General features: G+C 50.9%; 59 protein-coding genes, 1 pseudogene and 1 riboswitch (1 of these 61 cut by a window edge). Of the genes and pseudogenes, 37 read left to right on the top strand and 23 right to left on the bottom strand.

Annotated elements, in window-relative coordinates:
- Window positions 1-256: 256 nt before the first annotated feature.
- The 3 genes from FQZ95_RS00860 to FQZ95_RS00850 form a co-directional block, all read right to left on the bottom strand.
- Window positions 257-316, bottom strand: a complete 60-nt coding sequence (locus FQZ95_RS00860; protein WP_100733770.1) for a type I toxin-antitoxin system Ibs family toxin — start codon at window positions 314-316, stop codon at window positions 257-259.
- A gap of 238 nt (window positions 317-554) precedes the next feature.
- Window positions 555-2,216 carry a flotillin family protein gene (locus FQZ95_RS00855; RefSeq protein ID WP_032185149.1) on the bottom strand — a complete coding sequence of 554 codons (1,662 nt, stop codon included), beginning with the start codon at window positions 2,214-2,216 and terminating at the stop codon, window positions 555-557.
- 26 nt (window positions 2,217-2,242) lie between these two features.
- Entirely contained in the window at window positions 2,243-2,872 is a 630-nt protein-coding gene (locus FQZ95_RS00850; protein ID WP_032185148.1) for an OB-fold-containig protein, read from the bottom strand.
- A 269-nt stretch (window positions 2,873-3,141) separates the two neighbouring features.
- On the opposite strand from FQZ95_RS00850, the gene glgS reads away from it, so the two are divergent.
- Complete coding sequence (gene glgS, locus FQZ95_RS00845; protein WP_001296424.1) at window positions 3,142-3,342, top strand: cell surface composition regulator GlgS; 201 nt, start codon at window positions 3,142-3,144, stop codon at window positions 3,340-3,342.
- 34 nt (window positions 3,343-3,376) lie between these two features.
- On the opposite strand, the gene ubiK is transcribed toward glgS, so the two are convergent.
- On the bottom strand, window positions 3,377-3,676 hold the full coding sequence (gene ubiK / locus FQZ95_RS00840; RefSeq protein WP_000566827.1) for a ubiquinone biosynthesis accessory factor UbiK: 300 nt from the start codon (window positions 3,674-3,676) through the stop codon (window positions 3,377-3,379).
- A 121-nt stretch (window positions 3,677-3,797) separates the two neighbouring features.
- A riboswitch (FMN riboswitch) is annotated at window positions 3,798-3,946 on the top strand.
- Between the two features lie 103 nt (window positions 3,947-4,049).
- On the opposite strand from ubiK, the gene ribB reads away from it, so the two are divergent.
- Window positions 4,050-4,703: a 3,4-dihydroxy-2-butanone-4-phosphate synthase gene (ribB, locus tag FQZ95_RS00835; protein ID WP_001076997.1), complete on the top strand. Its 654-nt coding sequence runs from the start codon at window positions 4,050-4,052 to the stop codon at window positions 4,701-4,703.
- A 262-nt stretch (window positions 4,704-4,965) separates the two neighbouring features.
- The gene (gene yqiD / locus FQZ95_RS00830; RefSeq protein WP_000469268.1) at window positions 4,966-5,136 is read left to right on the top strand and encodes a protein YqiD; all 171 of its coding nucleotides are present in this window, start codon (window positions 4,966-4,968) and stop codon (window positions 5,134-5,136) included.
- Between the two features lie 57 nt (window positions 5,137-5,193).
- Here the strand turns inward: yqiD and zupT are convergent, their stop codons facing one another.
- The gene (gene zupT, locus FQZ95_RS00825; protein WP_001295627.1) at window positions 5,194-5,967 is read right to left on the bottom strand and encodes a zinc transporter ZupT; all 774 of its coding nucleotides are present in this window, start codon (window positions 5,965-5,967) and stop codon (window positions 5,194-5,196) included.
- A 142-nt stretch (window positions 5,968-6,109) separates the two neighbouring features.
- On the opposite strand from zupT, the gene ygiD reads away from it, so the two are divergent.
- Entirely contained in the window at window positions 6,110-6,898 is a 789-nt protein-coding gene (ygiD, locus tag FQZ95_RS00820) for a 4,5-DOPA dioxygenase extradiol (RefSeq protein ID WP_105278339.1), read from the top strand.
- Between the two features lie 37 nt (window positions 6,899-6,935).
- Here ygiD and FQZ95_RS00815 read toward each other — a convergent pair whose 3' ends face one another.
- The 3 genes from FQZ95_RS00815 to tolC all read right to left on the bottom strand — a co-directional run bounded on the left by FQZ95_RS00815 (window position 6,936) and on the right by tolC (window position 10,402).
- Window positions 6,936-8,096, bottom strand: a complete 1,161-nt coding sequence (locus FQZ95_RS00815; RefSeq protein ID WP_100733764.1) for a glutathionylspermidine synthase family protein — start codon at window positions 8,094-8,096, stop codon at window positions 6,936-6,938.
- 5 nt (window positions 8,097-8,101) lie between these two features.
- The gene (locus FQZ95_RS00810; RefSeq protein WP_000831543.1) at window positions 8,102-8,773 is read right to left on the bottom strand and encodes a DUF1190 family protein; all 672 of its coding nucleotides are present in this window, start codon (window positions 8,771-8,773) and stop codon (window positions 8,102-8,104) included.
- Between the two features lie 147 nt (window positions 8,774-8,920).
- On the bottom strand, window positions 8,921-10,402 hold the full coding sequence (gene tolC / locus FQZ95_RS00805) for an outer membrane channel protein TolC (RefSeq protein ID WP_000735299.1): 1,482 nt from the start codon (window positions 10,400-10,402) through the stop codon (window positions 8,921-8,923).
- Between the two features lie 204 nt (window positions 10,403-10,606).
- Here tolC and nudF point away from each other — a divergent pair, with 204 nt between their 5' ends.
- Genes nudF through parE form a run of 5 tightly spaced genes read left to right on the top strand, consistent with a single transcriptional unit; the run spans window position 10,607 to window position 15,013 of the window.
- On the top strand, window positions 10,607-11,236 hold the full coding sequence (gene nudF / locus FQZ95_RS00800) for an ADP-ribose diphosphatase (RefSeq protein WP_000917127.1): 630 nt from the start codon (window positions 10,607-10,609) through the stop codon (window positions 11,234-11,236).
- The gene (locus tag FQZ95_RS00795; RefSeq protein ID WP_000833393.1) at window positions 11,237-11,659 is read left to right on the top strand and encodes a DUF1249 family protein; all 423 of its coding nucleotides are present in this window, start codon (window positions 11,237-11,239) and stop codon (window positions 11,657-11,659) included.
- Between the two features lie 24 nt (window positions 11,660-11,683).
- A complete protein-coding gene (gene cpdA, locus FQZ95_RS00790; protein WP_000444741.1) occupies window positions 11,684-12,511 on the top strand; it encodes a 3',5'-cyclic-AMP phosphodiesterase in 828 nt (275 codons plus the stop codon).
- The gene (gene yqiA, locus FQZ95_RS00785; protein ID WP_000105733.1) at window positions 12,511-13,092 is read left to right on the top strand and encodes an esterase YqiA; all 582 of its coding nucleotides are present in this window, start codon (window positions 12,511-12,513) and stop codon (window positions 13,090-13,092) included. Before cpdA ends, yqiA begins: the two co-directional genes overlap by 1 nt.
- Before the next feature lie 28 nt (window positions 13,093-13,120).
- Window positions 13,121-15,013: a DNA topoisomerase IV subunit B gene (gene parE / locus FQZ95_RS00780; protein ID WP_032185145.1), complete on the top strand. Its 1,893-nt coding sequence runs from the start codon at window positions 13,121-13,123 to the stop codon at window positions 15,011-15,013.
- A 63-nt stretch (window positions 15,014-15,076) separates the two neighbouring features.
- Here parE and FQZ95_RS00775 read toward each other — a convergent pair whose 3' ends face one another.
- Window positions 15,077-17,218: a TonB-dependent siderophore receptor gene (locus FQZ95_RS00775; protein WP_160529770.1), complete on the bottom strand. Its 2,142-nt coding sequence runs from the start codon at window positions 17,216-17,218 to the stop codon at window positions 15,077-15,079.
- 373 nt (window positions 17,219-17,591) lie between these two features.
- Between FQZ95_RS00775 and FQZ95_RS00770 the strand changes: the two genes are divergently transcribed.
- From FQZ95_RS00770 to FQZ95_RS00750, 5 genes are read left to right on the top strand one after another with little or no spacing between them, the layout of a single operon-like run.
- Window positions 17,592-18,401 (top strand): ABC transporter ATP-binding protein, encoded by an 810-nt coding sequence (locus tag FQZ95_RS00770; RefSeq protein ID WP_088541760.1) that lies wholly within the window; start codon window positions 17,592-17,594, stop codon window positions 18,399-18,401.
- On the top strand, window positions 18,398-19,381 hold the full coding sequence (locus FQZ95_RS00765) for a FecCD family ABC transporter permease (RefSeq protein WP_088541759.1): 984 nt from the start codon (window positions 18,398-18,400) through the stop codon (window positions 19,379-19,381). Before FQZ95_RS00770 ends, FQZ95_RS00765 begins: the two co-directional genes overlap by 4 nt.
- A gap of 8 nt (window positions 19,382-19,389) precedes the next feature.
- Window positions 19,390-20,427, top strand: coding sequence for a FecCD family ABC transporter permease (locus FQZ95_RS00760; RefSeq protein WP_001298372.1), 1,038 nt, complete (start codon window positions 19,390-19,392; stop codon window positions 20,425-20,427).
- A gap of 10 nt (window positions 20,428-20,437) precedes the next feature.
- Window positions 20,438-21,385 carry an iron-siderophore ABC transporter substrate-binding protein gene (locus FQZ95_RS00755; protein ID WP_001296418.1) on the top strand — a complete coding sequence of 316 codons (948 nt, stop codon included), beginning with the start codon at window positions 20,438-20,440 and terminating at the stop codon, window positions 21,383-21,385.
- The gene (locus FQZ95_RS00750; RefSeq protein ID WP_032185141.1) at window positions 21,382-22,269 is read left to right on the top strand and encodes a MurR/RpiR family transcriptional regulator; all 888 of its coding nucleotides are present in this window, start codon (window positions 21,382-21,384) and stop codon (window positions 22,267-22,269) included. The genes FQZ95_RS00755 and FQZ95_RS00750 overlap by 4 nt, the downstream gene beginning before the upstream one ends.
- A gap of 44 nt (window positions 22,270-22,313) precedes the next feature.
- Here the strand turns inward: FQZ95_RS00750 and FQZ95_RS00745 are convergent, their stop codons facing one another.
- Complete coding sequence (locus FQZ95_RS00745) at window positions 22,314-22,628, bottom strand: putative quinol monooxygenase (protein WP_000633737.1); 315 nt, start codon at window positions 22,626-22,628, stop codon at window positions 22,314-22,316.
- Window positions 22,629-22,658: 30 nt separating this feature from the next.
- Window positions 22,659-23,240: an NADPH:quinone oxidoreductase MdaB gene (mdaB, locus tag FQZ95_RS00740; RefSeq protein ID WP_000065441.1), complete on the bottom strand. Its 582-nt coding sequence runs from the start codon at window positions 23,238-23,240 to the stop codon at window positions 22,659-22,661.
- Between the two features lie 311 nt (window positions 23,241-23,551).
- Here mdaB and FQZ95_RS00735 point away from each other — a divergent pair, with 311 nt between their 5' ends.
- The gene (locus FQZ95_RS00735) at window positions 23,552-23,884 is read left to right on the top strand and encodes a DUF2645 family protein (RefSeq protein WP_000912121.1); all 333 of its coding nucleotides are present in this window, start codon (window positions 23,552-23,554) and stop codon (window positions 23,882-23,884) included.
- A 45-nt stretch (window positions 23,885-23,929) separates the two neighbouring features.
- Here the strand turns inward: FQZ95_RS00735 and qseC are convergent, their stop codons facing one another.
- Complete coding sequence (qseC, locus tag FQZ95_RS00730; RefSeq protein WP_000673345.1) at window positions 23,930-25,279, bottom strand: quorum sensing histidine kinase QseC; 1,350 nt, start codon at window positions 25,277-25,279, stop codon at window positions 23,930-23,932.
- Window positions 25,276-25,935: a quorum sensing response regulator transcription factor QseB gene (qseB, locus tag FQZ95_RS00725; protein ID WP_001221493.1), complete on the bottom strand. Its 660-nt coding sequence runs from the start codon at window positions 25,933-25,935 to the stop codon at window positions 25,276-25,278. Before qseB ends, qseC begins: the two co-directional genes overlap by 4 nt.
- 151 nt (window positions 25,936-26,086) lie before the next feature.
- Here qseB and ygiW point away from each other — a divergent pair, with 151 nt between their 5' ends.
- The 7 genes and pseudogenes from ygiW (at window position 26,087) to FQZ95_RS00695 (ending at window position 34,396) form a co-directional block, all read left to right on the top strand.
- On the top strand, window positions 26,087-26,479 hold the full coding sequence (ygiW, locus tag FQZ95_RS00720; protein ID WP_000712658.1) for an OB fold stress tolerance protein YgiW: 393 nt from the start codon (window positions 26,087-26,089) through the stop codon (window positions 26,477-26,479).
- Window positions 26,480-26,531: 52 nt separating this feature from the next.
- A complete protein-coding gene (locus tag FQZ95_RS00715; RefSeq protein ID WP_000793821.1) occupies window positions 26,532-27,014 on the top strand; it encodes an AraC family transcriptional regulator in 483 nt (160 codons plus the stop codon).
- 128 nt (window positions 27,015-27,142) lie between these two features.
- Window positions 27,143-27,211, top strand: a pseudogene (locus tag FQZ95_RS26900) (hypothetical protein); the annotation flags it as partial.
- A 140-nt stretch (window positions 27,212-27,351) separates the two neighbouring features.
- The gene (gene parC, locus FQZ95_RS00710) at window positions 27,352-29,610 is read left to right on the top strand and encodes a DNA topoisomerase IV subunit A (protein WP_001281881.1); all 2,259 of its coding nucleotides are present in this window, start codon (window positions 27,352-27,354) and stop codon (window positions 29,608-29,610) included.
- A 233-nt stretch (window positions 29,611-29,843) separates the two neighbouring features.
- Entirely contained in the window at window positions 29,844-30,581 is a 738-nt protein-coding gene (gene plsC, locus FQZ95_RS00705) for a 1-acylglycerol-3-phosphate O-acyltransferase (protein ID WP_160529769.1), read from the top strand.
- Window positions 30,582-30,654: 73 nt separating this feature from the next.
- Window positions 30,655-32,067, top strand: coding sequence for a cell division protein FtsP (gene ftsP, locus FQZ95_RS00700; protein ID WP_000059405.1), 1,413 nt, complete (start codon window positions 30,655-30,657; stop codon window positions 32,065-32,067).
- Between the two features lie 109 nt (window positions 32,068-32,176).
- Window positions 32,177-34,396 carry a YgiQ family radical SAM protein gene (locus FQZ95_RS00695; protein WP_000095184.1) on the top strand — a complete coding sequence of 740 codons (2,220 nt, stop codon included), beginning with the start codon at window positions 32,177-32,179 and terminating at the stop codon, window positions 34,394-34,396.
- 38 nt (window positions 34,397-34,434) lie between these two features.
- Here FQZ95_RS00695 and FQZ95_RS00690 read toward each other — a convergent pair whose 3' ends face one another.
- The 5 genes from FQZ95_RS00690 to yqhD all read right to left on the bottom strand — a co-directional run bounded on the left by FQZ95_RS00690 (window position 34,435) and on the right by yqhD (window position 38,212).
- A complete protein-coding gene (locus tag FQZ95_RS00690; RefSeq protein ID WP_160529768.1) occupies window positions 34,435-34,665 on the bottom strand; it encodes an LPP leucine zipper domain-containing protein in 231 nt (76 codons plus the stop codon).
- Window positions 34,666-34,682: 17 nt separating this feature from the next.
- On the bottom strand, window positions 34,683-34,940 hold the full coding sequence (gene yqhH, locus FQZ95_RS00685; protein ID WP_000848528.1) for a lipoprotein YqhH: 258 nt from the start codon (window positions 34,938-34,940) through the stop codon (window positions 34,683-34,685).
- A 50-nt stretch (window positions 34,941-34,990) separates the two neighbouring features.
- Window positions 34,991-35,917 carry a YbjP/YqhG family protein gene (locus FQZ95_RS00680; protein ID WP_160529767.1) on the bottom strand — a complete coding sequence of 309 codons (927 nt, stop codon included), beginning with the start codon at window positions 35,915-35,917 and terminating at the stop codon, window positions 34,991-34,993.
- A 199-nt stretch (window positions 35,918-36,116) separates the two neighbouring features.
- Entirely contained in the window at window positions 36,117-36,944 is an 828-nt protein-coding gene (gene dkgA, locus FQZ95_RS00675; RefSeq protein WP_160529766.1) for a 2,5-didehydrogluconate reductase DkgA, read from the bottom strand.
- Between the two features lie 104 nt (window positions 36,945-37,048).
- Window positions 37,049-38,212: an alcohol dehydrogenase gene (yqhD, locus tag FQZ95_RS00670; RefSeq protein WP_032185136.1), complete on the bottom strand. Its 1,164-nt coding sequence runs from the start codon at window positions 38,210-38,212 to the stop codon at window positions 37,049-37,051.
- Window positions 38,213-38,405: 193 nt separating this feature from the next.
- Between yqhD and yqhC the strand changes: the two genes are divergently transcribed.
- A complete protein-coding gene (yqhC, locus tag FQZ95_RS00665) occupies window positions 38,406-39,305 on the top strand; it encodes a DNA-binding transcriptional regulator YqhC (RefSeq protein WP_140423068.1) in 900 nt (299 codons plus the stop codon).
- 39 nt (window positions 39,306-39,344) lie between these two features.
- Here yqhC and yghB read toward each other — a convergent pair whose 3' ends face one another.
- Window positions 39,345-40,004: a DedA family general envelope maintenance protein YghB gene (yghB, locus tag FQZ95_RS00660; RefSeq protein ID WP_000268419.1), complete on the bottom strand. Its 660-nt coding sequence runs from the start codon at window positions 40,002-40,004 to the stop codon at window positions 39,345-39,347.
- A gap of 138 nt (window positions 40,005-40,142) precedes the next feature.
- Complete coding sequence (gene metC, locus FQZ95_RS00655; protein WP_160529765.1) at window positions 40,143-41,330, bottom strand: cystathionine beta-lyase; 1,188 nt, start codon at window positions 41,328-41,330, stop codon at window positions 40,143-40,145.
- A 251-nt stretch (window positions 41,331-41,581) separates the two neighbouring features.
- On the opposite strand from metC, the gene exbB reads away from it, so the two are divergent.
- On the top strand, window positions 41,582-42,316 hold the full coding sequence (gene exbB, locus FQZ95_RS00650) for a tol-pal system-associated acyl-CoA thioesterase (protein WP_000527851.1): 735 nt from the start codon (window positions 41,582-41,584) through the stop codon (window positions 42,314-42,316).
- Between the two features lie 6 nt (window positions 42,317-42,322).
- Window positions 42,323-42,748 carry a TonB system transport protein ExbD gene (gene exbD / locus FQZ95_RS00645; RefSeq protein WP_105271316.1) on the top strand — a complete coding sequence of 142 codons (426 nt, stop codon included), beginning with the start codon at window positions 42,323-42,325 and terminating at the stop codon, window positions 42,746-42,748.
- A gap of 157 nt (window positions 42,749-42,905) precedes the next feature.
- Here the strand turns inward: exbD and yghA are convergent, their stop codons facing one another.
- Complete coding sequence (gene yghA, locus FQZ95_RS00640; protein ID WP_000018758.1) at window positions 42,906-43,790, bottom strand: NADP(+)-dependent aldehyde reductase; 885 nt, start codon at window positions 43,788-43,790, stop codon at window positions 42,906-42,908.
- A 190-nt stretch (window positions 43,791-43,980) separates the two neighbouring features.
- Here yghA and FQZ95_RS00635 point away from each other — a divergent pair, with 190 nt between their 5' ends.
- Window positions 43,981-44,475: a TIGR00645 family protein gene (locus FQZ95_RS00635; RefSeq protein WP_000439331.1), complete on the top strand. Its 495-nt coding sequence runs from the start codon at window positions 43,981-43,983 to the stop codon at window positions 44,473-44,475.
- 39 nt (window positions 44,476-44,514) lie between these two features.
- On the opposite strand, the gene gpr is transcribed toward FQZ95_RS00635, so the two are convergent.
- The gene (gene gpr, locus FQZ95_RS00630) at window positions 44,515-45,555 is read right to left on the bottom strand and encodes an L-glyceraldehyde 3-phosphate reductase (RefSeq protein WP_000262161.1); all 1,041 of its coding nucleotides are present in this window, start codon (window positions 45,553-45,555) and stop codon (window positions 44,515-44,517) included.
- A gap of 156 nt (window positions 45,556-45,711) precedes the next feature.
- Here gpr and yghX point away from each other — a divergent pair, with 156 nt between their 5' ends.
- The 10 genes from yghX (at window position 45,712) to hybG (ending at window position 53,739) form a co-directional block, all read left to right on the top strand.
- Complete coding sequence (gene yghX, locus FQZ95_RS00625) at window positions 45,712-46,599, top strand: YghX family hydrolase (protein WP_160529773.1); 888 nt, start codon at window positions 45,712-45,714, stop codon at window positions 46,597-46,599.
- Window positions 46,600-46,717: 118 nt separating this feature from the next.
- A complete protein-coding gene (gene yghW / locus FQZ95_RS00620; protein WP_001059139.1) occupies window positions 46,718-47,005 on the top strand; it encodes a DUF2623 family protein YghW in 288 nt (95 codons plus the stop codon).
- A gap of 188 nt (window positions 47,006-47,193) precedes the next feature.
- Window positions 47,194-48,312 (top strand): hydrogenase 2 small subunit, encoded by a 1,119-nt coding sequence (gene hybO / locus FQZ95_RS00615; RefSeq protein ID WP_000145410.1) that lies wholly within the window; start codon window positions 47,194-47,196, stop codon window positions 48,310-48,312.
- Window positions 48,313-48,314: 2 nt separating this feature from the next.
- Complete coding sequence (hybA, locus tag FQZ95_RS00610; RefSeq protein WP_001081868.1) at window positions 48,315-49,301, top strand: hydrogenase 2 operon protein HybA; 987 nt, start codon at window positions 48,315-48,317, stop codon at window positions 49,299-49,301.
- Entirely contained in the window at window positions 49,291-50,469 is a 1,179-nt protein-coding gene (hybB, locus tag FQZ95_RS00605; protein WP_000017703.1) for a Ni/Fe-hydrogenase cytochrome b subunit, read from the top strand. Before hybA ends, hybB begins: the two co-directional genes overlap by 11 nt.
- Window positions 50,466-52,169 carry a hydrogenase 2 large subunit gene (hybC, locus tag FQZ95_RS00600; RefSeq protein ID WP_000083070.1) on the top strand — a complete coding sequence of 568 codons (1,704 nt, stop codon included), beginning with the start codon at window positions 50,466-50,468 and terminating at the stop codon, window positions 52,167-52,169. The genes hybB and hybC overlap by 4 nt, the downstream gene beginning before the upstream one ends.
- Window positions 52,169-52,663 carry a HyaD/HybD family hydrogenase maturation endopeptidase gene (locus tag FQZ95_RS00595; RefSeq protein ID WP_001221942.1) on the top strand — a complete coding sequence of 165 codons (495 nt, stop codon included), beginning with the start codon at window positions 52,169-52,171 and terminating at the stop codon, window positions 52,661-52,663. Before hybC ends, FQZ95_RS00595 begins: the two co-directional genes overlap by 1 nt.
- The gene (gene hybE / locus FQZ95_RS00590; RefSeq protein WP_001001337.1) at window positions 52,656-53,144 is read left to right on the top strand and encodes a hydrogenase-2 assembly chaperone; all 489 of its coding nucleotides are present in this window, start codon (window positions 52,656-52,658) and stop codon (window positions 53,142-53,144) included. Before FQZ95_RS00595 ends, hybE begins: the two co-directional genes overlap by 8 nt.
- Complete coding sequence (gene hypA / locus FQZ95_RS00585; RefSeq protein ID WP_000544953.1) at window positions 53,137-53,478, top strand: hydrogenase maturation nickel metallochaperone HypA; 342 nt, start codon at window positions 53,137-53,139, stop codon at window positions 53,476-53,478. Before hybE ends, hypA begins: the two co-directional genes overlap by 8 nt.
- Window positions 53,479-53,490: 12 nt before the next feature.
- Window positions 53,491-53,739, top strand: coding sequence for a hydrogenase maturation factor HybG (hybG, locus tag FQZ95_RS00580; RefSeq protein WP_000334896.1), 249 nt, complete (start codon window positions 53,491-53,493; stop codon window positions 53,737-53,739).
- Window positions 53,740-53,871: 132 nt separating this feature from the next.
- Here the strand turns inward: hybG and yghU are convergent, their stop codons facing one another.
- Complete coding sequence (yghU, locus tag FQZ95_RS00575; RefSeq protein WP_001352936.1) at window positions 53,872-54,738, bottom strand: glutathione-dependent disulfide-bond oxidoreductase; 867 nt, start codon at window positions 54,736-54,738, stop codon at window positions 53,872-53,874.
- A gap of 204 nt (window positions 54,739-54,942) precedes the next feature.
- Here yghU and gss point away from each other — a divergent pair, with 204 nt between their 5' ends.
- A protein-coding gene (gss, locus tag FQZ95_RS00570) for a bifunctional glutathionylspermidine amidase/synthase (RefSeq protein ID WP_105287686.1) crosses the window boundary here: on the top strand, window positions 54,943-55,543 show its beginning. 1,259 nt of this gene lie beyond the right edge of the window; 601 of the gene's 1,860 nt are visible here — the first part of the coding sequence; the start codon lies at window positions 54,943-54,945; its stop codon lies off the right edge, out of view.

The raw sequence follows: 55,543 nt of genomic DNA, 5'->3' as shown, positions 1-55,543 counted from the left end.
TGACTCCCCGATTGTTGATGAGCGCCAGACCCCGCGCAATGCTTTCTCTTATGCAGTTTTCTCTTCCCCGAGTTGGCTCGCAAAACGCTGTAACAACCTGATCATTTGTACTTTTTAGCGGAACACAGATATAAAAAATCCCCGGTTTTTTGGGCCAGGGATATGTGTTAATGAAACCTTCTTGACGCTGATTTTTTTTCAACCTAAAGTAAAGGAACAAGGGTAAGGGAGGATTTCTCCCCCCTCTGAATGGCCGTTAATAAGCGTGGAAACTTATCAGTAACAGCACAATCAGTATGATGACGAACTTCATCATAACCCTTTCCTTATGCAAGGCCCCTTCCTCGGGAGGGGCTTTCCCGTTTCAGCCCCTTGTTGACTCCCCGATTGTTGATGAGCGCCAGACCCCGCGCAATGCTTTCTCTTATGCAGTTTTCTCTTCCCCGAGTTGGCTCGCAAAACGCTGTAACAACCTGATCATTTGTACTTTTTAGCGGAACGCAGATATAAAAAATCCCCGGCTTTTTGGGCCAGGGATGTTCATAGTTGAAAATTTATTCTATGTTTTCTGCTACGGGAGTTGTTGAGGTTAAGGGTGAAGTCAATGCCGCTAGCGAGCCGCCTGAAACACCAATTTCATTGAGCAAGGAGTCAATCAGCGGTGCCTGTGTGCGGTAAGAAAGCGCGGCTGATAACGCTTGTTCCGCCAGATTTCCTCCACCAACGCTACCTGATATTGCATCCCCTGCGGTACCACCACGGTTCAGACCATCGACCTGAATAATCTTAATACCGTCGATAGACTTCATTGGTTCCACAGATTTCTCAATTACCGCAGGGAGCGCCTGCAACAATGCCAGTTTGAATTTAAGGCTGGTTTGCTCGTCAGAAAGTACGTTGATAGCATCGTTCAGCGCACGTTGCGCTTCTGCTTCCGCCAGGCCTTTTTTACGCGTAGCTTCGGCTAACTCAACGATCGCCGCCGCCTGCATCTCTGCGGCTTCTTTCTCTGCTTTCGCCCGCACGGTCAGTTCAACCGCTTTGGTTTCTGCATCCTGCGCGGCAGCGATTAGGGCAACTTGTTTAGCACGATCGGCTTCTGCGGTCTGGCGAGTGGTTTCTACGTTTTGCTGGGCGCTTACCGCTTCTGCAAGTGCAAGGTTGGCACGCGCTTCCGCTTGTGACTGCTGTTCCGATTTGGCGGCAATAGCGATCGATTTCGTCTGGTTGGCGATTTCGGTGACCTGCTGCTGTTCGATCTCTTTAATGCGAACTTCACGTTCAGCTTCAACTTTTCTGGAACGGACGGCCTGTTCGCGGTCGATTTCCGTTTCCTGAATCTGTCGTTCAGCCAGAATTCGCGTCTGCTCTGCTTCCCGACGACGCTCGGCCTCAAAAGCCGCAATTTTCGCATTCTGCTCAGCGGTACGGGTTTTAACCTGCTGCTCCTGCTCAAGCGTCATAAACGCTTCTTGCTGTTCAATCTCCAGCTTCCGCGATAGCGCATCACGGTTTTTCTCACGCACCGCAACTTCTACATCTTGTTCAACTTCGTTACGTTCGCGGCGACGGCGCTCCGTCTCCTGCGTCAGCTTGGTTAAACCTTCGGCGTCAAAGGCGTTGTTAGGATTGAAATGTTCTTTCGACGTCTGGTTAAAGTTGGTAAGTGAAACGCTTTCCAGTTCCAGGCCGTTTTTCGACAGATCTTCAGCAACGGTATTTTGTACGCCCTGCACGAAGTTCTCGCGGGTATCCTGTAACTCATGCATGGTCATTTGTGCAGCTGTTGCACGGAGGGCATCGACAAATTTATCTTCAACCAACATACGTAAGTCTTCAGGCGACAGGGTGCGTTGCCCCAGCGTCTGGGCGGCGGTGGCAATACCTTCCACTGACGGTTTTACCCGCACAAAGAAAGCGACAACGACATCGACGCGCATACGATCTTTCGTAATCAGGCTATCAATGGTTGAGCGGCTGACTTCCAGCTTCAGAGTATTCATATTGATGGGGATTATTTCATGAAAGATCGGCATCACGATTGCGCCACCGCTCATTACCACTTTTTGCCCACCTAAACCAGTACGAACAAAAGCTTGCTCTGCCGAAGCGCGACGATAGAGCCTGGCGAAAATAATTCCAATAATAAACAGAATGCATACGGCAATAATTGCGGTAAACATCCAGGAGGGCACAGAATTAACAATATCATCCATTATTAAATTTCCTTTTGATTAATAAATTACAATATTTGGGGCCAGGGATTGTTTTCCGCCAAATATCGCGTTGCAGAAAGTCGGCAAATAATTAACACTTTGTCTCCTTTAGTGAAAATTTTTCCTTCTTCAGGCTCTAGTAGTAAATAATGTATTTGGCCAAATTGATCGGTGAGTTTTCCTTCACAGGGGTTACCTGAAGTGGCCTGATGTCCGGTAATTAACGCCATGCTACCAATATATTCTTCTTCTGTAATAGCTGAACTATGGTCGCGTGGAATCCAGGGCGCAACTATTTTACCGGTATAATGCACCGCAATAATCGTTAGCAGTAAACTGACAGGAACCACAAACAGATTTGTGAGTGGTGATTGCCAGACCATGATGCAGACCTGCTGTAGCAGGATGCCAATAAGGCCAAAAAAACCAGCATGTAAGCAGAGAACGACGAGAGCTGGCAATCTTCCAAAATTGAGATAATGAAGTGCCTGGCTAATATGACCTGTGGTTATGGAATCATAATGGTCAAGATGTGCATCAAGAGCACCGGAAAGCATGTGACCGCAGATAAGCGCAAAAATTTCTAAAAGGCCGATCAAAAGTACAAAAGAAATAGCGAAAAGATAAGGGGTGTTATAGTCAGCGAATAAAATCATATGTCACTCCAATGTCCATTTAGTGACGCAATATTTATTTTGCGATAATTTCCTTGCTTACATTTATCTTTGTTAATAATAACATATGTTAGAGATGTTCTGAAAGAGAAAGTCTTTTAATGTTGTTTTTTTATTTTTCACTAAAAAGTGTGATCGGGAACAATATATTTACGCACGTTATGTTTAAAGGCACTACACTGATTGGGGAATACTGAAATCAGAAAAAGCATATGGCCTTAAAAGGTATGCGATAACCGGAGGATGTGCTTATGGATCATAGTCTTAATTCTTTAAATAACTTCGATTTCCTGGCGCGTAGTTTTGCCAGAATGCACGCAGAAGGTCGCCCGGTCGATATTCTGGCCGTTACTGGTAACATGGATGAAGAACATAGAACCTGGTTTTGCGCACGTTATGCCTGGTATTGCCAACAGATGATGCAAACCAGAGAACTGGAATTAGAACATTGATATTACGGGCCGTCTGGCCCGTTTTTGTGGTGCTTTATTCTGCTTTATCAACCGGCGGGATAGCTGGAGGAGATTGAAGTTCTGCTACCGGATTATTGCGCGCTTCCAGTTCGCTGATGCGTTGTTCCAGTAACGCCAGTTTTTCACGAGTCCGTAACAGGACTTGCGTCTGAACGTCGAATTCTTCGCGGCTTACCAGATCGAGACGCGTCAACTGCGCTTGTAGGGTTTGGCGGATTTTTTTCTCCACATCTTCCCCGAACTCCCTGATTCCTTTAGGCATTGATTCGTGAACCTGGCGAGCGATTTGCTCAATTTTTTTCGGGTCAATCATTGTAGTTTCCCTGTACTGATAGGTGTTGAGTGCCATTGTAGTGCGATAAGGGTAAGTCATAAACCAGAATTATGTGAAGCTATGCGTTGCTGCCGCTAATCATTAGCGTTATAGTGAATCCGCTTATTCTCAGGGCGGGGCGAAATTCCCCACCGGCGGTAAATCAACTCAGTTGAAAGCCCGCGAGCGCTTTGGGTGCGAACTCAAAGGACAGCAGATCCGGTGTAATTCCGGGGCCGACGGTTAGAGTCCGGATGGGAGAGAGTAACGATTCTGTCGGGCATGGACCCGCTCACGTTATTTTGGCTATATGCCACCACTCCTAAGACTGCCCTGATTCTGGTAACCATAATTTTAGTGAGGTTTTTTTACCATGAATCAGACGCTACTTTCCTCTTTTGGTACGCCTTTCGAACGTGTTGAAAATGCACTGGCTGCGCTGCGTGAAGGACGCGGTGTAATGGTGCTTGATGATGAAGACCGTGAAAACGAAGGCGATATGATCTTCCCGGCAGAAACCATGACCGTTGAGCAGATGGCGCTGACCATTCGCCACGGTAGCGGTATTGTTTGCCTGTGCATTACTGAAGATCGCCGTAAACAACTCGATCTGCCAATGATGGTAGAAAATAACACCAGCGCCTATGGCACCGGTTTTACCGTGACCATTGAAGCGGCTGAAGGTGTGACTACCGGTGTTTCTGCCGCTGACCGTATTACGACCGTTCGCGCAGCGATTGCCGATGGCGCAAAACCTTCTGATCTGAATCGTCCTGGCCACGTTTTCCCACTGCGCGCGCAGGCGGGTGGTGTGCTGACGCGTGGCGGCCATACTGAAGCGACTATTGATCTGATGACGCTGGCAGGCTTTAAACCGGCTGGTGTGCTGTGTGAGCTGACTAATGACGATGGCACGATGGCGCGTGCACCAGAGTGCATTGAGTTTGCCAATAAACACAATATGGCGCTCGTGACTATTGAAGACCTGGTGGCATACCGTCAGGCACATGAGCGTAAAGCTAGCTGAAAACCGCTGCTTAATTTACCGCGTTAATCAAGAAACCGAAGCTATTACTGGCTTCGGTTTTTATTTTGCTCTTGTTATGCAAGATGTTAATTCCTCTTCTCTTTCTATGAGAAAATTTCATTAATATCAGGCATTCTTTTCCATTATGATCAAAATCATATAATTGTTCCGTTATTATGCGACCATATGAATATATCCGAAAAAGGATATGTGAATTTTATGCGCTAAATGTTTAGTATTGTTAAATATTAAGGGTAAAAGGATGTTTATCGCCTGGTACTGGATTGTATTGATTGCTCTGGTTGTGGTGGGTTATTTACTGCATTTGAAACGTTATTGTCGGGCGTTTCGTCAGGACAGAGACGCACTGCTTGAAGCGCGGAATAAATACTTAAACAGTACGAGAGAAGAGACAGCCGAGAAGGTAGAATAGGGCTTTAGTTAAGCTGGCAGAAGTTGTCCATGCGCTGGACAACTTCTGATGTTGCTTTTAACCAATTCCCGCCGTTTGTAACAGCACTAAACTGAATCCCATCACTGACATTCCACATAGCACGCCATAGCTGGGGTTATTATTGGGGTCAATCTCTTTAGCTAGCGGCATTAATTCATCAACCGAGAGCGCCACCATAATTCCTGCAACCGCCGCCATGATTGCCGCCATGACCACCGGAGAAATCATGCTACCGAGGATTAACCACGCCAGCACACCACCAAGAATTTCTGCCAGCCCAGAAATGCCCGCCCACAAAATTGCGGTGCGTTTTGACCCCGTTGCCGCGTAAACCGGCCCCGCAACTGCCAGACCTTCAGGAATATTATGCAATGCAACAGCCAGCGCGATGCCAAAGCCCAGCTCCAGGTTACTGCTCGCCGTGACAAAGGTGGCAATGCCTTCCGGGAAGTTATGCAGACTGATGCCGAGAGTGAGCAGAATGGCTGTGCGCTTGATCGATTTTGGCAACGGCTGCACCGATTTTTGCATTAAATCCTGCGGATGTGCATGTGGCAACATGCGGTCCAGACCAAAATAGCCAAGCAGACCGAAGATAAACATTCCATAACCCAGCACAGGCGACATTCCTTCGGCGGCTAATGCGGCAGGAAGCATTTCCATTAATGAGATGAGCAACATAATCCCCGCCGCAAATCCTAGCGAAAACGCCAGTAAGCGGTTCGAGGGTTTTTGTCCGAGAACGCCGAGAAACGCGCCAATAAACGTGGCTGCCCCCGCCAGTATGGTCAGAATGAGAGGTACTGACATCGACAACTCCTTATAAATCTTTACCTTCAGGCAGATCGTCAAAATAACTGATGATCATCATCATTGTTATCCGGGTTCTTACTCCGCCGAACAAGCGTATTGTGAGGATATCAAAATGACACCTTTAGTTAAGGATATCATCATGTCTTCAACACGTATGCCAGCATTGTTTTTAGGTCACGGTAGTCCGATGAACGTGCTGGAAGATAATTTGTATACCCGCAGCTGGCAGAAGTTGGGGATGACATTGCCACGCCCGCAAGCGATTGTGGTGGTTTCGGCTCACTGGTTTACCCGTGGAACAGGAGTGACCGCGATGGAGACGCCGCCCACGATTCATGATTTTGGCGGTTTTCCGCAGGCGCTGTACGACACCCATTATCCTGCTCCGGGTTCGCCTGCGCTGGCACAGCGTCTGGTTGAGCTGTTAGCGCCGGTCCCTGTGACGCTGGATAAAGAAGCCTGGGGCTTTGACCACGGTTCCTGGGGCGTGCTGATTAAGATGTATCCTGACGCCGATATCCCGATGGTGCAGTTGAGTATCGACAGTACCAAACCTGCCGCCTGGCACTTTGAGATGGGGCGTAAACTGGCGGCTCTGCGAGACGAAGGAATAATGTTGGTCGCCAGCGGTAACGTGGTGCATAACCTGCGTACGGTGAAGTGGCACGGTGATAGTTCACCGTATCCGTGGGCGACGTCATTTAATGAGTATGTGAAAGCGAATCTGACGTGGCAAGGACCGGTAGAGCAGCATCCTCTGGTGAATTATCTCGACCATGAAGGTGGCGCGTTATCGAACCCAACGCCAGAGCACTATCTGCCGTTGTTGTATGTCTTAGGTGCGTGGGATGGGCAGGAGCCAATTACCATTCCGGTCGATGGTATAGAAATGGGCAGTTTAAGTATGTTGTCGGTGCAGATAGGCTAATAATTACCGGATGGCGAGTGCCATCCGGTATCATGGCTTATTCAACAAAAATATGTGGATAAAACCGAGACATATCCTGGGTGATCAATGCACGGTCTTCACGAATGCCAATTCCGGCAGGTTGATCGTTCACCAGCCAGCTACCAATCAGCATATAGCTATCGCCGAATTTCGGTAACGGGTGGAATTGCTGAACAATCATCCCTTCTTCGCCATACGGACCTTCTGCTGCTTCAATGGTTTTGCCGTTCTCAATGATCGACACGTTTGCGCCTTCACGGGAGAAGATCGGTTTAACCACATATTTTTCCATTTGCGGATGATCATCTTCCGCAAAATAAGCGGGCAACAGGTTTGGGTGATTCGGGAACATCTCCCACAGCAGCGGTAGAAGCGCCTTGTTGGAGATAATGCTCTTCCACGCCGGTTCCAGCCAGCGTACGCCTGCATCCTCCAGCTTGGTTGAGAACATCTCACGCAGCATAAATTCCCACGGATACAGCTTGAACAGGTTGGAAATCACCTGATCCTGTAAATCCGTGAACTGACCTTTTTCGCCTAAACCGATATCGTCGATGTAGAGGAATTCGGTAGCGATTTCAGCTTCGGTTGCGCAGTCCTGCAAATATTGAATGGTGCCGCGATCTTCCACTGTATCGCGACAGCAGGTGAGATGTAGCAATTGGAAGCCGAACTGCTCACGCAGCTCGACAAAGCGATCAATAAGCTTTTCTTGCAGACTGTTAAACTGGTCGCTGCCTTCCGGCAGGTTACCGGCGTTAAGCTGATCTTCCAGCCAGATCCACTGAAAGAATGCGGCTTCATACAGTGACGTTGGCGTATCGGCGTTATTTTCCAGAAGTTTAGGTTCGCCAGTACCATCCCACGCCAGATCAAGACGCGAATAAAGCGATGGCTGGTGAGTCAGCCATGACTGGCGCACAAAACTCCAGGTGTGTTTTGGAATGCGGAATTTGGTCATCAGCTCATCGCTGGCGATCACTTTTTCAACCACTTTCAGGCACATCTGGTGCAGTTCGGCGGTGACTTCTTCCAGCTTTTCAACCTGGGCGAGGGTCAACTTGTAGTAAGCATCTTCACACCAGTACGGTTCGCCGTACATGGTGTGAAAATTGAAACCGTATTCGTGGGCTTTTTCGCGCCAGTCCGGGCGCTCGGTAATACTGACTCTTTCCATCGGTATCAGCCACCCATTGAACGAGAAGAGGTGCCAGTTGCGCTACGCTGCATGGTGCTTTGTTTGGCAACAGATTCACCAAAGCCACCGCGGGTAACGGTAGTGGTGGTCGCCGGTTTTGGTGCCATGGCTGTCTTCGGTACGGTCATGGTGCGGCCTGGCTGAGCTGCGCCATAGTTTTTACCGGTGGCATCAGTATATTTACCGTAAGCCGGGCTGGCTGGGTTTTTCGAGGAGAACAGCGGTTGTTGTGCAAAGCCCGCGCCGCCGCCCATCAAACGTCCCATCATGTAACCTGCCATCAGCGGCATCCAGAAACTCCCGCTGGATTGCTGGGCCTGCGCCTGATTTTCAGGTGCCATGCCAGCCTGGGCTGGTGCCTGCTGGCACTGACCTTCACCAAATTCGGCAACACAGTCTTCACGTGTGGCGTATTTCGGCGCAGTACGTTCGGCTTCTTTCAGCGCATTGTTATACGCAGTGGTACATTCTGCGCTTTTGCCTGGGTTTGCGGCTGAGCAGTCATCAGCATTTTGATACAGAGACACTGTCTCATCACTCTTTTCACAGCCTGCCAGCATAAAAACAGTGGCAACAGCAAGAGCGACAGGTGTCAGATGGCGTGCGCTCCAGTTTTTGCGGAACGATGCGTGGCGTATGGATTTTGTCCGTTTCATTTTTGTCTTCCGGGACCAGTGGTAAATACCCATCAGAATAGAGGATGGCTGGTCGAAATTGAAGCGGGAAGGGGGAAGAATGCGGCAGATAACCCGTATCTTTACGTTGCCTTACGTTCAGACGGGGCCGAAGCCCCGTCGTCAGCATCAGTTACGGAAAGGGTTATGACCGTTACTGGTAGTCGTGCGTGCGGATGCTTGCTGAACGGCTGGGGCTGGGCTATCTGGTGCATAACCATCAGCAATAGCATTTTGTTCTGGCGTTTGCGGCGCAACGTTTTCTGGATTAGTGGAAACCGGTTTGCTCAGCGCATTGTTCAGTGCCAGCAGATCCTGCTCGTTCAACGTACCCAGAGCTGATTTAATATTCAACTGGTTAATCAGGTAGTTATAACGCGCATTCGCCAACTCTTGCTTGGCGTTGTACAGCGTGGTGGTCGCATCCAACACATCAACAATGGTACGCGTACCGACCGAGTAGCCCGCTTCCATCGCGTCTAATGAGCTTTGAGCGGAAACTACGGCTTGTTTGTAGGCGTTAATGCTACTGATAGAAGCATTAATGTTGTTGAATGAGGAACGTACGGTTTGCACGACGCTACGATGGGCGCTTTCCAGTTGCTCACTGGCACCAACAAAGTTGTACTGTGCCTGTTTCACCTGCGAGTTAACCATTCCGCCCTGATAAATCGGCAGCGAGAAGCTCAGGCCAACTTTGTTCTGGCCCATATTGCTATCGTCATACTGGGTACCAGCGGCACCACGGGTTTTCGAACCGCTATATGAGGTGTCAGAAATCCCGGTAGAAGCCGTTAAATCCAGAGTCGGTAAGTGACCATCCTGCGCCTGGCGAATTTGCTCGCGCGCCAGGTCCTGGCTCAAGCGTGCCTGTAACAGCGACAGGTTGCGTTTTTCGGCTTCTTTCAGCAGCGCGTTAACCGGCTGCGGTTTGTCGGTTTTAAAGTTTTCGACATTCAGCGCCGCCAGTTCCGGATAATAGTTACCGGTGATCTGGCGCAGCTGCTCTACCGCGTTATCGAGGTTATTACGTGCGGTCACTTCGTTCGCCAGCACGGTATCGTACTGTGCGCGGGCGTTCTGCACGTCGGTGATCGCCACCAAGCCCACGTTAAAACGTTGAGTGGTTTGATCTAACTGACGGTAGATCGCTTCTTTTTGCGCCTGCGTATAGGAAAGAACATCAATGGCATTCAACACGTTGAAATAAGCAGTCGCGGTGTTGAGGATCAAGGTTTGTTGATCGGTCTGGTACGTGACGTCCTGAATACCCGCTGCTTTTTCCTGTAGCGTTAACGCACGCCATTTCGACATATCAAAAATGGATTGAGTTAACTGCAGGGACGCACTGGTCGCGTTAGAGTTGATGCCGTTCGCGTCGCGGTAGCCGTTGCTATAGGTGTAATCTGCACCTAAACCTAGCTGTGGCAGTAATGGACTGCGTGCTTCATTAATTTTTTCAAAGGCAGCATCACGATCGGCGGCAGACTTACGCAATTCCGGGTTACTAAGGCGTGCTTGCTGATAAACTTGCATCAGGTTCTCGGCCTGGCTCAACGTACTGAACCCAGAAAGGCTCAGGCCGATAAGAATGGGGAGCAATTTCTTCATTTGCATTCCTTGTGGTGAAGCAGTATTTAGCGCGATCAAACTGTAAAATTATTGCGGATTCTAGCAGAAGCCGCTACCGCAAAAGGTTGGCGTTACGTGCCATAGGGCGTTAATGTGCCTCAATTTAACACATGACTGCTCAAACGGCAGTCAAACGTCGCTGAAATTCACATTTAATTCACTATTAGTGCCAGGACATTAACAATGCTTAAGCCAGACAACCTGCCCGTTACTTTTGGCAAAAACGATGTTGAAATTATTGCACGAGAAACACTTTATCGCGGCTTTTTTTCATTAGATCTTTATAGATTTCGTCATCGTCTATTCAACGGGCAAATGAGTCGTGAGGTACGGCGGGAAATTTTTGAGCGCGGTCACGCCGCAGTCTTGCTACCCTTTGACCCAGTGCGCGATGAAGTTGTGCTGATTGAGCAGATTCGGATTGCCGCGTATGACACCAGCGAAACCCCCTGGCTACTGGAGATGGTGGCCGGGATGATTGAAGAGGGTGAAAGTGTGGAAGATGTCGCCCGTCGCGAAGCGATTGAAGAGGCGGGACTGATAGTCAAACGGACCAAACCGGTGTTAAGTTTCCTGGCAAGCCCTGGGGGCACCAGTGAGCGTTCGTCAATTATGGTGGGCGAAGTGGACGCCACGACCGCAAGCGGTATTCACGGTCTGGCTGATGAAAACGAAGATATTCGCGTTCATGTGGTAAGCCGGGAACAGGCATACCAATGGGTAGAAGAGGGGAAAATCGACAACGCAGCGTCGGTCATCGCTTTGCAATGGCTGCAGCTGCATCATCAAGCGTTAAAAAATGAGTGGGCATAAATGAAGCGTTACACACCTGACTTTCCTGAAATGATGCGCCTGTGCGAGATGAACTTTTCACAATTGCGGCGTTTGTTACCGCGCAATGACGCACCCGGCGAAACTGTAAGCTATCAGGTGGCAAACGCACAATATCGGCTAACGATTGTGGAATCGACCCGATACACTACCCTGGTGACAATCGAACAGACTGCGCCCGCGATCAGTTACTGGAGCCTTCCGTCAATGACGGTGCGTCTGTATCATGACGCGATGGTGGCTGAAGTGTGTTCAAGTCAGCAGATTTTTCGCTTCAAAGCGCGGTATGATTATCCTAATAAAAAGTTGCATCAACGCGACGAAAAGCATCAAATTAACCAGTTTTTAGCGGACTGGTTGCGATACTGTTTAGCACATGGAGCGATGGCGATTCCGGTTTATTAGCGTCGTGAAACCTAAGGACACCATTTGGAAAGCCTGTTAACCCTTCCTCTGGCTGGTGAGGCCAGAGTCAGGATTTTACAAATTACCGACACTCACCTGTTTGCGCAAAAGCACGAAGCCCTGTTGGGGGTAAATACCTGGGAAAGCTACCAGGCGGTGCTGGAGGCGATTCGTCCACACCAGCACGAATTCGACCTGATTGTCGCGACCGGTGATTTAGCGCAGGATCAATCCTCTGCGGCCTATCAGCATTTCGCTGAAGGCATCGCAAGTTTTCGTGCGCCCTGCGTCTGGCTGCCGGGCAACCACGATTTTCAGCCTGCGATGTACAGCGCGCTACAGGATGCGGGGATCTCCCCGGCGAAGCGGGTGTTTATTGGTGAGCAATGGCAAATCCTGTTGCTGGATAGCCAGGTGTTTGGCGTGCCGCACGGTGAGCTGAGCGAGTTTCAGCTTGAGTGGCTGGAACGTAAACTGGCTGATGCGCCAGAACGCCATACGTTGCTGCTGCTGCACCATCATCCGTTGCCTGCGGGCTGTAGCTGGCTTGACCAACACAGTCTGCGTAACGCGGGCGAACTGGATAACGTGCTGGCGAAGTTTCCGAACGTTAAATACTTGCTGTGTGGACATATCCATCAGGAGCTGGATCTCGACTGGAATGGTCGCCGCCTGCTGGCAACGCCATCGACCTGTGTACAGTTTAAGCCGCATTGTTCCAACTTTACGCTGGACACCATCGCGCCTGGCTGGCGTACGCTCGAGTTACATGCTGATGGTACGCTGACCACCGAGGTGCACCGCCTGGCGGACACACGTTTCCAACCTGATACCGCTTCAGAAGGCTACTGATGTCTACGCTTCTTTATTTACACGGTTTCAATAGTTCGCCGCGTTCTGCGAAAGCGAGCTTGTTGAAAAACTGGCTGGCGGAACATCACCCTGACGTTGAGATGATCATTCCGCAGTTACCGCCGTACCCTTCCGATGCGGCAGAACTGCTGGAATCCATTGTCCTGGAACATGGCGGCGATTCGCTGGGGATCGTCGGTTCATCACTGGGGGGATATTACGCCACCTGGTTGTCGCAATGTTTTATGCTGCCCGCCGTGGTGGTAAACCCAGCGGTGCGCCCGTTTGAACTGCTGACGGACTATCTTGGTCAGAACGAGAACCCCTACACCGGGCAGCAATATGTGCTAGAGTCACGCCATATTTACGATCTCAAAGTCATGCAGATTGACCCGCTGGAAGCGCCGGATTTGATTTGGCTGCTGCAACAGACGGGAGATGAAGTGCTGGATTACCGCCAGGCGGTGGCGTACTACGCTTCCTGCCGCCAGACTGTTATAGAAGGCGGCAACCACGCATTCACAGGCTTCGAAGATTATTTCAACCCGATCGTCGATTTTCTTGGTCTGCACCATCTCTGACGATCAACTCGAATTGCTAACTTAAACCATGACGCAAACTTATAACGCTGATGCCATTGAGGTACTCACCGGGCTTGAGCCGGTTCGCCGCCGCCCGGGGATGTATACCGATACCACGCGCCCTAACCATTTGGGGCAAGAAGTCATTGATAACAGTGTCGATGAAGCACTGGCGGGTCACGCAAAACGCGTGGACGTTATTTTACATGCTGACCAGTCGTTAGAAGTGATTGATGATGGTCGCGGGATGCCGGTGGATATTCACCCTGAAGAAGGCGTTCCGGCGGTCGAACTGATTCTTTGCCGTTTGCACGCGGGTGGTAAATTTTCTAACAAAAACTACCAGTTCTCTGGCGGCCTGCATGGCGTGGGGATTTCGGTGGTTAATGCCCTGTCGAAGCGCGTAGAAGTTAACGTACGCCGCGATGGTCAGATCTATAACATCGCCTTTGAAAATGGCGAAAAGGTGCAGGATTTACAGGTTGTCGGTACTTGCGGTAAACGCAATACTGGTACCAGCGTGCACTTCTGGCCGGATGAAGCCTTCTTTGACAGCCCGCGCTTCTCTGTTTCACGCCTGACGCATGTGCTGAAAGCCAAAGCGGTACTGTGCCCGGGCGTTGAGATCACTTTTAAAGATGAGATCAACAACACCGAACAACGCTGGTGCTATCAGGACGGTCTGAACGATTACCTGGCGGAAGCGGTAAACGGTTTACCGACGCTGCCGGAAAAACCGTTTATCGGCAATTTTTCTGGCGATACTGAAGCGGTGGACTGGGCGCTACTGTGGCTGCCGGAAGGTGGAGAACTGCTGACCGAAAGCTACGTCAACCTGATCCCTACGATGCAGGGCGGTACGCACGTTAACGGTTTGCGTCAGGGCCTGCTGGACGCAATGCGCGAGTTCTGTGAATACCGCAACATTCTGCCGCGCGGCGTGAAGCTATCAGCGGAAGATATCTGGGATCGCTGCGCCTATGTGCTGTCAGTAAAAATGCAGGATCCGCAGTTTGCCGGGCAAACCAAAGAGCGTCTCTCTTCGCGTCAGTGCGCGGCATTCGTTTCTGGCGTGGTGAAAGATGCCTTCACCTTGTGGCTGAACCAGAACGTTCAGGCGGCTGAACTGCTGGCGGAGATGGCGATTTCCAGCGCCCAGCGCCGTATGCGTGCGGCCAAGAAAGTGGTGCGTAAAAAGTTGACCAGCGGCCCGGCGCTGCCTGGCAAACTGGCTGACTGTACCGCGCAGGATCTTAACCGTACCGAACTGTTTCTCGTGGAAGGTGATTCCGCAGGCGGATCTGCCAAGCAGGCGCGCGATCGTGAATATCAGGCGATCATGCCGCTGAAAGGTAAGATCCTTAACACCTGGGAAGTCTCTTCTGATGAAGTGCTTGCTTCGCAGGAAGTGCACGATATTTCGGTAGCGATCGGTATCGATCCTGACAGCGACGATCTTAGCCAACTGCGTTATGGCAAGATCTGTATCCTGGCGGATGCTGACTCCGATGGTCTGCACATTGCCACGCTGCTTTGCGCTTTGTTTGTAAAACACTTCCGCGCGTTGGTGAAACACGGTCACGTTTACGTTGCTCTGCCACCGCTCTACCGTATTGACCTTGGCAAAGAGGTTTACTACGCGCTGACAGAAGAAGAGAAAGAGGGCGTGCTCGAGCAATTAAAACGCAAGAAAGGCAAGCCGAACGTTCAGCGTTTTAAAGGTCTGGGGGAAATGAACCCGATGCAATTGCGCGAAACCACGCTTGATCCGAACACTCGCCGTCTGGTGCAGTTGACTATCGATGATGAAGACGATCAGCGTACTGACGCGATGATGGATATGCTGCTGGCGAAGAAACGCTCGGAAGATCGCCGTAATTGGTTGCAAGAGAAAGGCGACATGGCGGAGATTGAGGTCTGATAATCCTCCCGCCAGAAGAATAAAACATAGCCCGGTATACAAGTGTATACCGGGCTTTTTTGATCAAAATTCCATTTTCACCGTGAATTGCACTTCACGAGGATCGCCAATCTGGTTGCCAAGATTATTTGTGGCGATGGAAGAGGTGTAATACGTTTTATCAAACAGGTTTTTGACGTTTAATTGCAGTGTGACCGGATACTGCAATTTCATTTTGTATGCGGCGAAGGCATCGGCAACAAAATAGCCTGGCAGATAATAGTCAGCCCCATTGGTTGCCGAACGACGGCTTACACCATGTCCACCACCGCCAAATGTCAGCGTATTATTGCCTGGCATGTTATGAATATCATAGGTCAGGAATAGCGAACCGGTATGACGAGGAACATTCGGCAATGGTTTCCCTGCATAATCAGGATCCTCCAGAACCTTAGCATCGGTATAGCCGTAGCTGGCAATGATATTAATGTTTTCAGTTAATGCTCCCGCAAGGTCGACTTCTACCCCTCTTGAACGAACACGGCCTGCCGTTTTGGCAATGGTTTCATCACCAACACTTTCGGTATACAACACATTACGTTTATGGATATCAAACAGCGCAATATCTGCGGTGATACCATCGAATAGCTCGAATTTTGCCCCGACTTCGTAAGCATTAGATGATTCTGGTGGCAGATCGCCAATGTAGCTGGCAATTGACGATTGCGGCATAAATGTTTGCGAATAATTGGCAAATAAGGATACCGATGGCGTCAGTTTGTAGACCAATCCCAGTTTGGGAGTCCATTGTTCATCGCGGCTGTCAGTATTGACATTAAAAGGACGGCCTTTACCCGCATACTGCGTGTAATACTGATAGCGGAGCCCGGCGACGGCAATCCAGTTATCGGTCAGATAGAGTGCGTCCTGTGCATACGCTGAGTAGCTCTCCTGTTTGATCGTCTGATCACTGTCCGACGCCGAAACCGTTGTGCATTTGCTGGTAATACCATAAACGGGGTTGTAGATATTGAAATCTTTAGCTTTTTTACAGCGAATCATATCTGTGCGCAGAAGATCATAATATTCATATGACACCCCACCCAGAATCTCATTATAGAATCCAGCAACATCAACATTCCCTTGCAGATCCGCACGAGTAGAATGCATACGCTGGGTAGATCCCTGAGTTGCATCAACACGCCGTGTCAACGTTCCTGTTGTGGCATCATACGCGGTAACGCGAGCTTGATTATCGCTGTATTTATCCTGGCTGTAGCTGTAATCAAAGCGCGCTGTCCACTGGCTATTGAGATGATATTCTGCGTTGAGTTGCGCCAGATCGGACTGACCATCTGTAATATTAAACGGTTCGTCAAAACGTATTTTTCGATCAACGTTTACGGGCTGTTTCGTCGTAAGGTCGAAAATCGTTCCACGATCGAACGGCGTTTTATAATCCCGATGAGAATAGAGCATGGTTACTGTTGCATTATCACCAAACCAGGTGAGTGATGGAGCAATAAATGTACTGCGCTCTTTACCGAAGTTTCGCCAGTAATCTTCATCCTGCACTTCCCCAATAAGGCGATACGCCAGTTGAGTGCCTTCAATAGGACCTGTGATATCCAATTGCCCAGTGCCTCCGCCAAAACTGGAGGAAGTGGCTGAGACAGTACCATGGAATGTTTTTTCCGGGCGCTTTGTCACGACGTTAATCAGTCCGCCAGGATCGAGAATGCCATACAGCGTGGAGGCCGGACCTTTTAGCACTTCCACACGTTCTGTGGCGGCGTTGAAACTGCGAGGAAGTACAGTTCGCAGGCCGTTGGTCATGATGGAGCCATCCCGGTTAGCACCAAACCCACGACGTACAAAAGCATCCTGAGTCCCGCCTAATGTATTGGTCTGTACCACGTTACTGACGTTATAAAGTGCCTCATCCAGCGTCGTCGCATTCTGATTTTCCAGAACTTGATCGCTAACCGTATTGACCACCTGCGGGATATCCAGCATCGGCATATCGGTTAATGTCGCCGTGGAGGTGCTCAGAGGTTGATAACCATCGGTCGCCTCAGTTGCGGTATTTGCATCCGCTGTAACAGTGATTGTTTCGCCATCTTTGGTCGTTACAGTGTCGGTTGCATGAATCATCGGTGCTGCAAAGAGCAGTGAAAAGAGCGCTCGACCTTTGAGTCCTGAGAATGAAGGTGTGAACATAGCCATTTAGTCTGTTATCCCAAAAACTCGCGGATTGTCGCGAGTGAAAATTGTTTCTTATTGCTCACTAAGCACTATCCGTTTGTTATTTCGCCATCGGATATGTAATTGAGAATCATTCAATCACGCGGTAATGTAGTAGTAAATGAGAAATAACAAAAAATTGCTACATGTGTTTTTATGAAAGGTTTATACAATTTAATTGTTTTTAATTTATTGATATTTAATGTTTTTATTTGTATGTGCAAAAATATTTTACCTGTTATTTACCTTGTTTTTGTGTGGCTTTTAACTGCTTGACTACTACATTTTGTGGCGTCAAACTCTCAAAGGAGAATGAGTTTTATTTTTGTTTGTCTTTGATTAAGTTGGCGTACACGTGGCACATAACGCAAAAGGGCAGGGGCTGATCCTCGACAATGTTTCTGCCGGGTATCACAAGAAAATCATTGTTGATGGTGTTTCTTTCTCCGTTCCCACAGAAAAAATGACCGTTCTGGTTGGGGCAAACGGCTGTGGAAAGTCGACGCTGCTCAGCACCATTGCTCGTATCTTGCAACCCATGGGCGGTTCGATATTGCTTGATGGCAACGCGATTCACGAGCAACCAACGAAAGCGTTATCCCGTAGACTTGGGATCTTGCCGCAGTCGCCATTATTGCCGGAGGGCTTAACCGTTTATGAACTGGTGTCGCGTGGGCGTTTTCCCTGGCAGAATTTCATTCGTCAATGGAGCGATGCCGATGAGCTGGCGGTAGAAGAGGCCCTGAAATTAACGGGTACGCAGGAGTTTGCACATTTACCTGTTGAAAAACTCTCTGGTGGGCAGCGCCAGCGTTGCTGGATTGCGATGGTGTTGGCGCAAAAGACGCCTTATATCCTGCTGGATGAACCCACAACATGGCTTGATTTACGTTATCAGGTTGAAATTCTTGAGTTATTACATGATTTAACGCGTCATCACGGGCGTACAGTCGTCGTGGTGTTGCATGATCTGAATTTTGCCGTCAATTATGGCGATACGTTGATATTTTTACGCCAGGGGAAAGTGGTGCGTGTGTTGAATGAGGGGGAGCATTGCACGCCTGAGCTGGTAAAAGCGGTCTTTGACGTTGATGTTCACGCATCAATAAATCCTCTGACGGGAAAGCCGTTCTTCATGCCGTTTCGTGGTGTAGAAAAAGTATGATGCGCACAGGGCTGGTTACTGTAATTTTCCTCGCCTTACTGCTGGTGGGATGTGTGGTATATCCAGGGATTGGTGCCCGATTTATTGCACCACAAACGGTGTTGCAGGCATTTCTTCATTTTGATCCGCAAAACTTCGATCACAACGTAATTGTAAGACTCCGTTTGCCGCGTTTAGCGGCAGCATTGCTTACCGGTGCTTCTCTTGGTGTTGCTGGTGCTTTGTTGCAGGCTGTCATTCGTAACCCATTGGGGGAGCCACATATTTTAGGCTTAAATGCCGGAGCCGCTCTTGCTGTCGTTGCCGCCAGTGCGCTTGGACTGGCCTTTCCGATTGGACGCCCACTGCTGGCATCTACGGGGGGCGCGTTATTGTTCCTGTTGATATTGCTGCTTTCCTCCGCAGGGCGTTCAGGGTTAACGCCAATGAAAGTTACTTTATGCGGCGTGGCGCTATCGGCGTTCGTGTCCTCAATAACGGCTGCAATCCTGATTCTTGACGAACAAACACTGCTGGCGATGCGGACATGGCTAGCAGGTGATTTAGCGGGGCAGGATTGGGCGACGCTGGGTACGTCCGCCTGGTTTTCTCTGGGGGGATTTGTGTTAGCCCTTTACCTTGCACCCTCCCTTAACATGTTGGCACTGGGCGATCGCATGGCGCAGGGGCTGGGCGTCTCTGTATTCCGCACGCGAACATTCACCCTGCTTGCGATCGCGTTGCTCTGTGGCGCAGCCGTATCGATTGCTGGCCCCATTGGTTTTGTCGGCCTGCTAGTACCGCAGATTGTCCGGCGTCTGGTATCAGCGGATCTGCGCGTTCTGCTCCCTCTTTCAGCTTGTGTCGGCGCACTTTTGTTATTACTGGCAGATATTATTGCCCGTACGCTTTTCACGCCCCATGAGTTAGCGACCGGTGTCATGACGGCGTTAGTTGGTGCGCCTGTTTTTGTCATTATGGCGACGAGGATGTTCAAATGAGTCGGATAATGAACGTCGGGCTACGCCCACTACGTGTTGGTAAGTTTTCGACACTGGTACGCCCTAAAAATCTGCTGTTGCTTGGTGGGCTGTTCCTGCTTGCGGTTGGAATACTGATATTCGGTCTGATGCAGGGTTCTTTCTCTGTTCCGGCATCGGAAGTAGGACGAGCGTTGTTTGCTCCAGAAAACGTAAGCACAGACGCACGTTATATTGTGCAGGATATTCGCTTGCCGAGAGTCATCATGGCATTGCTATGCGGGGCCATGTTAGGTATGGCAGGGGCCGCAATGCAATCCATTGCACGTAACGGCCTTGCCGATCCTGGTTTAATCGGCGTCAAAGAAGGATGTAGCGTGGCTGTGCTGTGGCTGATTTTCCAGTTTCCAATGCTGGGAATGTTCTGGCGTCCAGTGGCTGGTCTTGCTGGCGGCCTGTTGGTGGCTTTAATCGTGATTTTTTGTGCGCGCGATATTTCCCGCCCGCGATTTGTTCTGATTGGTATTGGTGTTTCCTGGTTTTTCGCCGCCGGTATCGGTGTATTTATGACCACTGCAGATGTTCGAGATGTACAAACTGCATTGATGTGGTTATCGGGAAGCCTGCATGCAGCTAACTGGATGTTAGTCGGTATTTCAGCCTGTTGGATGTTGCCAGCCGCTCTTTTATTGCTGTTCACCGCCAGGACGGCGGATATCGCTCTGCTTGGTCATCAGGTGGCAACCGGGTTAGGCGTGAATAGTTCTCGCCTGGCGTTGTTACGTGTCGCCGCACCCATAATCCTGACAGCCGTCTGCGTTTCGTGTGTTGGTAACATAGGTTTTGTCGGATTGATAGCACCCCATATATCACGTTTTATTCTACGTGGCGGGCAGACGACATTACTGCTGGGGAGCGCGGTATCGGGGGCGTTGTTAGTTATTCTGGCGGATAGCATTGGTCGTTTGGCTTTTTTGCCTTTGCAACTGCCTGCCGGAATCATTATCTCACTGATTGGTGGACCATTTTTTTTGCTACTGCTCTGGCAGCGCAGGAACAGTTTTTAACGGGAGTTATATGCGTTTATTTTTTTCTCTGCTGATACTGTTGTCATTTTTTTCCCGTGCAACAGAACCTGTTCAGGTATTTACTGATGATTTAGGGCGCAAAGTCACTGTTCCTGCTCATCCAAAGAGAATTGTCTCTTTACACGATCTTGATATCACTATTCCTCTGATTGAGCTCGGTGTACCTCCTGTCGCCAGCCACGGGCGAACTCGGCCTGACGGTAGCCATTTCATTCGATCTGGCGCGTTATTGACAGGTGTCGACTTTGATAATTCATCGATCGCCTTTATTGGTACCGCTGATATTGATATTGAAGCGATTGTGGCGGCAAAGCCTGACCTGATCATCACAGAACCGACCCGTAATACGCCCATTGAACAACTTGAAAAAATTGCGCCCACGGTGAGCATTGATCATCTCAAAGGGGGCGCGCCAGAAATCTATCGCAAGCTGGCAGAACTTACAGGAACGCAGTCGCAGCTGGCGATACTTGAACGCCGCTATCAGGCACAAATCAATGCGCTGAAGGCGACGCTGGACAGCCAAAAAATAACGGTATCGGTGATTCAGGCAAACCAGGGAAAAATTAATGTGATGCATAGCTATCATTCGCTGGGGCGGGTATTACGCGATGCTGGTTTTCGTTTTCCGCCGCTGATTGAGAGCATTCCTGAAGGTGGGCGAATGGATGTGAGCGCGGAGCGTTTACCTGAACTGGATGCCGATTTTGTTTTTGCAACCTGGCGCGGTGACACCGGTGGTAAACCTCAGGATGAGCTGGCAGCAATGGAAAAAGTCATGCCGGGATGGTGTCAGTTTCTGACTGCCTGTCGTTCCGGGCGTTATGTGCTGATTTCTCGTGAAGAGGCAATTTCTAACTCCTTTGCATCTCTGGGGCTGATGGCTGCGCAGATACAATCACAAATTGCAGGGCGACCTCTACCGGAGGCTAAATGATCCAGAAAGATAAAGCGCGGGTTGATATTTTTGGTGAGCGTTTTCGCACTCGCGCGAGTCAGTTAACGCCTGGGTTAAGAGCTGTCGCCAGCTACATTAATGAGCATCGTGAAGTGGTACTCGAGCAAACGGCGATGGAAATTGCGGCCACGTTGAACACTTCCGATGCCACAGTTATCAGGGCTATACAGGCCCTGGGGTTTGCCGGGCTGCGTGATCTGAAACGCACTCTGGAACAGTGGCTTGGTCCAGCCCTTAGTTCCAGCGAAAAGATGTCTACGACGGTGAGTAACTTGACGAGCGATGTTAACACCGCAATCGACTTTGTTCTTGAAGGGCATTTGTATACCTGTAATGTCCTGTCAGAGCCTGAAAACCGCCACGCGCTTGCGCAAGCTGTAGCGTTGTTGGTGCAGGCACGGCAAGTCGCAATTTTTGGCATTGGCGCTTCGGGTATTCTGGCGGACTATACCGCACGACTATTCAACCGCATAGGTTTGCCTGCCACGGCACTAAACCGTACGGGTATTGGCCTTGCCGAGCAACTGATCGCGCTTCAACGTGGCGATGTTCTGATCATGATGGCGCAAAAATCTGCGCACCGGGAAGGGGTGACAACGCTTCGTGAGGCGAGGCGGCTGGGGATCCCTGTTATTTTGCTGACAAACGCGCTGGATTCACGTTTTAGCAAAGACGCCAGTATCGTGATTCATGTTCCGCGCGGGGATGAAAAAGGGAAAACGCCGCTACATGGTACGGTATTGTTGTGTCTGGAAATGATTGTCTGGTCGGTAGCTTCCGCAGTGCCGCAGCGTGCGGTTAAAACCATTAAGCGAATTAACGATTTCCATCGAGGACTGAAAACGGGAAGAAAGAATGGCTAATCTGGGCTGAGACCGGTAGCAGCACCGGCCTCTTTTCAGGAATGTTAAATCCCCGGTTGCAGAATACGAATATTCATCTCCAGCACGTCGCCTTTTACGGCTTCGCTATATGCTTTCATGTGCGGGGTTTGCAGGTGCGCTTCAAGGTGCGCGATGCTTTCCCACTGCTCAATCATCACGATAGAATCCGGTGCCATAGACTGGAAACTCACGCCAGCAGCACAATCCACCATTGGCGCATAGCCGTGGCAACCTTCTTCTTTCAGTACGGTTGGAACGATTTTAGCAAACTGATCCAACACTGCCTGACGGTGATGTTGACCAGGACGAGTACGGATTTCTGCGATTACTGTAATCATGGTTAACTCCTTCTAAAGCCAGAGCTCTAGTTAACCAAAAATTTCCACAAGATGCTTGCGATATTCTTCAGTATAGCGGGGAACATCAGGCATTTTTATCACGTCATTAGCGATAAATGTCGGCAGCGGTTCCATGCCAAGGAATTGGTTTGCTTTATGGAACGGCAGGTACACACCGTCAACACCAACGCCGTGGAAGAACTGATCTTTTTCGGTGAAGGCTTCCATTGGTGCGTTCCAGGTCAGTGAAAGCATATATTTTTTGCCCTGTACCAGGCCGCCGGAACCGTATTTTTTTGATGGATCTTTGCGGGTACGACCATCGCTGGCATACAGAGTCCCGTGACCTTCGGTGAATACATCATCAATATATTTTTTCACTGTCCACGGCGCGCCCATCCACCAGCCAGGCATCTGCCAGATCACCACATCAGCCCAGAGAAAGTTTTGTACTTCGGCTTTGACATCGTAGTCGCTCTCGGCGCGAACAATACGGACATCATGCCCGAGGTCGCGCAGCGTGCCATCCGCGACTTCGGTCAGGGTGTCGTTCAGTTGACCATTGGAGTGGGCGAACTTTTTCGCGCCGTTGATAATCAGGATGTTGCTCATTTTTTATCCTCAAGGTGAGACGTTTGCCGACTATAGTACGTCACAGAGCGGTACGGTGAAATTAGCAAAATGTGCAAAGTCTTTTGCGAATTTAGCAAAAGTCTGATCTTGCTCTGATTCACCGATGCAGGATAAATATTTTCTGAAAATGACAATACTGATAGCCAATCCTCATAATTCCTACTCGCACCGGATTAATTTACAGGTTTGGTTCGGTTTTTTTGGGGATTGAAAATATGGCGTTGAATAAATGAAAATATCAACGCGTCACGTTGATAATTATAAATGGATTTTTATGAGCGTGCTAACATATGTTAAAGCATAAAATTCAAACAATATTTGAAGCTCTGTTATATATAATGCTTACTTATTGGTTAATAGATGCTTTTTTTGCATTCAATAAGTATGACTGGATGCTTGAGTCGGGAGACAATATTTGCAGTATACCTTCCGTTTCAGGCGAAGATCGTATATTGCAAACAATGATTGCAGCATTTTTTCTTCTGACGCCACTTATTATTATTATCTTAAGAAAACTCTTTGTGCGAGAAATGTTTGAGTTTTGGTTATATGTAATCTCGCTCGTTATTTGTTTGGTTTGTGGTTGGTGGCTTTTTTGGGGACGGTTTATATTTTGCTATTAATAAAATCTATGAGAGTCGTTTTAACGGCTCTCATAGACAGAGAAGTTACCAGCTTACTTTCGCCTCAAATCCACCTTGTTCCGCATTCCCAAACTCAACATTCATGCCATGCAGCTTGGCGATTCGCTGGACAATTGAAAGCCCAAGTCCACTGCCGGTAGCGGTTTGTCCGGGTGGGCGATAGAAGCGTTCGCCAATTCTCGCCAGTGCCTCTGGTGTCACACCGGGGCCGTTATCCCTCACGATGAAATTATCGGCATTCAGCGTGACGTCCACCACGCTACCTTGTGGACTGTAGCGCACGGCGTTATCCAACAAATTTCGCACCAACAAACTTAGCAATAGCGGTTGTCCGGTGCGTTTGATGCCGTGGGCATTGAGTGTCAGTCGCACGTCAATTTTCGCCTGCTGCGCCGTGTGGTAAATATCCATCACCGACGATTGCAGGAGATCTTCAAGCGGGATCTCCGCGACGTCCTGAAGGTTATCCAGTGAGTCCAGCCGCGATAGCGTGAGCAGTTGATCAACCAGACGAGTAGCACGATCGATCCCGGAATGTAATTGGAGCAGCGCTTTTTTCCGCGCCTGCGGATCATCGTCAGAGAGCTGCGCAACTTCGGTTTGCACTTTCAGCGCCGTTAACGGGCTTCGTAGTTCATGCGCTGCGTCGGAGGTAAAGCGTCGTTCACGAACCATCATCGCATGTGTGCGGGCGAACAGTTGATTTAGCGACTCAACCAGTGGACGCACTTCGCTGGGTACGCCCGTCGCGTTTAGTGGTTTTTCCGAGTCAGGGTCACGCATACGTAGTGCCAGCGCCAGTTTGTTCAGCGGCGCGAGTTCACGACCCAGTAGTACCATCATGATGATTAACATAATCGGCAGTGCGACCAGCCACGGGATCAATTGCCCGGCAACAATCGCCAGCGCCATGTCTTCACGGTATTCCCATTCCTGACCAACAACGATGCGATATTTGCCATCTGGTGAGGTCATCCAGACAAAACGCCAGGGATCTTTATCGCCCACCAGTTGCCCGTCAGCAAAACCTTCCCGTTGATAGCTATAGGGAATATCTTCTCCGTTATCGCCATCGTTAAGGACCATTCTGCCGTCGTGGGTAAAGATGGCAAAGGTCAGCGCATCGTCATCAACATGACCGTGTTTTAATTTATTTGGCGTCTGTGCCATGCGATCCGCCGCGTTGATTTCGTTGAGATCGAGCGTACTTAACCGTTTGGCAAACAGCATCAGTTGGGTGTCGAACAACTCATCGACGTTATCCGTTGTTTGTTTCCAGGCGACAAAGCTGGAAAGCAGCCAGGTCACCGAGGCCAGAATTAAAAAGATTAGCGTCAGCCTGACTCGCAGACTAAGACGTTGGGTAAATTTCATTTCTCACCTAATGTGTAGCCAATACCATGAACGGTACGAATAAAATCACTGCCGAGTTTGCGTCGCAGATGATGTACATGCACTTCAACGGCATTACTGGTGACCTCTTCGTCCCAGGTATACAGTTTCTCTTCAATCAGTTTGCGCGGCAGTACCCGACCAGCGTTACGCATCAGTAATTCCAGCAGGGCAAATTCTTTTGGTTTCAGCGTTAAGGGTTCGCCAGCCAGCGTGGCGATACGTTTGCCGGGGTCGAGCATGACGTTGCCGTGGCGCAGCTCGTTGCTGGCCTGGCCGTTGGTTCGGCGCATCAGAGCTTCCAGCCTGGCGGCGACTTCTATCAACGCAAAAGGTTTACACAGATAATCGTCAGCTCCCAGACGCAGCCCTTCTACACGTTCCGCCAGCGCATCGCGCGCAGTCAGGATTAATACCGGCTCACGCTGACCTTTTTCTCGCCATTCGCGCAAAATATCGCGACCATCCATGCCCGGTAAGGTTAAATCCAGGATCACCGCATCATAAGGTGCGCTATATAGCGCCTCTTTTCCCTGACGACCTTGTGTAAACCAGTCGACGCTAAAACCCATTTTACTAAGGCCCGTTTTGATGCCGTCGCCAATCAGCATGTCATCTTCTATCAGTAAAATTCGCATTTTTTCATCCCTGCGATAACCATATTTGCTGCCAGTAAACCGTGTTGTAACGCGCTCTGTACAGCACTAAATTTTATTTTTTTCCCTTAAGAAGTTGTTAAGGACTATCTTGTTAAATGCTCGAAAACAGACATTAAAGGGAGTAATAAACATGAAAAAATTCGCAGCAGTAATCGCAGTAATGGCCCTGTGCAGTGCACCGGTGATGGCAGCAGAGCAGGGCGGTTTTTCTGGTCCATCGGCAACACAAAGTCAGGCCGGAGGATTCCAGGGGCCGAATGGCAGCGTAACGACCGTAGAAAGCGCAAAATCCCTGCGTGATGACACTTGGGTCACCCTGCGCGGCAATATCGTTGAACGTATCTCTGACGATCTCTACGTGTTCAAAGATGCCAGCGGTACTATCAATGTTGATATCGACCACAAACGCTGGAACGGCGTGACGGTGACCCCGAAAGATACCGTTGAGATTCAGGGTGAAGTCGATAAAGACTGGAACTCTGTTGAAATTGACGTCAAACAGATCCGCAAAGTAAATCCGTAATTGTTAGCGCTCCCGGGACACGTTCCCGGGAATAATTTCGCAGGGAGGCAAAATGAAAAACCTGACACTGGATGTAAATATTATCGATTTCCCATCAATCCCTGTGGCGATGTTGCCACATCGCTGTAGCCCTGAATTGCTCAACTACAGCGTGGCGAAATTTATCATGTGGCGTAAAGAAACGGGGCTTTCTCCTGTTAACCAAAGCCAGACTTTTGGTGTCGCCTGGGATGACCCTGCCACCACCGTACCGGAAGCGTTTCGCTTTGATATCTGCGGCAGCGTTAACGAACCGATTCCCGATAATCGTTATGGCGTGAGTAATGGTGAACTTACCGGTGGACGTTATGCCGTGGCCCGCCACGTTGGCGAGCTGGACGATATTTCACATACGGTATGGGGCATCATTCGCCACTGGCTGCCTGCAAGCGGCGAGAAAATGCGTAAAGCACCGATTCTGTTTCACTACACCAATCTTGCCGAAGGGGTAACAGAGCAGCGACTGGAAACGGATGTTTATGTGCCGTTGGCGTGATGAAGAATCTTTACCGGAGTGTGAGCCAAATCACTCGCTATCAGTTTAAGTTAACGATGCCACAGGCGTAATGTTGTCCGCTCAGACTCTGACGGCACAGGATTTTGTCCTTCCACACAGAAACCGCCATTGGCGGTTTTCCGCTGCATAATCCTCAGGATTATGTCTATAGCAAAGAGTTGTATATCAAGGCACATTGGTGCCTTTATCGCCGTCGGAGCACGTCCGGCGGCGCTATTCACGCTGATCTCCTGTGACTCGACGCGGCAGATAATGTAGTATCTCCGGCAATATTGCCCCTTTGAAGGCTGGCGAATAAGTTGAGGAATCAGAATTAATGAGCGATATGGCAGAGCGCCTTGCGCTACATGAATTTACGGAAAACGCCTACTTAAATTACTCCATGTACGTAATCATGGACCGTGCGTTGCCGTTTATTGGTGATGGTCTGAAACCTGTTCAGCGCCGCATTGTGTATGCGATGTCTGAACTGGGACTAAATGCCAGCGCCAAATTTAAAAAATCGGCCCGTACCGTCGGTGACGTACTGGGTAAATACCATCCGCACGGCGATAGCGCTTGTTATGAAGCGATGGTCCTGATGGCACAGCCGTTCTCTTACCGTTATCCGCTGGTTGATGGTCAGGGGAACTGGGGCGCGCCGGACGATCCGAAATCGTTCGCAGCAATGCGTTACACCGAATCCCGGTTGTCGAAATATTCCGAGCTGCTATTGAGCGAGCTGGGGCAGGGGACGGCTGACTGGGTGCCAAACTTCGACGGCACTTTGCAGGAGCCGAAAATGCTGCCTGCCCGTCTGCCAAACATTTTGCTTAACGGCACCACCGGTATTGCCGTCGGCATGGCGACCGATATTCCACCGCATAACCTGCGTGAAGTGGCTCAGGCAGCAATCGCGTTAATCGACCAGCCGAAAACCACGCTCGACCAGCTGCTGGATATCGTGCAGGGGCCGGATTATCCGACCGAAGCGGAAATCATCACCTCGCGTGCCGAGATCCGTAAAATCTACGAAAATGGTCGCGGTTCTGTGCGTATGCGCGCGGTGTGGAAGAAAGAAGACGGTGCGGTGGTTATCAGCGCATTGCCGCATCAGGTTTCTGGTGCGCGCGTACTGGAGCAAATTGCTGCGCAAATGCGCAACAAAAAGCTGCCGATGGTTGACGATCTGCGCGATGAGTCTGACCACGAGAACCCGACCCGTCTGGTGATTGTGCCGCGTTCCAACCGCGTGGATATGGATCAGGTGATGAATCACCTTTTCGCCACCACCGATCTGGAAAAGAGCTATCGTATTAACCTCAATATGATCGGTCTGGATGGGCGTCCGGCGGTGAAAAACCTGCTGGAAATCCTTTCCGAATGGCTGGTGTTCCGCCGTGATACCGTGCGCCGCCGTCTGAACTATCGTCTGGAGAAAGTCCTCAAGCGCCTGCATATTCTGGAAGGTTTGCTGGTGGCGTTTCTCAATATCGACGAAGTGATTGAGATCATTCGCAATGAAGATGAACCGAAACCGGCGCTGATGTCGCGGTTTGGCCTTACGGAAACCCAGGCGGAAGCGATCCTCGAACTGAAACTGCGTCATCTCGCCAAACTGGAAGAGATGAAGATTCGCGGTGAGCAGAGTGAGCTGGAAAAAGAGCGCGACCAGTTGCAAGGCATTCTGGCGTCCGAGCGTAAAATGAATAACCTGCTGAAGAAAGAACTGCAGGCAGACGCGCAAGCCTATGGTGACGATCGTCGTTCGCCGTTGCAGGAACGCGAAGAAGCGAAAGCGATGAGCGAGCACGACATGTTGCCGTCTGAACCTGTCACCATTGTGCTGTCGCAGATGGGCTGGGTACGCAGCGCTAAAGGCCATGACATCGACGCGCCGGGCCTGAATTATAAAGCGGGTGATAGTTTCAAAGCAGCGGTGAAAGGTAAGAGCAACCAACCGGTAGTGTTTGTTGACTCCACCGGTCGTAGCTATGCTATCGACCCGATTACGCTGCCGTCGGCACGTGGTCAGGGCGAGCCGCTCACCGGCAAATTAACGTTGCCGCCTGGGGCGACCGTTGACCATATGCTGATGGAAAGCGACGATCAGAAACTGCTGATGGCTTCCGATGCGGGTTACGGTTTCGTCTGTACCTTTAACGATCTGGTAGCGCGTAACCGTGCAGGTAAGGCTTTGATCACCTTACCGGAAAATGCCCATGTTATGCCGCCGGTGGTGATTGAAGATGCTTCCGATATGCTGCTGGCAATCACTCAGGCAGGCCGTATGTTGATGTTCCCGGTAAGCGATCTGCCGCAGCTGTCGAAGGGCAAAGGCAACAAGATTATCAACATTCCGTCGGCAGAAGCCGCGCGTGGCGAGGATGGTCTGGCGCAACTGTACGTTCTGCCGCCGCAAAGCACGCTGACCATTCATGTTGGGAAACGCAAAATTAAACTGCGTCCGGAAGAGCTACAGAAAGTCACTGGCGAACGTGGACGCCGCGGTACGTTGATGCGCGGTTTGCAGCGTATCGATCGTGTTGAGATCGACTCTCCTCGCCGTGCCAGCAGCGGTGATAGCGAAGAGTAATATGCCGGGGAGGGCGCTGTTTCCTCCCGCTTGCAAGGAACGCCGGATGAAACGTTAAGTCGTCATCCGGCAGCGTATTCAACCCCCGGAAACGATAAAAATTCCCTTGAAACCGTTGTTTATTCATGCGTTGCGATTAACAATACGCTTTTCCAGAGAGCGGCTTTTAACAATGCCCTAACCTGATTTCAGGTGACGTACAATGCCAGTCTCTCAGACCTTCAGAGGGTGTTATGCTATATATCTTTCGTCTTATTATTACCGTGATTTACAGCATCTTAGTCTGTGTATTCGGCTCCATTTACTGCCTTTTCAGCCCGCGTAACCCGAAACATGTAGCCACCTTTGGGCATATGTTTGGTCGTCTTGCGCCGCTGTTCGGCCTGAAAGTTGAGTGTCGCAAACCTGCAGATGCTGAAAGCTACGGCAATGCTATTTATATTGCTAACCACCAGAACAACTATGACATGGTGACAGCATCGAACATCGTGCAACCGCCGACGGTGACGGTAGGTAAAAAGAGTTTGCTGTGGATCCCCTTCTTTGGTCAGTTGTACTGGCTAACCGGCAACTTATTGATCGACAGAAATAACCGCACTAAAGCTCACGGCACCATTGCAGAAGTAGTGAATCACTTCAAAAAACGCCGTATTTCCATCTGGATGTTCCCGGAAGGTACCCGCAGCCGTGGTCGCGGCCTGCTGCCGTTCAAGACCGGAGCATTTCACGCGGCAATTGCGGCAGGCGTCCCGATTATTCCCGTGTGCGTCTCTACAACTTCGAATAAGATTAATCTTAATCGACTGCACAACGGCTTGGTTATTGTCGAAATGCTGCCGCCAATTGACGTGAGTCAGTATGGTAAAGACCAGGTTCGCGAGTTGGCTGCCTATTGTCGTTCGATAATGGAACAAAAAATCGCTGAGCTCGATAAAGAAGTCGCAGAACGCGAAGCCGCCGGAAGAGTTTAAGTCGGCAATCTGTATTTTTGCGGGAACACTTTCCTGCACGGTATTACTTTAGCCAGTTTTACATGGAGCAAATATGTCACTCAGTCGGCGTCAGTTCATTCAGGCATCGGGGATTGCACTTTGTGCAGGCGCTGTTCCCCTGAAGGCCAGCGCAGCCGGGCAACAGCAACCGCTACCCGTTCCGCCGCTGCTTGAATCTCGCCGTGGGCAACCGCTGTTTATGACTGTACAACGTGCGCACTGGTCATTTACGCCAGGAACGCGCGCATCGGTCTGGGGAATCAATGGTCGTTACCTGGGGCCGACTATCCGCGTCTGGAAGGGCGATGATGTTAAGCTGATCTACAGTAACCGCCTGACAGAAAATGTCTCAATGACGGTGTCTGGTTTACAGGTGCCTGGCCCGCTGATGGGCGGTCCGGCACGGATGATGTCGCCAAACGCTGACTGGGCACCCGTATTACCCATTCGCCAGAACGCAGCGACATTGTGGTATCACGCTAATACCCCCAATCGCACGGCTCAGCAGGTCTATAATGGCCTTGCCGGAATGTGGCTGGTGGAAGATGAAGTCAGCAAGTCGCTGCCTATCCCCAACCATTATGGTGTGGATGATTTTCCGGTCATTATCCAGGATAAACGGCTGGATAACTTTGGTACGCCAGAATACAACGAACCGGGAAGCGGCGGCTTTGTTGGAGATACGCTGCTGGTCAACGGTGTACAAAGCCCGTACGTTGAAGTCTCGCGTGGCTGGGTGCGCTTGCGTCTGTTGAACGCGTCGAACTCTCGTCGCTATCAACTACAGATGAGCGATGGTCGCCCGTTACATGTGATTTCTGGCGATCAGGGATTCTTGCCTGCTCCTGTATCGGTGAAGCAACTTTCGCTGGCACCAGGCGAGCGCCGCGAGATTCTGGTGGATATGAGCAACGGTGATGAAGTGTCGATCACCTGTGGCGAAGCGGCGAGCATTGTTGATCGTATTCGTGGCTTCTTTGAGCCATCCAGCATTCTGGTTTCTACGCTGGTGCTCACGTTGCGCCCGACCGGGCTACTGCCGCTGGTTACTGACAGCCTGCCGATGCGCCTGCTGCCAACTGAAATTATGGCCGGTTCGCCGATTCGCAGTCGCGATATCAGTCTGGGTGATGACCCGGGTATCAATGGGCAGCTGTGGGACGTCAACCGTATTGATGTCACCGCGCAGCAAGGAACGTGGGAACGCTGGACGGTACGCGCGGACGAGCCGCAAGCGTTCCATATTGAAGGCGTGATGTTCCAGATCCGTAACGTGAATGGCGCGATGCCGTTTCCGGAAGACAGAGGCTGGAAAGATACCGTTTGGGTTGACGGACAAGTGGAGCTGCTTGTTTATTTCGGTCAGCCTTCCTGGGCGCACTTCCCGTTCTACTTCAACAGTCAGACGCTGGAAATGGCGGACCGTGGCTCGATTGGGCAATTGTTGGTCAATCCGGTACCGTAATCGCCATACTCGCCCGAGAGGGCGAGTATGGAATACTTTTCGATTTCTCTTTCGTTCCGGCTTATAATCCCCGGCCTTTGATTATTTTTTTATCATTTCTGGAAGCAAAATGAGCTCTATCTCCCTGATCCAACCGGATCGCGACCTGTTCTCCTGGCCGCAGTACTGGGCCGCCTGTTTTGGACCGGCACCGTTTTTGCCGATGTCTCGTGAAGAGATGGATCAACTTGGCTGGGATAGCTGCGACATCATTTTGGTTACTGGCGACGCGTATGTCGATCACCCCAGCTTCGGGATGGCGATTTGCGGTCGTATGCTTGAAGCGCAGGGCTTTCGCGTCGGGATCATCGCCCAGCCAGACTGGAGCAGCAAAGACGATTTCATGCGTCTGGGTAAACCGAATCTGTTTTTCGGTGTTACTGCTGGCAACATGGACTCGATGATCAACCGCTATACTGCCGATCGCCGTTTACGTCATGACGATGCCTACACGCCGGATAACGTCGCGGGTAAGCGACCGGATCGCGCCACACTGGTTTATACCCAGCGTTGTAAAGAGGCGTGGAAAGATGTACCGGTGATCCTCGGCGGTATTGAGGCAAGTCTGCGCCGTACCGCGCATTATGATTACTGGTCCGATACCGTGCGCCGTTCCGTGCTGGTGGATTCCAAAGCCGACATGCTGATGTTCGGTAACGGTGAGCGTCCGCTGGTGGAAGTGGCGCATCGTCTGGCGATGGGTGAGCCGATTAGTGAAATCCGCGATGTGCGTAATACCGCGATTATCGTAAAAGAGGCGTTGCCAGGCTGGAGCGGTGTGGATTCCACCCGTCTTGATACTCCTGGGAAAATCGACCCGATCCCGCATCCGTATGGTGAAGATTTGCCGTGCGCGGATAACAAACCGGTGGCCCCGAAAAAGCAGGAAGCGAAAGCCGTAACCGTGCAGCCACCGCGCCCGAAACCGTGGGAAAAAACTTACGTATTGCTGCCTTCTTTCGAGAAAGTGAAGGGCGATAAAGTGCTGTACGCTCATGCTTCGCGTATTCTGCACCATGAAACCAACCCAGGCTGCGCGCGTGCGCTGATGCAAAAACATGGCGACCGCTATGTATGGATCAACCCGCCTGCCATCCCGCTTTCTACCGAAGAGATGGACAGCGTCTTTGCGCTGCCGTACAAGCGCGTGCCGCATCCGGCTTACGGTAATGCCCGAATTCCGGCTTACGAAATGATCCGTTTCTCTGTCAACATTATGCGCGGCTGCTTTGGCGGCTGCTCTTTCTGCTCTATTACCGAGCATGAAGGTCGCATTATTCAGAGCCGTTCGGAAGATTCGATCATCAACGAGATTGAAGCGATCCGCGACACCGTGCCAGGCTTTACGGGCGTGATTTCCGATCTCGGTGGGCCAACTGCCAACATGTATATGTTGCGCTGCAAATCGCCGCGCGCCGAGCAGACTTGCCGCCGTTTATCGTGCGTTTACCCGGATATTTGTCCTCATATGGACACTAACCACGAACCGACGATCAACCTCTATCGCCGCGCGCGTGATCTGAAAGGCATTAAAAAGATCCTCATCGCTTCCGGCGTGCGTTATGACATCGCCGTGGAAGATCCGCGCTATATCAAAGAGCTGGCGACCCATCACGTTGGCGGTTATCTGAAGATTGCCCCGGAACATACCGAAGAAGGGCCGTTGTCGAAGATGATGAAGCCGGGCATGGGCAGCTATGACCGCTTTAAAGAGCTGTTCGATACCTACTCGAAACAGGCAGGGAAAGAGCAGTATCTGATCCCGTATTTCATCTCTGCGCACCCCGGTACGCGTGATGAAGATATGGTGAATCTGGCGCTGTGGCTGAAAAAGCATCGCTTCCGTCTCGACCAGGTACAGAACTTCTACCCGTCGCCGTTGGCTAACTCCACCACCATGTATTACACCGGGAAAAACCCGCTGGCGAAGATTGGTTACAAGAGTGAAGACGTCTTCGTACCGAAGGGCGACAAACAGCGTCGTTTGCATAAAGCGTTGTTGCGTTACCACGATCCGGCAAACTGGCCGTTAATTCGCCAGGCGCTGGAAGCGATGGGTAAAAAGCATCTGATTGGCAGCCGTCGTGATTGTTTAGTGCCTGCGCCAACCATTGAAGAGATGCGTGAAGCGCGTCGCCAGAACCGCAATACCCGTCCGGCGTTGACTAAACATACGCCGATGGCGACCCAGCGTCAGACACCTGCTACGGCAAAAAAAGCGTCGTCTACGCCATCTCGCCCGGTGAATGCTGGTGCAAAGAAACGGCCTAAAGCGGCGGTTGGTCGTTAAGTGAAATGTGCCCGGCAGCAATGATACTGCCGGGAAATTTATAACCTTGGTTTATAAGGACTGTTACGAACGTCTAAGCGGTAATGCGCTCTTGCTGTTTCGTCTTTAACTTGCTGAATTTCCGGACGCAGGGCTTCAATATCCTGTTGCAGTTGATTAATTTTGTTATTCAATGCCTGAATATCATGTTCCAGGTGTTCAATTTTGGCATTGCTGGTACAGCCAACAAGACACAGCGCCAGCGGAATGGATAAGATAAGTTTGTTCATTATGAATTCCAGAACCGTCATTCCGCATACATACGTAAGCAGCGCAGGCAATCGAAATAGTCCTGGGCGTCAAGGCGCGTATTGGCTCTGTTAGCTTCGGATTTTGCCGCATAGATTTGCGGGCGTAATGCTTTCATATCCTGCTCAAGTCGGGCAATTTTGGCATTTAACGTCTGTACGTTGCTCGCCAGCTGATTGACCTTTTGCTCATTGACGCAGCCGCTGAGCAAGCAGGTTGCCAGAACAACAGCCCCCACGGTGAAAATCGTTTTCATATAGTATTCCCTTTTATTTATTGTTCCGACTAATTGTTATTTTATTCAGCTCATTGCTTTAATCTGGCGGCGGTTTTCACCTCAATCTGTTTAAGTAGGCTGCCGCTGTTTGGACGGATAAAATCAGCGATTTCCCACTTACCTTCGCGCCGCTGTAAAATCAATTCTTGCTCTTCGTTGTTGCCATTGGTCAGCGTAAAACGAACATGAATGCGGGCGGAATCGGCGGTTTTCTCCAGGACACGGATTTCATCAACGCGTGAAAATAGTGACTCTTCGCCAAAACAGATCGGATTGTCGTAAATAAATTGCCGTTCTATTTGCATATCTTCATCGGGATTGTTGGCAGTCTTGAAGGTGGTTTTATAGAAGGCATTGACCGCCTGGCGGTAAGAGTCGGAAACCACCCACGTCCACGGCCAGCTATAATCAGCAATATGTTCAAAGAGTTCGGCAACAAAGGCTTCCGGCTGTTCTTTTTGCAACGAAGCTACAGCGGCCAGCGTTTTTTCATTCTCGCTATTAACTGCTTGTAAGACGCTGCCATGATTGCTGACAATATCGTCAATGACCCAACGACCATTTTCCGCCACCATTTTCAGTGTCTGCGTGGTCTTTTCTTTATCGTCTTTAAAGATACGAAAGCGCACAACGGCATCGGCATGATCGGCGTCAGGTTGGGTTATCGCTACGCTTTCTAACACCAGATCGCCAAAATCCTGACAATCACAAACCGGATCATAATCCAGCCAGCCAATATTGCCCGGCAGCGTAAGATTGTCGTTCAAGGTAAGCGCCTGTTGAATACGCGAAGATGTTATCGCTCGCTCTCCGGTTTCACCGAAATAAGGCGTACTGGCATCTGATTTATAGTTCTGATAAATCTGCCGGACTGTTTGTTCTACGGTCTGTGAGGGAGGCTGTGCGTGTACGGTAAAACTTGCCAGGGCTGCTAAAAACAGAAGTATTATTTTCATCTGTTTTTCACCTCTCCGTTGCGTTCATCCCGGATGTAAATGAGTTGTTCCTTTAAGAGCTTCCGGCTCTGCATGATGATGCCCTTATATTTGGCGTTCCTGAACAAGGAAGAGTAACAATGGGCGTGACGCGAGGGGAATAAATGATTTCTGAAAAGTCCGGTAGCGGAACATTACCGCCACCGGGAGAATTTGCGCGTTAGCCGCCGAACTGGTCAGGATCGGGGCCGAGGCGTTTGCCCTGGTCGAGTTTGGCAATTTCACCTAGCTCGTCTTTGTCGAGACGGAAATCCCAGACATCAAAGTTTTCGGCAATACGTGAAGGTGTGACCGATTTCGGGATCACCACCAGGCCGCTATCCAGATGCCAGCGGATAACAATCTGCGCCGGGGTTTTGCCGTATTTATCTGCCAGCTCGCGAATGACTTTCTGATCGAAAACGCCTTTCCCACCTTGCGCTAATGGGCTCCAGGATTCGGTCTGGATTTTGTGTGTCGCGTTCCAGGCGTGAAGCTGGCGTTGCTGCATCAGCGGGTGGAGTTCAATCTGGTTTATCACCGGCGTCACGCCAGTTTCATCAATCAGGCGTTGCAGGTGGTGGATCTGGAAGTTGCACACGCCGATGCTTTTGATTAAGCCCTCTTTTTGCAATTCGATCATGCCCTTCCATGCTTCGACATAATGGTCGATAGCAGGAACGGGCCAGTGCATTAAGTAAAGGTCGACATAATCAAGCTGGAGTTTTTTCAGGCTGTCGAGCAGGGCTTCGCGGGGGCGCTTGTGGTCGTCGTTCCACAGTTTAGTGGTGATGAACAGTTCTTCTCTGTTAACTGAGGCATTTTTCAGGGCTTTGCCGACACCTTCTTCGTTCTTATAGGCCGCGGCGGTATCAATCGAGCGATAACCCACGTCTAACGCTTTTTGAATGGCGGTGATTACTTCCTCATTACTTGCTTGCCAGACGCCCAGTCCCAACTGGGGCATGACATTGCCATCCTGTAGCTTAATAACGGTTGGATTAGCCATACGTTCCTCCTTTATATGAACTCACCGGAGCTGGCTCCGGTGAGGTGTTGTGAACTTAAGTCTGGACGAAATGCCCGAAAACGAAAGTTTGAGGCGTAAAAAGCTTAGCGGGCGGCTTCGTATATGCGGCGGCTGACATCCAGCGTAATGTCATGATTTTCGCCCAGTTGGGTCATACCGTGCTCTTCCAGTTTTTTCAACAAAGCCGGGATGGAGCTGCCGTCCAGACCGTAGTCGGAGAGGTGGGTCGGCACGCCTAATTGCTCAAAGAAATTGCGGGTTGCGGCAATCGCGGCGTCAAGACGCTCATCGTCAGAACCTTCTGTGATGTTCCAGACGCGTTCAGCATATTGCAGCAGTTTAGCGCGTTTAGTGTCGCGTTTCTCATTCCACAGTGCAGGCAGGACGATAGCCAGCGTTTGCGCGTGATCCAGACCGTGCATCGCAGTCAGTTCGTGGCCCAGCATATGCGTTGCCCAATCCTGGGGTACACCTGCGCCAATTAAACCGTTCAGCGCCTGAGTCGCCGCCCACATAACGTTGGCGCGTACATCGTAGTTTTCTGGCTCTTTCAGGGCTTTCGGACCATCTTCGATCAGCGTCAGCAAAATGCCTTCTGCGAAACGGTCCTGAATTTTGGCATCAACCGGTTTGGTAACATACTGTTCCACGGTGTGCACAAAGGCATCCACTACACCGTTAGCCACCTGACGCGGCGGCAGAGTGTAGGTATAAACCGGATCGAGCACGGCAAATACCGGCTGAACATGGGCAGAATGGAACGCCTGCTTGTCGCCTGTAGTTTTACGGGAGATGACCGCACCTGCGTTGGATTCTGAACCGGTCGCTGGCAGCGTCAGCACACAGCCCATCGGGATAGCGCTTTTAATCTCTTTACCGCCCGTTTGCAGAATGTGCCACGGATCGATATTTTCTGGATAGTTAGCCGCCGCAGCGATAAATTTGGTGCCGTCCAGTACAGAACCGCCGCCAACCGCCAGCAGGAAGGTTACTTTCTGTTCGCGAACCAGTTTCACGGCATTCATCAGCGTTTCATAAGCCGGGTTTGGCTCAATACCGCCAAATTCCAGCACGTCCATGCCTTTCAGGGCATCCAGAACTTGATCGAGAACGCCGGTTTTTTTCACGCTGCCGCCGCCGTAGGTAATCAATACGCGTGCATCGTGAGGAATTTGTTCGCGTAAACCAGCGATTGCGCCTTTACCAAAAAGAATACGGGTTGGGGTGTGCAGATTAAAGTTGTTCATTACTTGCTCCCTTTGCTGGGTCAATATGAGGGCAGAGATCGGTCTGCCTGATGTTTTTCATTGTGGTCGCCAGCGCCGTACCTCTCAATGCTCATTTCTGCCAATGTCTTGCCTATTTCTCCAGAGTGCTGGAGAAATGCTACAAAATTGCGCACAATCAAATTGCCGCATTATTCCTAAGAAATTACGCGATATGAAACGTGAAGAGATTTGCCGCTTGCTGGCGGGTAAAGTTAATAAACTGAAAAATAAAGAAAATAGTTTGTCAGAGCTATTGCCCGATGTGCGTTTGTTGTATGGCGAGACGCCTTTCGCACGTACGCCGGTGATGTACGAGCCCGGCATCATAATTCTCTTTTCCGGGCATAAAATCGGTTATATCAATGAACGCGTGTTTCGTTATGATGCCAATGAATATCTGCTGCTGACGGTGCCGTTGCCGTTTGAGTGCGAAACTTATGCCACGTCAGAGGTACCGCTGGCAGGGGTGCGTCTCAATGTCGATGTTTTGCAGTTACAAGAGCTGTTGATGGACATTGGCGAAGATGAGCATTTTCGGCCGTCGATGGCAGCCAGCGGGATTAACTCTGCCACGTTATCAGAAGAGATTTTATGTGCGGCGGAGCGGTTACTCGATGTGATGGAGCGACCGCTGGATGCGCGTATTCTCGGCAAACAGATCATCCGCGAAATTCTGTACTACGTGCTGACCGGACCTTGCGGTGGCGCGTTACTGGCGCTGGTCAGCCGTCAGACCCACTTCAGCCTGATTAGTCGCGTGCTGAAACGAATTGAGAATAAATACACCGAAAACCTGAGCGTCGAGCAACTGGCGGCAGAAGCCAACATGAGCGTATCGGCGTTCCACCATAATTTTAAGTCTGTCACTAGCACCTCGCCGTTGCAGTATTTGAAGAATTACCGTCTGCATAAGGCGCGGATGATGATTATCCACGACGGCATGAAGGCCAGTGCAGCAGCGATGCGCGTCGGCTACGAAAGCGCGTCGCAATTTAGCCGTGAGTTTAAACGTTACTTTGGTGTGACACCGGGGGAGGATGCGGCAAGAATGCGGGCGATGCAGGGGAGTTAAATGCGTTCCCGGTACCGCAACCGGGAACGGGGGAAATTGTCAGGCGTTACAGTATTTCTTTTTAATCACCACAAACAGCGTGCCTAACAAGCCTGCAGTTAACAAGGCAATCGGCAGGATCATCAGGAATGTCATTACCTGATCTTCATGCCGTTTAACGAACGGAATCATGCTTAAGGCATAGCCGAAACTGGTTACTACGCTGACCCACAGCAATCCGCTTAGCCAGTTGAAAAACTGGAAGCGGCGGTTTGGCAGACCGGAAATACCCGCCATGGTTGGCAACAGCGTACGGACAAATGCGAGAAAACGTCCAGCCAGCAGCGCCAGCAGACCGTGACGGTCAAACATGCAGGTGGCGCGCTGGTGATATTTGGCAGGAAGCTGTGCCAGCCAGCCTTTCACCGTTTTAGTATTCCCTAACCAGCGCCCCTGAATATAACTTAACCAGCAGCCCAAACTTGCTGCGGCGGTCAGAATCGCAATCGTTGGCAGAAAATCCATAACCCCCTGGGCAATCAATGCGCCTGCCAGTATCAACAAGCTGTCGCCTGGCAAAAATGAGGCGGGCAGCAGGCCGTTTTCTAAAAACAGCGTGGCAAACATGACAAAGTAAACAACGCTAACAATATGAGGATCCGCCAGCGCGGCAAAGTCGTGTTGCCAGAGCGCAGCGATGATATCTTGAATAACAGCCATGGACTTTCCTGTGGAACAGCGTTTAAGCCTTTATCTGCCTATTGTACTCCTGAATCACCCGGGACGCCTTGATCCCGGACGCAACAATTTAAGACTTTTCACAATTAAATGTCTGCAAATTTGTCCAAACTGGCAACATTACACAATTCGCGCAAAACCGGCGTCCAGATCGGCAATCAAATCATCGACATCTTCCAGACCAATATGCAGGCGAATCAAGGTCCCGCTAAAATCGATCTCGCCTTGCGGGCGAATGGCGGCGATATGTTCTGGTTGATTTGCCAGGATCAACGATTCATACCCGCCCCACGAGTAGGCCATGCTGAATAAACTGAAGTTATCCAGATAGTTCGCCAGCTCTTCAGCATTGAGTTTTTTCTTAAGCACAAAGGAAAATAGTCCGCTGCTACCTGTAAAGTCTCGTTTCCAGAATTCGTGGCCTTTACTGCCAGGCAGAGCAGGGTGGTTAACTCGCGCTACTTGCGGATGTTCTGCCAGCCATTCAGCTACTTTCAGGCTACTTTCGTGATGTTGACGCAGGCGAACACCCAAAGTGCGCAGGCCACGGCTGGTTATATAGGCGGTATCGGCATCGACCATCTGCCCCATCAGATAGGCATTCTCCCGTAGCTGCTCCCAGCAACGGGCATTGCATACGGCAGTACCAATCATCGCATCTGAATGCCCAACCAGATATTTGGTAGCGGCCTGAATGGAAACATCAATGCCAAAATCCAGCGCCTTAAACAGCACGCCGGCCGCCCAGGTGTTATCGATCATAATGATGGCATCTGGCACTACACTGCGCACGGCGGCAACAATCGCCGGAACGTCGTGGACTTCCATGGTGATGGAGCCCGGGGATTCCAGAAACACGATTTTAGTGTTTGGCTGCACATGTTTAACGATATTTGCGCCAATCAGCGGATCAAACCACGATGTCGTTACGCCCAGTTTGCTGAGGATTTTGCTACAGAAATCCTGACTCGGTTCATAGGCGGTGTTGGTCATCAACACATGATCGCCCTGTTCGACAAAAGCAAGAATGGAATTAGCAACCGCTGCTGCTCCGCAGGGGAACAGCACGCAGCCTGCGCCACCTTCCAGTTCGCACATCGCTTCTTGTAAGGAGAAATGGGTTAACGTTCCACGCCGTCCATAAAACAACTCGCCATTGGCGCGATTGCGTGTCGCGTGTTTTTTGGCTTCCACACTGTCAAAGACCAGCGAAGACGCGCGCTGAATCACGCTATTTACCGCGCCGAGAGTGTATTTTTTGCTGCGTCCTGCGTTGACCAGTTGAGTATCAAGCTTGTTTTCCGCCATGTCGGGATTCCTGTTTTTATACGTCTGGATGTCTAAACTAGCATGAATATTCGCGGGCGCATCCTGAAGAATTGGCATAAAGCAGAAAATTTTTGCAAATGGCGTGCTGGTGACTTTTTTACTGCGTAAACGCAAGGAAAAGAAAGCAAAGGTACGGCAGTATGCAAATAGTAATGAGAACGACTATCAATTCGACGTCGTTTTGATATTATTATGCGCAGATTTTGTGACTTGCGTCCTGGAGATACACAGTGGGTAATAATTTAATGCAGACGGACCTTTCCGTCTGGGGTATGTATCAGCACGCCGATATTGTCGTTAAGTGCGTGATGATTGGGCTTATTTTAGCCTCCGTAGTCACCTGGGCAATCTTCTTCAGTAAGAGCGTTGAGTTCTTCAATCAGAAGCGTCGCCTGAAACGCGAACAGCAACTGCTGGCCCAAGCGCGTTCCTTGAACCAGGCCAACGATATCGCCGCTGATTTTGGTAGCAAAAGCTTAAGCCTGCATTTGCTCAATGAAGCGCAGGATGAGCTGGAACTGTCAGAAGGCAGCGACGATAACGAAGGTATTAAAGAACGTACCAGCTTCCGTCTGGAGCGTCGGGTCGCCGCCGTGGGGCGTCAAATGGGCCGCGGTAACGGCTACCTTGCAACCATCGGCGCGATTTCGCCGTTTGTGGGCCTCTTTGGTACGGTCTGGGGCATCATGAACAGCTTTATCGGTATTGCGCAAACGCAGACCACTAATCTGGCTGTCGTTGCGCCGGGTATCGCAGAAGCTCTGTTAGCAACGGCAATCGGCCTCGTGGCAGCGATTCCGGCGGTCGTTATCTATAACGTATTTGCACGTCAGATTGGCGGCTTTAAAGCGATGCTGGGTGATGTCGCAGCGCAGGTATTATTGCTGCAAAGTCGTGACCTGGATCTGGAAGCCAGCGCCGCTGCGCATCCGGTTCGTGTCGCCCAAAAATTACGCGCAGGATAATGTTCGATGGCAATGCATCTTAACGAAAACCTCGACGATAACGGCGAAATGCATGATATCAACGTGACGCCGTTTATCGACGTGATGTTGGTTCTGCTGATTATCTTTATGGTGGCAGCGCCGTTAGCGACGGTAGATGTGAAGGTGAACTTGCCTGCTTCTACCAGCACGCCGCAGCCTCGTCCGGAAAAACCGGTTTATCTGTCGGTGAAGGCGGACAACTCGATGTTTATCGGTAACGATCCGGTCACCGATGAAACAATGGTTACAGCGCTGAATGCGTTAACCGAAGGTAAGAAAGATACCACTATCTTCTTCCGTGCGGATAAAACTGTCGATTACGAGACGTTGATGAAGGTAATGGATATGCTGCACCAGGCGGGTTATCTAAAGATAGGTCTGGTTGGCGAAGAAACTGCCAAAGCGAAGTAAAGACAATTGCCTGATGCGCTACGCTTATCAGGCCTACAAAATATATTGCAACATATTGAATTTGCATGACATGTAGGCCGGATAAGGCGTTTAGACCGCATCCGGCAAGAGTTAAATGCATAATGATGCCCGGTTGCTTTTCACAACCGGGTATTTTTTAGCCTAAATGCTCGCCGCCGCACACGCCGTGCACTTCTGCGGTGACATAGCTCGACTCCTGACTTGCCAGATAAACATATACAGGGGCCAGTTCCGCCGGTTGCCCCGCACGCTTCATCGGCGTTTTCTGACCAAACTGCGGGATCTTATCCTGCGTCTGTCCGCCGGAAATTTGCAGTGCTGTCCAGATCGGGCCTGGCGCAACAATATTCACCCGAATACCTTTCTCCGCGACCTGTTTTGCCAGGCCTCGGCTGTAGTTCAGAATCGCCGCCTTCGTAGCCGCATAGTCCAGTAAATGCGGGCTTGGCTGGTATGCCTGGATTGACGAAGTGGTGATGATACTGGCACCTTTCGGTAGCAGGGGGATCGCTTCCTGGGTTAGCCAGAACAGTGCGAAAACGTTAATGGCAAACGTCTTTTGAAACTGTTCGCTGGTGAGGTCTGCAATATCAGGAATAGCAACCTGTTTCCCGGCGACCAGCGCCATAATATCCAGCCCGCCTAACGCCTTATGCGCTTCGTGAACCAGCGAACGGGCGAATTTCTCATCGCTTAAATCGCCTGGCAGCAGGACGGCTTTGCGTCCGCATTCTTCAATGATCTTTTTCACATCCTGAGCGTCTTCTTCTTCCACGGGAAGATAACTGATCGCTACGTCAGCGCCTTCACGCGCGTAAGCGATGGCGGCAGCACGACCGATTCCGGAATCGCCCCCTGTCACCAGTGCTTTACGATCTTTCAGGCGACCGCTACCAACATAGGTTTTCTCGCCGCAATCCGGCACCGGTGTCATTTTCGCCTGGATGCCTGGCGTCGGTTGTTTCTGTTTGGGATATTCACCAGTGTAATACTGCGTGGTCGGGTCTTTTAAATGAGACATTGTTTTTCTCCCTTCAGGTTCAACGTCCTTTAAGGGTAGACGCTCTCGATGCGTTGATAAGGGAACCAGGAAGATCCCTAAACCTCGGATTTATGCGACAAAGGTTTAACGGATATGTTGATTTGCTGTTGCGCGCTGTTTACTCAATTGCGATATACTGTTGCCCGTTTTAACTACACGACAGGAATGTATGGAACGTTTTCTTGAAAATGCAATGTATGCTTCTCGCTGGCTGCTTGCCCCCGTGTACTTTGGCCTTTCGCTGGCGTTAGTTGCTCTGGCGCTGAAGTTCTTCCAGGAGATTATTCACGTACTGCCGAATATCTTCTCGATGGCGGAATCAGATTTGATCCTCGTGTTGCTGTCGCTGGTGGATATGACGCTGGTTGGCGGTTTGCTGGTGATGGTGATGTTTTCCGGTTATGAGAATTTCGTCTCGCAGCTGGATATCTCCGAGAACAAAGAGAAGCTGAACTGGCTGGGGAAAATGGACGCAACGTCGCTGAAAAACAAAGTAGCAGCGTCGATTGTGGCAATTTCTTCCATTCACTTACTGCGCGTCTTTATGGATGCGAAAAATGTCCCTGATAACAAACTGATGTGGTACGTCATTATCCATCTGACGTTTGTGCTCTCTGCATTTGTGATGGGCTATCTTGACCGACTGACTCGTCATAATCACTGATCTGATTCGGGCGCGGTTCTCGCGCCCGTTATTAACAGGTCATTTATCGGAAGACGCCTGCCACAGATTCAGCTCGCCATCGGCGATATGCTGATCAATCTGCGCCAGCTCCTCGGTGCTAAATGTCAGATTATTCAGCGCCTGCACGTTCTCCTCAAGTTGCTCCGCGCGGCTGGCACCAATCAATACCGACGTCACGCGATCATCTTTCAGCAACCAGCTTAACGCCATTTGCGCCATTGATTGTCCACGCTGCTGTGCCATTTCATTCAATAACCGCAGGCTGTTGAGGTTGGCTTCGGTGAGCATTTTCGGCGTCAGACCACGAACTTTATTCCCTTCACGATGCATCCGTGAATCTTGCGGAATACCGTTGAGATATTTTCCGGTCAGCAATCCCTGAGCCAGAGGAGTAAAGGCAATGCAGCCCACGCCGTTATGTTGCAGGGTATCCAGCAGGCCGCTTTTATCCACCCAGCGGTTCAGTAAATTGTACGAAGGTTGATGAATTAACAGCGGAATTTTCCACTCGCGCAGCAACTCGACCATTTTTTGCGTCCGCTCTGGCGAGTAAGAGGAGATCCCGACATAAAGCGCCTTACCGCTTTGTACCGCATGAGCCAGCGCAGAGGCGGTTTCTTCCATCGGCGTATTTTCATCGACGCGATGAGAGTAAAAGATATCGACATACTCAAGCCCCATCCGCTTCAGGCTTTGGTCGAGGCTGGCGAGCAGGTATTTACGTGAGCCGCCAGAGCCGTACGGGCCGGGCCACATATCGTATCCGGCTTTGGTAGAGATAATCAGTTCATCGCGATAAGCGGCAAAATCCTCCCGCAGCAGGCGACCAAAGTTCTCTTCTGCGCTTCCTGGAGGCGGCCCGTAATTGTTGGCTAAATCAAAGTGCGTAATGCCCAAATCAAACGCTTTGCGCAGGATCGCACGCTGTGATTCCAGTGCGTTAACGTGACCGAAATTGTGCCATAAACCGAGCGATAACGCGGGCAGGCGTAAACCGCTTTTTCCGCAATAGCGGTATTGCATCTGCCCGTAACGTTCGGGATTCGCTAACCAGACCATGACCTCTCCTTTCCACCATTCAATTTCGAAACAATGTTTCCAGTTTAGCGATTTACCAGGGGGGATCCCGTAGCATCGCTCACAGTGTGACGAAAAATTGGGCAAAAACACGTGCTTATGCTTTGCTTAAAAAAACACCAATTGAGGAGTGCAATGATGCCGCGTCTGACCGCTAAAGATTTCCCACAAGAGTTGCTGGATTACTACGACTATTACGCTCACGGGAAAATTTCGAAACGTGAGTTCCTCAACCTTGCGGCGAAGTATACGGTGGGCGGGATGACGGCATTAGCGTTGTTTGATTTGCTCAAGCCAAATTATGCGCTGGCGACTCAGGTAGAGTTTACCGACCCGGAAATTGTTGCTGAGTACATCACGTATTCTTCGCCAAATGGTCACGGCGAGGTACGGGGTTATCTGGTGAAGCCCGCAAAGATGAGCGGCAAAACGCCAGCCGTGGTGGTGGTGCATGAGAATCGTGGACTGAATCCGTATATTGAAGATGTGGCACGGCGAGTAGCGAAGGCGGGGTATATCGCCCTTGCACCTGACGGCTTAAGTTCCGTTGGAGGTTATCCGGGTAATGATGATAAAGGTCGTGAGCTGCAACAGCAGGTTGATCCAACCAAACTGATGAATGATTTCTTTGCCGCAATTGAGTTTATGCAACGCTATCCGCAAGCGACAGGCAAAGTGGGTATTACCGGATTTTGCTATGGCGGTGGTGTATCGAACGCGGCGGCTGTCGCGTATCCGGAACTGGCCTGCGCGGTGCCGTTTTATGGTCGTCAGGCACCCACTGCCGATGTGGCGAAGATTGAAGCGCCTTTACTGCTCCACTACGCGGAACTGGATACCCGAATCAACGAGGGCTGGCCCGCTTACGAGGCGGCGTTGAAAGCCAATAATAAGGTCTATGAGGCGTATATCTATCCGGGGGTTAATCACGGATTCCATAATGATTCCACGCCCCGTTATGACAAATCTGCCGCCGATCTTGCCTGGCAAAGGACGCTGAAATGGTTCGATAAATATCTCTCCTGATAGGTTTATCTCTTACGGGATTACGTCTTAAACAAGCATGAAAAAATAGCGTGCGCAAAAGTCGTTCTTTGCCTAAAATATCGCTATATATGACAATATATATCGAATGAGGTGAACGATGAATAACCATTTTGGTAAAGGCTTAATGGCGGGATTAAAAGCAACGCATGCCGACAGTGCGGTTAATGTGACAAAATACTGTGCCGATTATAAACGCGGTTTTGTATTAGGCTACTCACACCGGATGTACGAAAAGACCGGAGATCGCCAGCTTAGCGCCTGGGAAGCAGGGATTCTGACGCGCCGCTATGGACTGGATAAAGAGATGGTAATGGATTTCTTTCGTGAGAATAATTCCTGTTCTACGTTGCGCTTTTTTATGGCCGGTTATCGCCTCGAAAATTGATCAAACATACGTATTATCTTGCTTTAATTAATTACACTAATGCTTATTCCCTTCGTTTTAGTGCCCCGCCGCAGTATCATGATATCGATAACCATAATAAATGTGTGGTAAATGGCGCATCGATCGCATTATTGATTTTGCGATTGAGGCAAAATATATGCCAGGTCTTCGCAACGGAATAACTATAAATGACTGGAGATAACACTCTCATCCATTCTCACGGCATTAACCGTCGTGATTTCATGAAGCTTTGTGCAGCATTAGCCGCCACCATGGGGTTAAGTAGCAAAGCCGCTGCAGAAATGGCCGAATCGGTTACTAACCCGCAGCGTCCGCCAGTTATCTGGATTGGCGCGCAGGAGTGCACCGGTTGTACGGAATCTCTGCTTCGTGCAACGCATCCAACGGTAGAAAACCTCGTGCTGGAGACTATCTCTCTCGAGTATCACGAAGTGCTTTCCGCCGCCTTCGGTCATCAGGTCGAAGAGAACAAACATAACGCTCTCGAGAAGTACAAAGGGCAGTATGTGTTAGTGGTGGATGGTTCCATCCCATTAAAAGATAATGGTATTTATTGCATGGTTGCCGGTGAGCCGATTGTGGATCACATCCGCAAAGCGGCGGAAGGCGCAGCAGCCATTATCGCTATCGGTTCCTGCTCTGCGTGGGGCGGTGTTGCCGCAGCTGGAGTTAACCCAACTGGCGCTGTCAGCCTGCAAGAAGTTCTGCCGGGCAAAACCGTTATCAACATTCCGGGCTGCCCACCGAACCCGCACAACTTCCTCGCGACCGTTGCGCACATCATCACTTACGGCAAACCGCCGAAACTGGATGACAAAAACCGTCCGACTTTCGCCTATGGCCGTCTGATTCACGAACACTGTGAACGTCGCCCGCACTTCGATGCTGGTCGCTTTGCGAAAGAGTTCGGCGACGAAGGCCACCGTGAAGGCTGGTGCCTGTACCATCTCGGCTGTAAAGGGCCGGAAACTTACGGCAACTGCTCAACGCTGCAATTCTGCGATGTTGGCGGTGTGTGGCCGGTGGCGATTGGTCACCCGTGCTATGGCTGTAACGAAGAAGGTATCGGCTTCCATAAAGGCATCCATCAGCTTGCCAACGTCGAAAACCAGACGCCGCGTTCGCAGAAACCAGATGTTAACGCTAAAGAGGGCGGCAACGTCTCTGCGGGCGCTATCGGTTTGCTCGGCGGTGTGGTTGGGCTGGTTGCCGGTGTCAGCGTGATGGCGGTGCGTGAACTGGGTCGTCAGCAAAAGAAAGATAACGCTGACTCACGGGGAGAATAACCGTGAACAGACGTAATTTTATTAAAGCAGCCTCCTGCGGGGCATTGCTGACGGGCGCGTTGCCGTCGGTCAGCCATGCGGCTGCTGAAAACCGCCCGCCAATTCCGGGATCGCTGGGTATGTTGTATGACTCGACGCTGTGCGTAGGCTGCCAGGCTTGCGTCACTAAGTGTCAGGATATCAACTTCCCTGAACGTAACCCACAAGGGGAACAGACCTGGTCGAACAACGACAAACTGTCGCCGTACACCAATAACATCATTCAGGTGTGGACCAGCGGCACGGGAGTCAACAAAGACCAGGAAGAGAACGGCTATGCGTACATTAAGAAACAGTGTATGCACTGCGTCGATCCGAACTGTGTCTCCGTGTGCCCGGTCTCCGCGCTGAAAAAAGATCCGAAAACCGGCATTGTCCATTACGACAAAGATGTGTGCACCGGCTGCCGTTACTGCATGGTCGCCTGCCCGTACAACGTGCCGAAGTACGACTACAACAACCCGTTTGGTGCGCTGCATAAGTGCGAGCTGTGCAACCAGAAAGGTGTGGAACGTCTCGATAAAGGGGGGCTGCCTGGCTGCGTAGAAGTGTGCCCGGCGGGCGCGGTGATTTTTGGTACGCGTGAAGAGCTGATGGCGGAGGCGAAAAAACGTCTGGCGCTGAAGCCTGGCAGCGAATACCACTATCCGCGTCAGACGCTGAAATCTGGCGACACTTACCTGCATACGGTGCCGAAATATTATCCGCATCTGTACGGCGAGAAAGAGGGCGGCGGTACTCAGGTACTGGTACTGACGGGTGTGCCTTATGAAAATCTCGACCTGCCGAAACTGGACGATCTTTCTACTGGTGCGCGTTCCGAACATGTTCAACACACCCTGTATAAAGGCATGATGCTACCACTGGCTGTGCTGGCGGGCTTAACCGTGCTGGTTCGTCGCAACACCAAAAACGACCATCACGACGGAGGAGACGATCATGAGTCATGATCCACAACCGCTGGGCGGCAAAATCATCAGTAAACCGGTCATGATTTTTGGACCGTTAATCGTCATCTGTATGCTCCTGATTGTGAAGCGTCTGGTGTTCGGTCTGGGCTCTGTCTCTGACCTGAACGGCGGCTTCCCGTGGGGCGTGTGGATCGCGTTTGACCTGTTGATCGGCACCGGCTTCGCCTGTGGCGGCTGGGCGCTGGCGTGGGCGGTATACGTCTTTAACCGTGGGCAATACCATCCGCTGGTACGTCCGGCACTGTTGGCAAGTCTGTTTGGTTACTCACTGGGTGGCTTGTCGATCACTATCGACGTGGGTCGCTACTGGAACCTGCCGTACTTCTACATTCCGGGTCACTTCAACGTGAACTCGGTACTGTTCGAGACGGCGGTCTGTATGACCATCTACATCGGCGTGATGGCACTGGAATTTGCTCCGGCATTGTTTGAACGTCTGGGCTGGAAAGTGTCGCTACAGCGTCTGAACAAGGTGATGTTCTTCATCATCGCGCTCGGCGCGCTGCTGCCAACTATGCACCAGTCTTCAATGGGGTCGCTGATGATCTCGGCGGGCTACAAGGTGCATCCGCTGTGGCAAAGCTATGAAATGTTGCCGCTGTTCTCGCTGCTGACGGCGTTCATCATGGGCTTCTCGATTGTCATTTTTGAAGGTTCGCTGGTACAGGCGGGTTTGCGTGGCAACGGTCCGGATGAGAAGAGCCTGTTCGTCAAGCTGACCAACACTATCAGCGTGCTGCTGGCGATTTTCATCGTGTTGCGCTTTGGCGAGCTGATCTATCGCGACAAGCTGTCGTTAGCGTTTGCCGGTGACTTCTACTCCGTGATGTTCTGGATTGAAGTCCTGCTGATGCTCTTCCCGCTGGTTGTTCTGCGTGTGGCGAAGCTGCGTAATGATTCCCGCATGCTGTTCCTGTCAGCACTGAGCGCACTGTTAGGTTGTGCAACCTGGCGTCTGACCTATTCGCTGGTGGCATTCAACCCGGGCGGCGGTTACGCCTACTTCCCGACCTGGGAAGAACTGTTGATTTCTATTGGTTTTGTGGCTATTGAGATTTGCGCTTACATCGTACTCATTCGTCTACTGCCGATACTTCCTCCTTTAAAACAAAACGATCATAATCGTCATGAGGCGAGCAAAGCATGAGCCAGAGAATTACTATTGATCCGGTAACCCGAATTGAAGGGCATTTACGCATCGATTGCGAAATCGAAAATGGCGTCGTTTCGAAAGCATGGGCTTCCGGTACCATGTGGCGCGGCATGGAAGAGATCGTGAAAAACCGCGATCCGCGCGATGCATGGATGATTGTGCAACGTATCTGTGGCGTATGTACTACCACTCACGCGCTCTCTTCTGTCCGTGCGGCAGAGAGTGCGCTGAATATCGACGTTCCGGTTAACGCGCAATACATCCGTAACATCATTCTGGCTGCGCACACCACGCATGACCATATCGTTCATTTCTATCAGCTTTCGGCGCTGGACTGGGTGGACATCACTTCTGCACTGCAAGCTGATCCAACCAAAGCCTCCGAAATGCTGAAAGGCGTTTCGACCTGGCATCTGAACAGCCCGGAAGAGTTCACCAAAGTTCAGAACAAGATCAAAGATCTGGTTGCCAGCGGTCAGTTGGGTATTTTCGCCAATGGCTACTGGGGTCACCCGGCAATGAAACTGCCGCCGGAAGTGAACCTGATTGCGGTAGCGCACTACCTGCAAGCGCTGGAGTGCCAGCGTGACGCTAACCGCGTCGTGGCGCTGCTGGGCGGTAAAACGCCGCACATTCAGAACCTGGCGGTAGGCGGTGTCGCGAACCCAATCAACCTCGACGGTCTGGGTGTGCTGAACCTTGAGCGCCTGATGTACATCAAGTCTTTCATCGACAAACTGAGCGACTTTGTTGAGCAGGTTTACAAGGTTGATACCGCGGTTATCGCCGCGTTCTATCCGGAATGGCTGACGCGCGGCAAAGGTGCGGTGAACTACCTGAGCGTGCCGGAATTCCCGACCGACAGCAAAAACGGTAGCTTCCTGTTCCCGGGCGGCTACATTGAGAATGCGGATCTGTCCTCGTATCGTCCGATCACTTCCCATTCCGATGAATATCTGATCAAAGGGATTCAGGAAAGTGCGAAGCACTCCTGGTATAAAGACGAAGCGCCGCAGGCACCGTGGGAAGGTACCACCATTCCGGCTTACGACGGTTGGTCTGACGACGGCAAATATTCCTGGGTGAAATCACCGACTTTCTACGGCAAAACGGTAGAAGTGGGTCCGCTGGCTAACATGCTGGTGAAACTGGCGTCAGGACGCGAGTCTACCCAGAACAAACTGAATGAAATCGTTGCGATTTATCAGAAACTGACTGGCAACACGCTGGAAGTGGCGCAGCTGCACTCCACGCTGGGCCGTATCATTGGTCGTACCGTTCACTGCTGCGAATTGCAGGATATCCTGCAAAACCAATACAGTGCGCTGATCACCAATATCGGCAAAGGCGATCACACCACCTTTGTGAAACCGAACATTCCGGCAACGGGTGAGTTCAAAGGTGTTGGCTTCCTTGAAGCACCGCGCGGTATGCTCTCTCACTGGATGGTGATTAAAGACGGTATCATCAGCAACTATCAGGCAGTTGTTCCATCAACCTGGAACTCTGGCCCGCGTAACTTCAATGATGACGTTGGTCCTTACGAGCAGTCGCTGGTGGGTACACCGGTTGCCGATCCGAATAAACCGCTGGAAGTGGTGCGTACCATTCACTCCTTCGACCCGTGCATGGCCTGTGCGGTACACGTAGTGGATGCCGACGGCAACGAAGTGGTTTCAGTGAAGGTTCTGTAATGCGTATTTTAGTCTTAGGGGTTGGCAATATTTTGCTGACCGATGAAGCCATCGGTGTGCGGATTGTCGAAGCATTAGAGCAACGATACATTCTGCCGGATTATGTTGAGATCCTCGATGGCGGCACGGCGGGAATGGAGCTGCTTGGCGACATGGCAAATCGCGATCATCTGATTATCGCCGATGCCATTGTGTCGAAAAAGAACGCGCCGGGAACGATGATGATCCTGCGGGATGAAGAAGTTCCGGCGTTGTTTACCAACAAAATCTCTCCGCATCAGCTTGGCCTGGCCGACGTATTGTCGGCCCTGCGCTTCACCGGCGAGTTTCCGAAAAAGCTGACCCTGGTCGGCGTGATCCCGGAATCGCTGGAGCCGCACATCGGCTTGACACCAACGGTTGAAGCGATGATTGAACCTGCGCTTGAGCAGGTTCTGGTTGCGCTGCGCGAATCAGGCGTGGAAGCCATCCCACGGGAGGCGACTCATGAATGAAGAGATAGCAGGTTTTCAGACCTCCCCGAAGGCGCAAGTACAGGCAGCGTTTGAAGAAATTGCCCGGCGTTCGATGCACGATCTCTCTTTTCTGCATCCTTCAATGCCGGTGTACGTTTCCGACTTTACGTTGTTCGAAGGTCAGTGGACGGGGTGTGTAATCACCCCATGGATGCTGAGTGCAGTTATCTTCCCCGGCCCGGATCAACTCTGGCCGCTGCGCAAAGTGAGTGAAAAAATTGGTCTGCAACTGCCGTATGGCACTATGACCTTTACTGTTGGTGAACTGGACGGTGTTTCGCAATACCTCTCCTGCTCGCTGATGTCGCCGCTTTCGCATAGCATGTCGATTGAAGAGGGCCAACGGCTGACGGATGACTGCGCGCGGATGATCCTTTCGCTGCCGGTCACCAATCCGGATGTACCACACGCAGGGCGTCGCGCCCTGCTGTTTGGCCGCAGGAGTGGCGAAAATGCATGAGTTGTCGCTTTGCCAGAGCGCCGTTGAAATTATCCAACGGCAGGCGGAGCAGCATGATGTTAAGCGCGTCACCGCCGTGTGGCTGGAAATTGGCGCGCTCTCCTGCGTTGAGGAGAGCGCCGTCCGTTTTAGTTTTGAAATTGTCTGCCACGGAACGGTGGCGCAAGGGTGCGATTTACATATCGTCTATAAACCCGCCCAGGCCTGGTGCTGGGATTGCAGCCAGGTGGTGGAGATTCATCAGCACGATGCGCAATGCCCGCTCTGTCATGGCGAGCGGTTGCGTGTCGATACCGGCGATTCGCTGATCGTCAAAAGTATTGAAGTTGAATAACCGGAGTTAACAATGTGTATTGGCGTTCCAGGCCAGGTGCTGGCTGTCGGTGAAGATATTCACCAGCTTGCGCAGGTTGAAGTATGTGGTATCAAGCGCGACGTGAATATCGCCCTGATTTGCGAAGGTAACCCTGCCGATCTGCTGGGCCAGTGGGTGCTGGTGCACGTCGGATTTGCCATGAGCATCATCGACGAAGATGAAGCCAAAGCCACATTAGACGCGCTGCGCCAGATGGATTACGACATTACCAGCGCGTGATGATTAGCTTTTGTAGGCCTGATAAGACGCGGCAGCGTCGCATCAGGCATTGTGCTCGATTGCCGGATGCGGCGTAAACGCCTTATCCGGCCTGGATCGGCCTGGATGGCTTGCTGCGACGAACACCAACCCTTACCCCTGACGCTTATCTTCCGTATTCGTCTCGAAATCACTGGCGTCATGGCGCTCATGCAACTGCTCATTCAGCGGTCCGTTGGTGCGGTTAACAATACGCCCACGCTTCACCGCCGGACGTTCGCCTACTTCTTTCGCCCAGCGTTGTACATGCTTATAACTGCCCGCATCAAGAAACTCTGCGGCATCATACACACCACCTAACACCACGTTGCCAAACCACGGCCAAATCGCCATATCTGCAATGGTGTACTCATCGCCCGCAACAAACTTATGCTGCGCCAGTTGCTTATCCAGCACGTCGAGCAGGCGCTTGGCTTCCATGGTAAAGCGGTTGATGGCGTATTCAATTTTCACCGGCGCGTAATGGTAAAAGTGACCAAAACCACCGCCGAGGAACGGCGCGGCACCCTGTAACCAGAACAGCCAGTTCATTGCTTCAGTACGTTTCGCCAGATCCTGCGGCAGGAAGTAGCCAAATTTCTCCGCCAGATAAAGCAGAATCGATCCAGACTCAAACACGCGGATCGGCGGAGTATGGGTATGATCGCGCAGCGCCGGGATCTTCGAGTTTGGGTTCACTTCGACAAAGCCGCTGGAGAATTGATCGCCATCGCCAATACGAATCAGCCAGGCGTCGTACTCTGCACCAGTAACGCCCAGCGCCAGCAGCTCCTCAAGCATAATCGTTACTTTCTGTCCGTTTGGCGTTCCCAGCGAATAGAGTTGCAGCGGATGTTTGCCCACCGGCAGCGTTTTTTCATGCGTCGGACCAGAAACCGGGCGATTGATATTGGCGAACGCGCCGCCAGCGGATTTATCCCACGTCCAGACTTTCGCGGGCTGATAAGTATTGTCTGTCATAGTGAGTTGCCTTCTGAGTGGTAGTGTTGAAGCAGTGTAGCAGGTCACTTGCTGTACAGAATGTGAATTTTTTAACCCTTTGCGCCAGCCGCTGCGATGAGGTGTATGATTAGTCTGACCTCTGTCCGGTTAATGTCGCTGAGCAGGTAATCAGAGCACAACAATTACGCCAACTGCTTAGGTTGTATTGTTAAAGGTAAAGTGATGAGCAAAGGAACGACCAGCCAGGATGCCCCGTTCGGGACATTATTGGGCTACGCCCCAGGTGGGGTAGCAATCTACTCTTCAGATTACAGTTCTCTCGATCCGCAGGAATACGAAGATGACGCCGTATTCCGTAGCTATATCGACGACGAATATATGGGCCACAAATGGCAATGCGTTGAATTTGCTCGCCGTTTTCTCTTTCTGAATTACGGTGTGGTCTTCACTGACGTGGGTATGGCGTGGGAGATTTTCTCGCTGCGCTTCCTGCGTGAAGTGGTTAATGACAACATCCTGCCATTGCAGGCATTTCCTAACGGCTCGCCGCGTGCGCCGGTCGCGGGTGCGCTTCTTATCTGGGATAAAGGCGGTGAATTTAAAGACACTGGCCATGTCGCCATCATTACCCAATTGCATGGCAACAAAGTCCGTATTGCGGAACAGAACGTGATTCATTCCCCGTTACCGCAAGGGCAACAGTGGACACGCGAGCTGGAGATGGTGGTCGAAAACGGCTGCTATACCCTTAAAGACACGTTTGATGACACCACCATTCTGGGCTGGATGATCCAGACGGAAGATACCGACTACAGCTTACCGC

It is taken from the genome of Escherichia sp. HH41S (assembly GCF_009820115.1).
Classification (GTDB): domain Bacteria; phylum Pseudomonadota; class Gammaproteobacteria; order Enterobacterales; family Enterobacteriaceae; genus Escherichia; species Escherichia coli_F.
Note: the sequence above shows the minus strand (reverse complement) of the source record. Positions and strands in the feature narration are given on the sequence as shown.

Coding starts and splice junctions, on each gene's coding strand:
- FQZ95_RS00855 (WP_032185149.1), bottom strand. CDS start 2,216: ATGGATGATATTGTTAATTCTGTGCCCTCCTGGATGTTTACCGCAATT.
- FQZ95_RS00850 (WP_032185148.1), bottom strand. CDS start 2,872: ATGATTTTATTCGCTGACTATAACACCCCTTATCTTTTCGCTATTTCT.
- glgS (WP_001296424.1), top strand. CDS start 3,142: ATGGATCATAGTCTTAATTCTTTAAATAACTTCGATTTCCTGGCGCGT.
- ubiK (WP_000566827.1), bottom strand. CDS start 3,676: ATGATTGACCCGAAAAAAATTGAGCAAATCGCTCGCCAGGTTCACGAA.
- ribB (WP_001076997.1), top strand. CDS start 4,050: ATGAATCAGACGCTACTTTCCTCTTTTGGTACGCCTTTCGAACGTGTT.
- yqiD (WP_000469268.1), top strand. CDS start 4,966: ATGTTTATCGCCTGGTACTGGATTGTATTGATTGCTCTGGTTGTGGTG.
- zupT (WP_001295627.1), bottom strand. CDS start 5,967: ATGTCAGTACCTCTCATTCTGACCATACTGGCGGGGGCAGCCACGTTT.
- ygiD (WP_105278339.1), top strand. CDS start 6,110: ATGTCTTCAACACGTATGCCAGCATTGTTTTTAGGTCACGGTAGTCCG.
- FQZ95_RS00815 (WP_100733764.1), bottom strand. CDS start 8,096: ATGGAAAGAGTCAGTATTACCGAGCGCCCGGACTGGCGCGAAAAAGCC.
- FQZ95_RS00810 (WP_000831543.1), bottom strand. CDS start 8,773: ATGAAACGGACAAAATCCATACGCCACGCATCGTTCCGCAAAAACTGG.
- tolC (WP_000735299.1), bottom strand. CDS start 10,402: ATGAAGAAATTGCTCCCCATTCTTATCGGCCTGAGCCTTTCTGGGTTC.
- nudF (WP_000917127.1), top strand. CDS start 10,607: ATGCTTAAGCCAGACAACCTGCCCGTTACTTTTGGCAAAAACGATGTT.
- FQZ95_RS00795 (WP_000833393.1), top strand. CDS start 11,237: ATGAAGCGTTACACACCTGACTTTCCTGAAATGATGCGCCTGTGCGAG.
- yqiA (WP_000105733.1), top strand. CDS start 12,511: ATGTCTACGCTTCTTTATTTACACGGTTTCAATAGTTCGCCGCGTTCT.
- parE (WP_032185145.1), top strand. CDS start 13,121: ATGACGCAAACTTATAACGCTGATGCCATTGAGGTACTCACCGGGCTT.
- FQZ95_RS00775 (WP_160529770.1), bottom strand. CDS start 17,218: ATGGCTATGTTCACACCTTCATTCTCAGGACTCAAAGGTCGAGCGCTC.
- FQZ95_RS00765 (WP_088541759.1), top strand. CDS start 18,398: ATGATGCGCACAGGGCTGGTTACTGTAATTTTCCTCGCCTTACTGCTG.
- FQZ95_RS00760 (WP_001298372.1), top strand. CDS start 19,390: ATGAACGTCGGGCTACGCCCACTACGTGTTGGTAAGTTTTCGACACTG.
- FQZ95_RS00755 (WP_001296418.1), top strand. CDS start 20,438: ATGCGTTTATTTTTTTCTCTGCTGATACTGTTGTCATTTTTTTCCCGT.
- FQZ95_RS00750 (WP_032185141.1), top strand. CDS start 21,382: ATGATCCAGAAAGATAAAGCGCGGGTTGATATTTTTGGTGAGCGTTTT.
- FQZ95_RS00745 (WP_000633737.1), bottom strand. CDS start 22,628: ATGATTACAGTAATCGCAGAAATCCGTACTCGTCCTGGTCAACATCAC.
- mdaB (WP_000065441.1), bottom strand. CDS start 23,240: ATGAGCAACATCCTGATTATCAACGGCGCGAAAAAGTTCGCCCACTCC.
- FQZ95_RS00735 (WP_000912121.1), top strand. CDS start 23,552: ATGTTAAAGCATAAAATTCAAACAATATTTGAAGCTCTGTTATATATA.
- qseC (WP_000673345.1), bottom strand. CDS start 25,279: ATGAAATTTACCCAACGTCTTAGTCTGCGAGTCAGGCTGACGCTAATC.
- qseB (WP_001221493.1), bottom strand. CDS start 25,935: ATGCGAATTTTACTGATAGAAGATGACATGCTGATTGGCGACGGCATC.
- ygiW (WP_000712658.1), top strand. CDS start 26,087: ATGAAAAAATTCGCAGCAGTAATCGCAGTAATGGCCCTGTGCAGTGCA.
- FQZ95_RS00715 (WP_000793821.1), top strand. CDS start 26,532: ATGAAAAACCTGACACTGGATGTAAATATTATCGATTTCCCATCAATC.
- parC (WP_001281881.1), top strand. CDS start 27,352: ATGAGCGATATGGCAGAGCGCCTTGCGCTACATGAATTTACGGAAAAC.
- plsC (WP_160529769.1), top strand. CDS start 29,844: ATGCTATATATCTTTCGTCTTATTATTACCGTGATTTACAGCATCTTA.
- ftsP (WP_000059405.1), top strand. CDS start 30,655: ATGTCACTCAGTCGGCGTCAGTTCATTCAGGCATCGGGGATTGCACTT.
- FQZ95_RS00695 (WP_000095184.1), top strand. CDS start 32,177: ATGAGCTCTATCTCCCTGATCCAACCGGATCGCGACCTGTTCTCCTGG.
- FQZ95_RS00690 (WP_160529768.1), bottom strand. CDS start 34,665: ATGAACAAACTTATCTTATCCATTCCGCTGGCGCTGTGTCTTGTTGGC.
- yqhH (WP_000848528.1), bottom strand. CDS start 34,940: ATGAAAACGATTTTCACCGTGGGGGCTGTTGTTCTGGCAACCTGCTTG.
- FQZ95_RS00680 (WP_160529767.1), bottom strand. CDS start 35,917: ATGAAAATAATACTTCTGTTTTTAGCAGCCCTGGCAAGTTTTACCGTA.
- dkgA (WP_160529766.1), bottom strand. CDS start 36,944: ATGGCTAATCCAACCGTTATTAAGCTACAGGATGGCAATGTCATGCCC.
- yqhD (WP_032185136.1), bottom strand. CDS start 38,212: ATGAACAACTTTAATCTGCACACCCCAACCCGTATTCTTTTTGGTAAA.
- yqhC (WP_140423068.1), top strand. CDS start 38,406: ATGAAACGTGAAGAGATTTGCCGCTTGCTGGCGGGTAAAGTTAATAAA.
- yghB (WP_000268419.1), bottom strand. CDS start 40,004: ATGGCTGTTATTCAAGATATCATCGCTGCGCTCTGGCAACACGACTTT.
- metC (WP_160529765.1), bottom strand. CDS start 41,330: ATGGCGGAAAACAAGCTTGATACTCAACTGGTCAACGCAGGACGCAGC.
- exbD (WP_105271316.1), top strand. CDS start 42,323: ATGGCAATGCATCTTAACGAAAACCTCGACGATAACGGCGAAATGCAT.
- yghA (WP_000018758.1), bottom strand. CDS start 43,790: ATGTCTCATTTAAAAGACCCGACCACGCAGTATTACACTGGTGAATAT.
- FQZ95_RS00635 (WP_000439331.1), top strand. CDS start 43,981: ATGGAACGTTTTCTTGAAAATGCAATGTATGCTTCTCGCTGGCTGCTT.
- gpr (WP_000262161.1), bottom strand. CDS start 45,555: ATGGTCTGGTTAGCGAATCCCGAACGTTACGGGCAGATGCAATACCGC.
- yghX (WP_160529773.1), top strand. CDS start 45,712: ATGCCGCGTCTGACCGCTAAAGATTTCCCACAAGAGTTGCTGGATTAC.
- yghW (WP_001059139.1), top strand. CDS start 46,718: ATGAATAACCATTTTGGTAAAGGCTTAATGGCGGGATTAAAAGCAACG.
- hybO (WP_000145410.1), top strand. CDS start 47,194: ATGACTGGAGATAACACTCTCATCCATTCTCACGGCATTAACCGTCGT.
- hybB (WP_000017703.1), top strand. CDS start 49,291: ATGAGTCATGATCCACAACCGCTGGGCGGCAAAATCATCAGTAAACCG.
- hybC (WP_000083070.1), top strand. CDS start 50,466: ATGAGCCAGAGAATTACTATTGATCCGGTAACCCGAATTGAAGGGCAT.
- FQZ95_RS00595 (WP_001221942.1), top strand. CDS start 52,169: ATGCGTATTTTAGTCTTAGGGGTTGGCAATATTTTGCTGACCGATGAA.
- hybE (WP_001001337.1), top strand. CDS start 52,656: ATGAATGAAGAGATAGCAGGTTTTCAGACCTCCCCGAAGGCGCAAGTA.
- hypA (WP_000544953.1), top strand. CDS start 53,137: ATGCATGAGTTGTCGCTTTGCCAGAGCGCCGTTGAAATTATCCAACGG.
- hybG (WP_000334896.1), top strand. CDS start 53,491: ATGTGTATTGGCGTTCCAGGCCAGGTGCTGGCTGTCGGTGAAGATATT.
- yghU (WP_001352936.1), bottom strand. CDS start 54,738: ATGACAGACAATACTTATCAGCCCGCGAAAGTCTGGACGTGGGATAAA.